Here is a 57,671-nt window from a genome sequence, read left to right as displayed (position 1 = left end):
GGTTAAAAAGTTGGCAAACAGGAGTTTCAGCTTTTTGTCGATTTCAGTCATGTTCCAATTCATATCGACGTCCCAATTAAGATCTCCTGCGTCGTGTTTCCTGAGGCTGTAGTTTGTCGTTGTGGAAAGTGCCATTATTACACCTCCATTTTTTCTTTGATATATTTGACCGCCTGCTCAACCGTTGAATCGTAGTCTGTGGCAGGGGGTATTGTGAAGATGTTTTCTCTTCCGTTTCTGAACTCTCTTTGGAGGCTTACACTTATTTCATTGAAATTCCCGTTTTCAATCCATCTTCTGACAATAAAGTGCTTTCCCCTGCGAAGCAAGGCAAGGCACCTAGTCAAAATTCCTTTACGCTGTTCATCATTGAATACGCTGAGCACTCCGAAGAACATCATGTGGGACAAAAGCAAAAGGGGACCTTCATTGGTGATGATATCTTCTTGTTCCAACAGACTGAGATATTCACACAAGCCCTGGTAGGTTTCATCCGTTTTACCCTCCCATTTTCTGCCTCTAAATATTCTGTCCAAACCGACTCCGAACACCGGGATAAATACAGAATCGGCCGGATCAATAAGAAGCTGCAGGGATGTATTTATCTCTGTAATCTTTCTTGCAATTTCAGCTTTACCTGTATTGCAAGCACCGCATATATAAATACTCATATCATCCCTCCTTAATAGCCATACGGCTGTCTGCCGTATGCGCCCAAGCCGTAGCCGGGGAATGTGTTTTCTGCTCCTGTGATATATGCCTGTGCTGAAGGTGCGCCTATAAGCGAAGTCTCGCCCTTTGATGAGCGGATAGTTGCCTTGTACCAGACAAATGTCCATGATTGGCTTTCATTGTAGATGCAATATTGAGTCCCGCCTGTAGCAGTCAGTTCAGTCAAAAGCGAGTAAGAATTTCCGTCAAAACTGCGGTAAACTTTTACAAAATCAGCACTTGTCGGAACACCTGCCAGTTGAAGCGTTACGCGTGATTCCATGCTCGGCAACGGCTGAATTGATGCGATAGAGATAGCTATAGTTCCAGACGGCACGTTAGAACCGCCTATCGTTCCTGTCGGAACATAATCCTCGATGTAAACATTCGGCAGTTCTTCCACATATCCCTCTGGGTGAAACGCCGCCCGCTTATACTCAATTGCCTTTGCCCTGTAACAGCCAGGGTCTGTTTCATCGAAGCCGACAAGCATCCATTCCCGGTTGTTTAGATAGGGATCTTCCGTACTGACAGTTTTTATTACTGATCCGGGAGATAGATCCCAAAGTAACGGTTTCATGTCGAATTCAAGCCATTTGCTGGCTTGTGACCACAATGCGTGATACCATCCGAGTTCCCAAGCCTTCGCCTGTGATGTGATTCCGTAGAGGTCGATGGTCTTTTCATTTACGACCCCTGCTTTTTGCTGAAGGATAATATCTTCAAGCACAATGTCCTGTGCAGTGGATTCAACGGCACTATCAACGTATTTGATAACAAAACGGTTCGGGATATTACTCATTGAAGTATCGCCATAATTAGCGTTATCAGACATTGTCATCATGTCTACTGTGCGTGTGTTCAGAGCGGTGATTTCCTCATCAAACACACAGGCCAATTTGCCGCCGTATTCCCCAAGGAGCAACCTTCCAGACTTGCACATGTCGGAGATGACAGACTCAAAGTTGGAGACGGCACAATAGGCACGGTTGAAAGTGTAGTTGTACTCATCACACTTTGCTCCCGCCTCCATAAAGCTGATCTCGTCAATATAATCTGCGCCGATGCCGAGGCTCACTTCCTTGTTTTTCAGCACCCACAGCAACGCCTCGGAAGGATTTGATGGTCCTCCCGTGACCATTCCCGTGACGGTGGGTTTGACGAATGTTCCATCAATGTCGCGGATATGCACAACGAGAAGCGAAGTTCCGTAACTCTCGACGGTCTCACTCTGTACCGCCGTGTCTTCCAGTTCGACCGAATCGAGATATAACTGCCCTTCATTCGAGGCTGAAATAAGTTCAACTTTGACTTTGAATGTTCCCTTGTAAGGCAAATTGACCTCATAAACGCTTTCCTGTGTTCCTGCAACGTTTATCGTTTCAGAATCTTTCCCCGCTTCTACAGTCTGAGTCGCTGTCTTAAAAACAGAACCGTTGAACAGAACTATTTCGGGGTTTCCAGAAACTTCCGTGCTGTAGAAAACCGTAACCTTAAACGCCTGTGTAGTCCCGCCTTCTTTAAACTGGTGGATAAGGCGCACGGTACATTTGATCGGAGAACTACCCGCATCATGTGTAGCTTGCAGATTGTAACTTTCAGCGGGGATGTCAAGTTTCGCCTCTTTCTGAAAAACATGCTTGCCGTCCGATTTCCAGTAAATATTGCATCCTCTTCCTATTTCATAAAATCTGCACCAATCATGATCACGGTCATATAGGTCGGGATTCGTCGTATATCGTGAGAACCGAGACAATAGCGTATCATTCAGCCAGACCGCTCCGACAGAGGTCGCATAATCGGGGTCAAGAGAACTCCAATCTTCGCCCACGGCGCAAACAAGCCACATGTCCTGATACTGATCGCCTTCAAGCCGATAGTGGATTATCGGCATCGTTGAACGTGCCGTTCCGAACACTAGCGGGATCGGGGTCTGCGAACTGGTCGGGTGTGCCCAAGGTCCTCCGCCAACGCCCGGATCTGAAAATGAGGATTGCGGCGAACTGGATGAACTGTAGTCTTTATATGTCAGCCAAGAATAGATCGCCGCTCCGACAAACAGCCATCCAAGCAAGCCTGAGAACATTCCCGCTATTGCCAAGTCAACACCCCCTTGTAGTACCGCATAAACCTGTCAGATTTTGCTTCAACAAACGTAACATTACCCGCATGAACAAAAGTGTCGTCGCCTGTGAATATTCCTAAATGCTCTTTGCCGTGAATCTCAAATATCCCAAAATCCCCGCGCTTCGGTTTACGTTCGACAACCTTCCACCCCAAAAGCTCCGCAAGGTCGTTCATACTCCAATCAAGCCAGTTTTTGGGAATCAAATCATCCCAACCATAAGAAAAAGAGGCAAGGTGAATACACGTCACACCCTGCCTCCATTCTGCTCTTGCAACTGGTTTTCCGACCCAAGACCTTGCACGAGCAACAATCTCATCTTCCGAATATGGGCAAATGAATTTCATCGCCACATTACCCTTCGCTGTCTCGCCGCAACCCAAGGAAAACCTCCGAATCTGGCAACAGCACCCTTTGATGTGCAATCAGTTTTTGTCTTTGTGCAGATACCATCTTCGCCTAAGTACCCGCAACGGACTCCCTTGAAAACGTGGGAACAGCCCATGTTCATCAGCCGTTTCGGGAACGATGCCCCAACATCAATCAAGGTTTTGCTTACGGTGAAAAGTATCCCTTTCTTGTCTGGCGAATAACTCCAATCCTGTATATAACCATCAAGCAGAACAATGTCAGAACCTTCCTCATCCGAATGGTCAGGAAATATCCTCCGCAAAATGCACCTTGATCCACGAAAGTCCGTTCCGCTTGCAAGCATTGTGCGGATCAAATCGGTCTGCGTTTCTGGCAACGTGATTTTAGTCATCTTGCTGATGTTTGAAAGTTCGACTTTTATGCCCTCACGTGCGAAGGGATAAGGGGTATAAACTCGTTCTTCATAATCGAAAATAGTTTCTGAAAATACCGCTGGCGGTTCCGTCCCTGTGCCATAATCAACAGAAACAAAAGTATTAATATAGTCAACTTTACCCGTTGCCGTTATCGCATATCCTAAAGACCCATACATTCGCATAGCAGTTATTCCACCAGAATCAGCTGTAGGTAAAATACATTCTGCTGTCGAAGCATCTGCCATTTTTATTGCAACTGCCTTGTTATGGAATCCAGTTCTTGGATTAAATATACAATACGGAAGATAACCGTCTGTTATTTGCCCTAATGCTATTGCAAAATCCTCCCACTCATCAATCATCAAACAATTAGGGGAGAAGGGCAAACTTGGAAGCGTTGAAGTGTAACATCCGTGATCACCTGCGATGTTGGTCGATGCACCATATTGGACAATACTGTTGCCCTTAATGGCATAAAACAAGGCTTCGTTTTTTTTATTCAAAGGACACGCTTTAATTGCACCCTGTGGGATTGCATAATACAATGATGAGATTCCACCGCTGTTTGTATCTTTAATTGAGTTTGAGGTTTGATAATTCTTAAAGGTGATTCCACTGCCGTTGAATCTCTTTATAGTCATATCCCCTCCTTCAGCATCAGTAGCAACGTTGATATATTTATGTTTCTGTGCGGGGTTTATTCCCAGTGTGCTTATTCCGCTTCTTGTAGAGATAACAGACGATCCAGCATAAAACGCAACAGGCAGCATCGTTGACTTAGATACGTAAATAGTGCAGTCAATTGAAGATGCAAGACCAAGCAACCCTGTTTCAGTATTGTCGTTAAGCACGTCTGTTATTAGTGCATTTCTTATCACAGTGTCTCTAGGAAAAAGCGATCTATTCCCGGATGTAAGGTGCAAATAATAGTAATTATCATCTTCCGCAACCATTTTGACAGCTTCTATATTTTGAGCAGAAATAATTGGATACCTTCTATCATTAAATGCAGACGGTCCCAGTTGTTGTAAATTTGCGTTCAATCTGTTGAAATAAGTAATATCTTGTCTGATTAACGAAGATAATTCTGCCGCAGTAGCGCAACCCATAATAGATTCAATTGAAACCGTAGAGACCTCAAAAATATAATAGGCTCCAATCCATTGTGCAGATGAACTACTGTGATTAAAAAACATAATGCTGTCGCCTAACATAAAAATTATTCCACTTCGTATCGTATTAACAGCTTTATACGTAACAGGGAAAACAGCAGAACTACTCCAACTCGACCAAAGCCATATTATTGTGTTGGTGGTCTTGTCATATAACATTATATAGGGGTCATCACTTCTAAATGCCAACAGCAACTTTGTTTCTGTTTCGTGTAAAACCGTTGGGCTTCGGTGTCCGAAAAGCCAATTCGTAGCTGTTGTAAACCCCTCCGTTGTAATTACCCCGTTATATTCAATGCTTCTTGTGTCATAATCTAAAGTCCATCTAAACAGCGTTGTTGAAGATGATCCCCAAATTATTGCCTTCCTTCCTGCAATCGGAGTTACTCCGAAAATCTGCACATTTGTTGGAAAAGAATACCCAGCGGGACTAGGAATATTCCCGACTTTGTACGTAAGCCAATCAGTGACAAGAAACTCGCCATCATTTGGGACAACGATGTTGCTAATTCCGTCAAACACGTATTCTGACGTGTCCATTTCCGGCAAAGAATAAACGTCTGCCCATCCATCTTTTTCTAAAACAAACTGCACCGTTCCAGTCCCGGAATTAAACCATGCTATCCCCACAGAGCCATAAACTCTTGAATAAAACATTGACAACCTATGAGATGGGTCAGCACTTGTTATAGCACTTAATACTGTTGCCCCTGTCTGAGAAACGTTTGTAACTGAAATCGCATTGGTATTATATTCGTTGATTTGGGGCAAAGTTTTTCTTATCCATGGCGTGGATGATACTGGATTCCAAAATAAAGAATATATTGTTCCACTTGAGTCTTCGGGAAAAACCTGAATGTCGTATATAAGAGTTTTAGGCAAGTTACCCATTGATCTAGAATATACAATATTTCCTTCTTTGTCGGCATATACAAGAAACCTATTAGCGGAAGAGGCTGTATTGAATTCTGACACTAACCAGCCCACGGCTTGATTCGTAGCATCCCACCACGCCCCATAAGCCTGATAAACAGGCGCACCGACCGTTGTCGGTCCTTTTATTATTTTTGATGTGCCTGTAGTCAGGTTTATTAACCTCAATGTTGGATAATTGTCTGCGTTTACTTCAATTACTTGGAATATAATATGTTGTCCTTCGGTTGTTACTGCCATTTTAGGCAAAAAACACGCAGACCTGTCACCGATTCTGCTATATCCCTGCATCCCAATTTCTGTAGAAACCCTTATGCTTTGCATATCAAAAGTGCCGGGCTCATAGGGGGAGGTTTTTTCCCTTCTTTTTGTGAAAGCATATAGGTCGGCTTGTTCTTTAGCGTTGATTAGCCTCCACCATTCGTTGCCAACTTCAATTTCCAAAGTTTCAGCAACCTTGACCCCGCTCTTACCGAGATCGAGCGCAACCGCATCGGAAATAAAATCACTCTTGTTCATTATTACACCCCCGAAACCTCTATCTCCAATGGATGCGCCTCGCTGATAAGAATCGAGCAGCTCCAGTGTGTTTTTGAAACGCGCTGGAAGAGCAGCGATGAAGAGCTGAAACGGACATAATAAGTTGTTCCGTCAGTAGGATTGACCCATTTAAAGGGAATGACCCGTCCTTTGTGGTCCTCCCAAAACGTTTTCAGCGTTGCTACTTCTGCGCCGGTCATAGCATGTATGGTTAATGACCATGAGTTCCCCAGGAATGCATCAACATACAGCCATTGGGACAATCGCGATGGAGATGTAAATTCCACCGCTATATCCTCCTGGCTGACTTCAAGAACCGAGTATGAGGGTATGCTTATCGTTGCCAATTCGGCAGCGTTGTATTTAGTTATTGCCGGTACTGTCATCGTGCTGCACCTCCAAATGCCAAACTGCCGCGCTCGATCCGCTGTCTCAATACATGATTTGTTACGATCTGAGATCCGGGATACTTGGTCATTGCTTCATATGTAACCTGTTCCAGGTCACCTTTATCCAGGACATTTATAATTACAGGAGAAGAGGATTCATCGCTTGCAATTACCCCAAGTTCTCCCTTGCCGTTGCGTTTAAGTTTGAAGACTCCTTCCGGACCGGCCTCACCCATTAATCCGATTCCGCCGGCATGAGGGAAAAGGGTAGGGCCGTTGACGATCCCTCCGGAAGCAAACGCAGTTACCCCGGTCTGATCAAAGACTCCACCGTCTCTAAAGATACCCAGGCCACCGATAATAGGGCCTAAAATTCCGCCTGTGCCAGACGACCCAAACAACATTTTCATAATAAATGCCTTCGCAATGACAGCACCAATGTCCGCAAGCACTTTATTGAGTGCGTCGCTGAGAGATTCAGATCCGCGGATCGCCGACACAAAAGCATCTCCAATCGCATTAGGTACAAGTGCTATTGACTGACGCATGTCATCCCAGGCAGCTTTAACCTGGCTGGCGGTGGTTGCAAGTGCCGAAGCCTGGCCAAGCCTGAACGCTTCCAGTTCGTCTCTGGCCATTTTTACAATCGCAGGGTATTCGGCAAATTTGTCCATTATATTGATAAGCATCGATTCATACTCAGCTCCGGTAATTGTTCCTGATTCCATTTGAGCTTTGAATGAATCAATGGATTTTGCGGCGATATCTCCGCCTTTGTTTTGAATTTCAGCGAATGCCTCTTTCATTGGCTCGCTCCAGTTGGCAATATTGGACATGTCACTGCCAATCTTTTCAAGCTCGCCCCTTAGCTCAATAAATCTGTCTTTAAGAAGCGACAAATATTCTTCATCGCCCAACAGACCCATGGAATTTTCCCATCCCATATCTTCATAGAATTTTGCTTCTCCCTGGGCTACGGCATCTGTTATTTCAAGAGAAAGCTGTTTCTGGGCTTCCATTCGCTCTATTGCAAAAGCGACCTCTTCACCGGCTTTCCTGGCCGCTTTAGCAAGAGCTTCCTCAGCTTCTCTTGCCTTCTTAGCGGCATCGGCTGTGGAAGATTTCCCTTTTTTCGTGCTTGATCCGGATCCGCTCATGGGCTCAACTTTTTTTGTCTTCGGCAATGACGAAAGAAAGGAATTAAGATTAAAGGCTTTTAAGTCTTCACCAGCTGCAGTTTTTTTTATCCTTTCCTGCAGATCTCCCATTCCGGTGTTTTCCTTCCCCGGGGCGTATGGAGTATAGGTTGGCTTATTTCTGTTGACATATTTATTTAAATTTTTGCCGAACATGTATCCGGTCCCGATCGCAGCTCCGCCGACAAGCAGAGCTGCTCCGACAGGAGACGCGGCAAGGACAGCATTAAGTCCTGCTAATGCCTTGACTGCACTTCCCACGATCGCAATGTATGACCCGATGGCGAAGGTTCCAGCAACAAAGCCAGCGGTCAAGAGCCCTATTTCCACTTTGGTCTGGTCAACCTCAAGGTTCATGTTATCCAGGGCTTTGCTCAGTTTAGGCATGTGTTTTTCTGCAACTTTCAAAATGGCAGTTCCAAGAGGCTCCAGCGTTAGCGAGACCTGATTCTTCAAACGCCCCATTTTTTCTTCAAAGCCATCAGTTTCCTGTGCTGTACGTGCAATTTGTCCCTCTGCTGACATGAGGGCTTTTACAAGTTCGTCTACTTCGAAGCGTCCCTCACGGATCGCGGCTGCCATATCTGCGCCCGCCCTGCTGCCGAAAGTTTCAATAGCAATAGCGGCTGCTTCTCCGCCCGTCTTTGCGTTTTTTATCGCTTCAATACTTGCCTTTAATGCTCCTGGAAGATCGGTTGCACCTGCTTTCGCAAGTTTTCCCAGGGCAATCCTGAGAGATCCCATTACAAGTTCTGTATTGACGCCGGCCCTTTCAAATGCGGCAAGTGTGGCAATTGTGCTGTCTACATCAAAACCCATCTGCCTTAGCGCTGAGCCATATTTATACATTTGAGAAGAAAGAGTTCCCATTGCTACGCCTGTTTGCTGTGAAGCAAGGAAGATCTTATCGAGGAAACCAGAGCTGTTATCCAGAGAAACGCCCCAGTCGTTCATTGCCTTGGTCGATTCTGCAACGACAGAACTCACATCTTCACCGAGCAGCCTGCTAGCATCAAGAGCCTGAACAGACAGAGCCTCAAGAGTTTTTCCTGTAGCCCCTGTCCTTGTATTAAAATCGGCAATGACCTTGGATGTTTCGGCCATGCTCTGAGGAACAGATTTAGCAACAGATCTGAATGACTGCTCAAGTTTTTTTAGATTCTGTCCGGTGGCACCTGTCCCTGCCGCTATGACGTCAACGGCATTGTCATAATCCAGAGCGATCTTTGTAGCTATCCCGCTGATCGCAATAAGGGGGGCAGACAGCTTGGTAATAGTACCGGATAAATTCTGCATTCTCTTTCCGGTACGCTCGATGACATTCCCCATCTTTTTGAAATTTTTCTCAGCTTCAGAAATATCCGCACCGAAAACATACTGCAGCTTGCGCTTTGCCGCCATGTCCGCACCTCCTTTAAATAAAGCCGAACGCTGCCCCCTGACAGAGGCAGCGCCTATTTGATCCTGTTTCTTTTTTTGCTTCTGATTCTTTCCTTTGCTATCTCATAAGCTTCCCGGTTCCCCAATGGCCTCATGAGTTTCTCATCCCAAACTCCGACCATGTCCTGTACAGACGGGGCTTTCTTAACCCAGCAGCTCATCAGCCACTGTGCAAACTGGGCTTGTTTTTGCATTTCAAGATAATCTTTATATCTGCGTGCGATGATTAGGTCATTAAGCTCACCGATAGTGACGCGCCAAAGATCCTCATGACTTAGTTCCAGAGGACCCAGAGCAAACAGCAGATACTGCTGAAACCCCAGCTCTGTGTCCTCCGGTGTCAGTTTTTTTCTTCTTCGTTTTCCTCTTCCGGAACTCTTACTTTGCTTTGTACAGATCGGCAGAGTTCGTCAAACATTTCAGGAAGGAATTCATAAATCGGGGTAGTGTCAGGTTCATCAAGCAGCATTGCTATCTTATCCTTGCCGGGGATCTGCTTTTTCTGGTTATGGAGTATTCCGGCCCAAAGAAGCGAAACAATGTCGCTGTACGAAATATCTCCTGTCGCAGCCCTCAGGCCGTTGTCTCTGATAAAAGATGATATCGTTCGTCCGGGCATGGACTCTTCCAGCCTTTTACAGGCCCAGAAGGGGTACCTTACTTCATACTCTTCTCCTGCAAGACGTATAAGCAAACTTATTCACCTCCGGTCAAGGCTGTTTCTGCCAGCGCTGTAACGACGCCGTCCCCTGTTTCTCCGGCCTTAAGCGATGCAGTAACAAGGGCTGAGGCATCCGGGTTCGCATTAAGGGCAATAACAAGCCCTGCTGCTGTAGTTACAATGTCTGATGTCGCGTCTGTCCCCAGATTAACTGAGATAACCTTATTGGTGACGCTGATCGACATCGAGGTACTTGCTGCGGCAGAATCCACCAGCTTGATTTTGATGTCGTTGCCGGCGGCCCCTGCAGCTTTCGCAACAAGTGTTATATCGTTGTTATCTCCTGCCATCGAAGTGGTAAGAGATGCAAACTTCCCCTGGACAGTTCTTGATACAGGGCCGGTTCCCTGGAATGTAACAGCAGATCCTACGGCATCCTCAGTTGCACCTGAGAAATTCCATCCCGTGACCATTGCTGTAAAGGAATATACCTTCTTTCCGCTGCCGACTCCCTGAGGGTAGTAGTAAAACTTGATGGGCGTTCCTTCCCAGATGCCATCTTCAAGCACCTCTGCAACAGGATCGTCAGGATCGTAAAAGACGTTGCAGCTTCCATCGGCAACAGCCTGTCCAACCAAAAACTCCTTCCAGTCAGATTCCATCGAGGAAACATCGATCGTTCCGCGCGTTGTATTGAGAGCCCAGTCTTTAAGCGCCGGCAGGAGCGTTGGCACACCTGCAATTTCAATATATACCCGGCTGCCTCTTGCTGCTATTTTTGCCATTCCTTACAACCACCTTTCTAAATATTGTCGTAGGTACGAAATGTCATAACGAGGTGGGGCATAGAAGATTCTTCATCAATAATGAAGACGCTTTCGTCCAGGAAGTAATCCCTTGAAAGCGTCTTCATTTTTGCCTCTATCAATGCCTCAAACTCGCAGCATTTCTTTTTTCCAACGAAACTTGGATCTGTCCATAGATGAATGTCAATGAAACTTTTTCTTTCTGAGTCATCCATAAGACGCCCCTCATGCCGTCTTATCTGGTCAACGACTATATAGGGACAGACAGCATCTTTATGCGCCTTCAAGTCGTAAACTTCCGCAATGCCCGGAATACCTTTCAGGGCATTGTCAATTTCAATGATAATGTCCAAAGAGCTCAAGGCATCACCTCTTTCAGCACTTTCCCCATCCTCTCTTCTACAACGTCCTCTGTTTTTTCAACCGCCGGACGAAGAAAAGGATCTGGTATACGTGTCCTCGAACCGTATTCAACTGCAAAGGCGTAATACTCTTTCTGCCCATGTCTAGTTTTTTTAGGATTCTGAGGTTTCGGATAATCGCAGAAAACCTCGCCCCATGTAACATTTTTTCTTCTCTTGGTTTTTATGGACCGTTTTAGCCTGCCAGTATCTACAGGGACTATGCGCCTTGCCTCTTCGGCCACTATGTCAAGACAATCATCTACTGCTTTTTGTGCAGCTTCCCTGAACTTTCCGCCTTCCGCAGCCCTTCTCAGTTCCTCAAGCGCTTCCTTTTCTCCCTTACAGACGATAATTTTAGGCATTTTGATACACGCATTCTGCAATAAGGAGCCCGGTTTCATGGTCCGGAATAAGTCCCCTTACTGCAAGTTTTATGTCTCGCCACAAAGCAACATCGCCATACTGCAGAGGTCCATCATCCGTCAAAGCAAGGCGGATTTCATGTGTCCTAAGTTCTGAATCCTTCATTCCAACAAACCTATCGTTACTGGCGATCGCCCTTACAATGGCCCAAAGGTCAGAAATAAACACTTCACTTTCTTCCCTGCCGCCTCCGGAAGTTCGTGCTGAGGTTTTGCGATAAACCTTGATAGATTCTGTCAGGGCATGATCATTCAACCCTGGCTGCTTCATTGAAATTGTAAGCATACCGAAGTCGGGGATGATAGACCTGATTGTCCAGCGCTGGTCATCAACCATTAAAGTGCTGCCTGTTATTGGCAGATTAGGTATATCTTCTTCACGTACTAAAACAACAAGGGTACGTTCATACGTACCCTTGCCGGTCATCGCTTCCTGGGAAATAACTTCCTCCTTAACCGCGGAAATCAATCGTCCCCCGAAATTAATTATTCCCGCTAATTCTGAATTGTTAAGGAAGACAGTATTAATGTCGCTGCTGATCAAATCCTTAAGGCTCATAACACTGTCCTCCTTTAGTTATTATCCAGCAGTTGGTACGGGAAGAACTTCCCACTCCGTAGCGGCCACATCAAGGGTCACCGCACCGGTAGTATCGTCATGGGTGTGCTCCAGGATCTGGGTTGCGTCCACTGCTTCGGTCACATTTACCGTGATAAGTGCGACTCTGCCCAGCATGACCTTAGCCTTGGCCGCCGTTGTGCCTTTGGCTTCAATAACGATCCCAAAGAATACGTTGTTTGTTGGGGTCTTCGTGACATAGCCGTTCTCAGCATTCCAGTAAACCACATCACCCACAGCAAATGCGGCGTTGGTTACCGCTTTGACTTCCCACACTCCCTCAAGAACAACGGCTCCCGTTGCCCCCTTGGAAATGTTCGTCTCCGAGATCCCGCACATGCTGACCAGTCCGACAACATCTCCGACCTTAATATCAGCAGCTGCATCTGATGGATTTAGATAATTAATAACTCTTCCGGCCTGTACCGGCATTGCCTGTCTGCTCATAATATTTCCTCCTTATTTACCGGCGTTTTTGAAGAGTCCGCGGTAATCCCAGCACTTAACGCCGAAATCAATGCGAACCTTCCATTCCATCCCGTCAACGTCCCAGCCCGGCTGCTGTTCGATAACAGGAGCATTTACACCGTCGAGGAACGCGACTTCTATTGTATCGACCAGACTCGGAGATGCCGCGAGGAACCAGTCAGTGGCATCAGTGAGCTGAGCATCGCATATGATGCCAAATTTCTCCCTGAAGGGGTTAATGACTCCCGGGTTTACACCGGCGATATCTGCAGAGCTGAGAAGTACTTGTTCTGCCAGGGTTTCCTGTTCAGGCGGGATCAGGATGAAACTCGGATATATATTCAGGGTGTCCAGCTTCTGCGGATCCTGCTGCTTGCGCATCATCGACCTAGCCTCTGAAAGTGTAGTGGTGCTTATAGTTCCGTCAGTCCCTATATTCCCGTGGTCGGTATGGAACAGCACCTTACCGTCCTCGGCCATCGTTACCGTGTTATTTACCAGGATGGCATATACGGCTTTGTTGATAGTTCTCTTTGCAGCCGAGCCGAATTTCTGAGGCAGCCTGGTAAACGCCCTAAGGTCGTCGTTGATGATCGCCTGACGCGTCAGAGCAAACTTTTTGCCGTGCGTATAGATCCTGATCGAATCCTTGCTCTCGGCAAAATGTCCGAACTTGTACTCTCCGCCTTCGGGTACCAGATCAAGATCTGCCGTCTCGCTGAGCCTTATAGTTGTCTGCTCTTTAAAGTCGCTCAGGCTACCGACTCCGCACCATGCCTCCCATGTTGAAGGAGCTGTCCTGTAGGAATCCGCCAGAGTTGCCCTAGCAAGTCCGCCCAGGATATAGGGGAAGTCGTCTGTGGCAAAAGCCCTGCGTGCGACCTCCATTCTGGATTCTGCGTATCCTACACGCTCTCCGCTTCTTATAAGAGATTCCCTGGCAAGATCCATAAGGGAGATACCTCTGAAATTCTCCGCACCCGGAGCAGATGTTTCCATGCGGATTCCGGATCTCATCCTCAGACCGTCAACTACTGCGCTGCGGAATTTATCCCTTTCGTCCTCTGTGACCTGGGCTCTGCTGGTGTTGGCCGGAGCATTGGCTGCGCGGACCCTTTCAAGGACCTGTGCTCGTACGGCGTCAAGTTCGGCCCCATTGTCTATATAGCCCTGAGGGTCAACATTGAAATCCCTGCACAGCGATGTTATTTCGCTGATCCTTCTGCGTTCAGTGGCTGCCGCTGTTCTGGCCGCGTCGTCTGACTGCTGAGTTGCGGTGGACGTGGCTGCAACTGCAGGAGCCTGAACCGCAAATTCCTCCAGACTTCTTTCCATCGCATCAACGACCTGGTCATAGTCGTCAGCGCCTGCTGCCTCACGAAGGATCTCCTTCGCTTCTTTCATGTACTGTGTCAGAGTCCCTTTTTCTTTGCGGATCCTGACCGCAAGTTCCTGCATCCTCTCAAGAAAACTCATACCTTCATCACTCCTCTTGTCAATATTTATGTTGCGTCCGATTCCTACTGTCATATCAGCAGGAACGCTAACCAATGAGATTTCATATGGCATCCATTCACGTGCCACCATCGCAGGCCCGTCTACGTCACCTACCGTCACTCCTTCTTTAATTTTTTCCCAGCTGGACACACGGTACCCGACAGATATCCCTCTAAGCGTCCCGGATAAAACCTTCTGATACAGCTTCTCGGCTTCCTCATCCGAGTCGAATACTGCAATTGCCTTGCCCTTCTTGTCCGTTTCATCTATCCAGGCATTTTCAATTCTGCCTATCGGATGATCCGGATCGTGGTTCCAAAGCAAAACCCCTATCTCCAGAATCCTTGTCAGATCCACGGAGTCTGTATGCGAAAGAATTTCGTTGTAGTACTGGTCCTCCCACCAGTCATAACGGCGTACAGGCTCCTCCGATGAAAACGAAAGCTCCACGGACCTGTTGTCCCGCGGAGCTATTGTTACCCGTGCTTCCCTTGTGTGGATGTATCCGGGGCCGTACCTCTGGTCCTGTTCAGCCCTTAATCGTTCTCTTTCAGCTCTGTTGTGCGGAATTGTTCTCACCTCCATCTGTCTGGATTTTGTTCAGCGCCCTGACTTCTTGTATATAGGCCTCTTCTCTGGCTCTTTGCTCAACAACCTCCTGCCAGTCATATCCCATTTGACCGCAGGCATCCTGCAGCGTAACCATGTTTAATGCCAGCTGAGTTTCTATACCCTTAGCTTCTTTAAGAGGGTCAACCCACTTCCAGCCCGGTTTGATCCATTTGCATTTCTGATATTTCTTTTTGTTGGTCCAGTATCCTGGGATATTGATCTTGCCGTTCAGCACCATTGAGTCCAGCCATTGCCTGTATATGGGCTGGCAGAAGTTATCGATCAGATCCTGCTGCATCATTTCATAAGTCTTGATATCCTGCAGCCTTCCTTCGCGGGCGGATGAATAATTTACCTGGCTGAGATCCCTGGACAATGCCTCGTATGACAGACCCAGTCCCATGCCGATAAATCTCAGTATGGCAGAAACAAAAGGAGCAGCAGCACCATTTGGCCTGCCTGGGGTAACAAATTCTGCCTTCTCCCCGGGAGCCAGACTTAACATCGTTCCTATTTCAATCTCGGTTATCTTCTGACCCGTAGGGGTTGTCATCTGACGCCCTATCGTGTTTCCGGGATGTTCTGAGGAAACAACGCCTGTCAGCGCACTTGCCATCCTGGCGGCTTTAAGCTCCGATTCAATAAACTCTCCGCAATCGCGTACATTTTCCATAATCCCCGCAAGCGCTGAAATTCCTCTTGTCTGTGGAGCCCTTAGCTTCAAAAATCCATGAATTACGCGGGACGCCTCTGTCCTAGTGATCTGGCCGATATTTCTGGGGTCAAACCGCAAATGATAAGCTACGGCCGCCATGTAATCATCAACCTCGACCCCGCCATAAACATACCGTCCTTCATGCTGTATCAGATCTTCTGCCAGCAGATCGCTTTCAATCAGTTGTAGAAGCAGAGGAAAATCTGAATTAATATTGGGACTGTATCCCATGATCACAAGGCTGTCCCCGTCCACGATCTTTCGCCTTAGGAACATCCCCTGCATCTGATAAAAATTAAGACTGCGCGATGCATCGCAGTTTTCCTTGCTGATCCATTCAGCCCACAGTTCTTCTATCCTGTCATTGATTTTCCATAACTCTGTCCCGTTATTGCTCACACACACTGCCTGCGGCTTAATCCCAAGGCCTACGACGTTTCGCAGGATTATTCCTACCGCCCCCTGGACTATTCCGTTGTTGCGTTCAAGGTCCCTCGCCCTTGCCTTTATCAGGTTCCTATAAGGTGCATCAGTCAGTTCTGCCGGCTGGTTTCTTGGATGCCACTGTCCGTATCTGTCTGTTCTCGCAGCTGTGTAATTTCTCTCAAGCTCTTTTCTATAGACCATGCGTTCATACGCAGATTTCGGGCTTACGTAGTTGATTATTTTATCCAGGTAATTCATCTGCCAACCCATCCCCCGAAAGAAAGACTTGTTCCTGTGACAGAAGCCAGTTGATGTTCAAGGTCTTTTCTTTCCTTGAGCAAGATAGAATAATCTGCCTTCCTAACAGAACGATTCATCATTGAATATTCCTGAGCTCCGTTTCTGATCGCGCGGATCGCTGCGTTCACTTCTGCCAGTTCAGCCCTGATTTCTTCTTCTGTCATGCTTATTCCTCCCTTCAAACAATCATTGATTTTCATTTGGAGGCATCAAATATCTGACTCCCATCCGTTCTGCAGCGGCAGTTGCCAGTACTGAACAGTCAAGAAGGTGGTTGGGAGTGTGTTCCGTAACCGGTTTCCAAACCTCTTTTACCCTTCCTTTTCCGTCTATCTCCTTGACTCTATGCTCAGAGCAGATCTGCTCGGCATACTCACGGTGTATCCCCTCATAAACAAACCATCTGGGAAGCATCTCATCGCTTGGATGTATACGCCCCGAGATAAAGTTCTTGTAATAATTTGTATCGACTATAAAAAGCTTAAGTCCGCCCCATTCAGCTTTTTCAACCTGGCTTTCCTGCAATGGAGATCTTGTAACGGCCTGACTGGATCCTTTCGTTGGAAATGCCACTCCCGGATGAGTCGCGCAAAATTCATAAACTTCATCGGTCCTGAATCCTGAATCCAAAAATGCAAGCTGCAGCAGTATCTCTTCTCCCTGTTCTGTCCTCCAGGGTTTATCCAGGATCCTTTCAACCTCACCCCATGTTTCAAGACGGCCATAATCGACCAGCCATGAGGTTATCTTCGGCCCCCATGCCCTGACCTCATACCAGAAATGATCAAGCTGGACATCTATCCCACATGTAAGTATCTCTGCCTCTTTGGGAACTGTCATTCTTTCATAAGGACGTTGAAGCTTCATTACTGCGTTACTGTTCATAGTGGCCGCGGAAGGTTCCCACGGAAGAGCAAGCCAGCCGTTCATAAAGTTCATAAAAGATATGGGATCATCCTTCGAGCGAAGAAATTTCTGCGCCACCTGCCCGAATGTCACCCATGGCGAATATATTGAGTTGAGGTTGTAGGCTATGCTTTCCGGTTTAGATCTTGGTTCTTTTTCTTCGACCCATATATTTTTATTTGAAGAATCCCTTTCCATCCTGACCGGACGCCACTCCCCGCGGATCAACATCTGAAGCTTCTCGATGTCGTGTATTTGTTCATGGCATACAGGACACTCATACCAGCTTTCAAGAAGGACTCGGGCGTCTCTATCATGTTTCTGGGAATCGCTGTTCAGTTCTTCCGGCCATTTAATGTTCTTAAGTTCGAGCTGCTGCATCGTTCCACAGTGGGGGCAGGGCACAAAATACCGTTTGCTTACCTGGCTGTTTAAAAATTCCTGCCAGATAACTCCCTCTGAATATGTGGGTGTGGAGGCCAGAACCTCTTTCCTGTGCGAAAAGGTTTTTGTTCGTTCACTTGCAAGTTCTATTGGGGAAGAATCCTTTCCCGACCTTACAGGAAACTTGTCGACTTCATCAAACAAAAGATATTTGACAGGTCGGCTTGCAAGCTTGGACGGACTGTTCGCCCCTACCAGTGCCAGATACATACCCGAAAATTGGACTTCAAGCGTTTCTGATGTGGTTGGATTCCACTTGGACTCAAGGGCAGGACAGCTCCTGATCATCGGTTCTATCCTGTTCTTGCTTATTGATCTGGCCAGTTCATCTGTTGGATAAACCATCAGCATGCTTCCCGGATCTTCGTCAACACAGTACCCTATCATGTTCATAAGGGTTTCTGATTTGCCCAGCTGGGTCCCGAAACAAAGGCTTATCCGTCTGACATACCGGCACTTGAAGTTGTTCATTATCTCTCTGAGATATGGAGTGCGTGATGTCTTCCATGGGCCTGGCATCGAGCTGCTTTTTTTGTCGAGTATCCTGTTTTGATCAGCCCAGTCACTGACCGTTATCTTCCTCGGAGGTCTCAAAGAGCGCAGCTCTTGGCGGTTCCATAAGATCCCTTGGTGCAGGAGTGGATATTCCGTTTCTGCTGTACCGTTCGAGAGTCTCATAGACAAATTGCTCCACCCTTTCTTCTATCATGTATCTGTATTCAGAATCAGGGAAGAGGAACCCTATTTCCTGCGGCAAACCAAGCAATGCGGCCTTGACCTCTACGCAGCGTCCGGACCATTCCCTAATAACATCCTCCCTGCTTATAAGCTTTCCTGCTTTTTCGTCCAGCTGGATCTCGGCCAATTTAGCGCGTGCTTCCCGCTCTTCAGTTTCAGCCTTAAGTTTTCTGGCCTTCATCTTCTTTTGATCACTGGGGCCTGTCTGTTCCTTTTGGGATTCCTTGAGATATGCGATGTATCTTTTTATCGTGGGGAACAGGTCAAACTTTCCCCTGGACGATTGAGGGATCACGCCCTCTTTTGACAATTTACGGACCCATTGAGGGGTCATGCCCAGAAGCACTGAGATCTCTTCTGTTGAATATAAAAGCATACTGTCAGTAACAGAAACTTTATTGTTGTCCGAGTTCAGTAATTTTTCGCCCATTTTTATGCTCCTATCATTTCACCCGCCTCAAACGAAACTAAGCAAATTGTAAGTTTCGAACATATAATTCCCGACACTCGTCCGCACCGCGGGCCCCATACCCCTCAGGAAGGACCCGCTAACTCCCCTCAAAGCCTTGGTATAACGGATATTTTGTCCATCAGTCCAAATCACTAAATAATCTGACATATCTAGTATTGTGTCAGATTTTATTGATCCTTTAAAAGTTGCTCTGTATCAAGACATCGTGGAAAATTGATTTGGGAAAAATGGGGTTATCCACAAAACTTTATGCTTTTTTATATAATCTGACATAACTATGCATAAACAGGCTATTTCACATATTTACCCGACATACCAAAGTCCACCTTACGGTAGATGTTTTCCAGCTGTTCATCAGGAATGCATGCATATCTGTGTGTAGTCTGTACGGATACATGACCAAATTCACGCTGAAGGACATCAACACCAACTCCATTTCTCCATGCCTGGTATGCGTATGTCTTCCTAAGAGAATGTGTGCCGATCGATCCTTTTATTCCGGCTTCATTTGCAGCCACAGTTATTACGTGCCAAAGGTGCTGACGGCTCAGTGATTTAAGCTTTCCTCCCGATCCCTTTTTCTGAGACAGGACAAGAGGCGTTTCACTCGTCCAGTTTTTCATGTTTTTAATGTGAGAGTGGAGTTCCTGTCTCATTTTGTCGGTCATGAATATATGGCGTTCCTTACCTGTCTTGATCTCAACTACCATAAGCCTGTCAATTATCTGGATGCGTGACCCTGAACCTGCCAGCACATCACCAACCTGCAGCGCCAGTATGTCAGAGCATCTCAGCCCCCAGTTAATTCCTATAAGCGCAGCAACATAATAGGTTTTATTCCAGTTTTTCAGGCAGCGGAGGAATGAATGTATCTCCGGCTGAGTTCTTATCGGAATCGTCTTTTCTATTTTGATCACCTTCCTGGATTGCTTTTTCTATCCTTTCTTTAGTCATACGGCAGAACTCCCCGGAGAGTTCCATTCCGATCCAGCGCCGCCCTGTCGCTTCGCATGCAGCTGCAGTTGTCCCTGATCCCATGCAGTTGTCCAGGACAGCATCACCAGGACGCGTGTATGTGCGGATAAGCCATTCAAACAGGGCCTGAGGTTTCTCGGTAGGATGGTTTGTCTGTCCTTCCTGCGGAAAACGGAGCACGCTTCTCGGATAACGTGTCCCGGTATTGTTCTCGGATTTCTGCTCCCTGAATTTGCCGTATATAGAAGTCTGTTTCCCGTGGTCCTTGGATTTGTAGGGAGTTCCTCGTGTCATCTGCGGTATGTATGTCGGCAGATGGCGGTAAAAGACCAGGATATTTTCATGTGCCCGAAGCGGCATCTTCCGTGCGTTAAGAAAGCCCAGGGCTTTTGCTTTCTCCCATATAAGCTCGTACCGGAATTTAAACATCCTTCCGGACGAAACAATAAGCTCCGTAGCAAAGGGCTGCTGTGCAGTAAGCACAACAGCCCCGTTTTCCTTAACTACCCGTCCCCATTCGCGCCAGAGAGGCGCAAGCGGGATCTTTACATCCCACTTACAGTCCGTGATGCCGTAGGGCAGATCGCAGAGGACCATGTCAACCGATCCGTTGAGGATCTTTCCAAAATGCTCCATGCAGTCACCGTGATACAAGCGGCCAAGTTTCGATTCAAAATATGTTGACATATAGACACCTCTTATATAATATAAGTTGTCTATGTGTCCGTGTCACATAGATATAAAAAGAGGCGGTGAAGAGTGGTCGCTCTTCCCGCCTCAGTAATACAAAAAAACATTACAGCTAATAAAAAAGCCGCCTTAAGGCGGCTCAATGTTTTTTTACATTCTATTTGCACAATAATATCTTACCATACTTGACTTTCCTTTTACAGTCCTAATTATCGGCGGTTTATATACCACTTTACCGGCGTATATTCAGAGCTGAGCAGCTGCCCTCTGCGGTATATTTCGCGGGATATATGGAGTATTGCAAGATCGCGTTCCCTGTCCATTGTCCTTATGCTCATGTTATGGGCTGAAGCGATCTGCATTTTTGTCATGAAGCCGGGAGATTTGAGCATCGACAGATCCCTCAATATATTTATCCTTTCCGGACATTCCTTTTCGTACCATTCAAAAATATTGTAATAGACATTCAGTCCGCCGTTTTTGCTTATTATGTCCCTGATCTGGTCTGCGCTTTCTATCATCTTCTGTGCTGCCGGAGTTTTACTCCCGCCGTCTATATGACACCCGAGATCTCCTCCGCTGTGCACAATGCTTACCATTTCCGCAATTTCGGCTGATTCAGGAAAAGGGGTACGGTTTGTGAAAGGGTACAGGCCAAGCGGATAATGGCCGAGAAACAAATAAAGCAGCCCCATGATCTGTTTCATTCCTTTTGGTATATAGCGCTCTCCTTTGCTTCTTGGCATATTTTTTCTTCTCCCTGTTTTTTATCCTGAAACCTTTTATTTCTTTTACTTTATTGCCCCATCATCTGCGGATCGAAGTCGTCTGCATCGGGCGGAAGCTCTCCGTAATCCTCTGCCGGAACATAACCATCCGCCGTTTTTGCGTCTTTCGGCAGCCATACAACCTTTGTCAGATTGTAATTAAAAAGCGTCGCGGTCAGGGTACAGCCGAGACGGCCATCTTTTGTCTGGTACATTTGAGGAATAGGGTCCTGGACAAATGCTTTTATCTTGTCGCCCTTCCTTATTCCCTCAAAGCTCAGTTTTGAGGCGTAATCGTTCCATGCGGTTATCTCCCACCACGCCTGATTCTTATTGTCATATGTCCCATCCTGCTTTTTTTCGCTTCTGCCGCATGCCATCTTGATTTTGAAATATTTCTTACCTTTTGGTGTTAAGCCTTCCTGTATATCAGCTATGTGCCCGTACAACTCCACTTTTGCCTGTCCCATGATCTGACCTCCTATACCGCTAATTTTGTCTGGACACGCATGCCCCGGTAATCCTTACAGCCTGTTAGAAACATTACATGTCCGAAATCTGTATCTTTTATCCGGCTGATTATTCTGAATCCGCTGCCGCTCCCGGCCATCTTCTCCAGCAGCTCCAGATTGCAGGCGTTGGTTGTTATCGTAATTGGCAATTTATGCGAATAACGGTAATCAATAAGGCTGAAAAGCCTCTCACTGACCCAGCCTGTGTCGTACTGAGTGCCTAAGTCATCCAGAACAACAAAATCGGCATTTTTTACAGCATCCTCTGTCGCTATTGATGTGTTGTTCTCAAAACCTCTCTTGATCTCATCCAGCAGGGTTATTACAGGCATAAAAAGCGCTGTTTTGCCATTGCTGAGATATTGTTTGATCTGAGAGATGGCAAGGTGCGTTTTTCCTGTCCCGGGAGGACCTCCAAGCAACAAAGACAAGCCGTACTGAGTGCATTTTTGCGTTAAGGACAGCGCCATATGTATTTTTTTGTCACACTCAAAAATATTGAAATTATCAAATGTGCATTCGGCATACTTTTCCGGAACTCCGCACCCTGCAACTGTCTTTTGCACCTGTACCTGCCTGCGCTCATCTGTGCCTCTCTGACAAGGTTCACCGGCAGTGGTAAAGACTAAACTTGAGCCAAAACCGACCCTGAAGGGCTTCATGACGTATCCGTGAGTCGGGCATTTATCTATTCCGGGACATTTTTGATGACAATTTTCATTTTTCATGGCAAAGCGCAGCCCTGATAAAGATTTTGGCAGATCCTGCGGATCGGCATCCGGGTAATATCCGCGCAGCCATTCAAAAAGTTTGTAATCAGCCTGGTCCATTCCCATTTTCTACGCCTCCCTCGATTCCGAATTCTGCCATCAATGCGGCCAGATTTTGTTCCTCCCATGTTTTGTTTTCTGCTGCTGTCGGCATTGTGACTTTTGGCTGCGCACGTGCTGACTTGGATGATTTCTGGTATTTGAGGCTGTCAAAGATATATTCAAACGACAAGGAAGATAAAGGCTTTCCCTGCCTGTTAAATCGCTCTGCCGCTTTTGTTATCTCCCGCTGTATCCTTGACGGCATGTGTATTTTTTCAAGTGCCATTACGGGCCCCAGCTCTTCCGGCAAGAGACCTTTACGCCCTGTTTTAAGCAGCAGGAATTCCACTGTCTCTTTCATGGCTGCAGGGATTTTTTTAATAAATTCTTCCTCGAGCGGAAGAGTCTCCTGTTCATCGGGAGCGGCTTCCGCTCCCTCTGAAAGAGTATCTTTTAAATCTGGTTCAGTTGGTTCTAGTTCTTTGCGACTCTCTGTCGTAACCCCTTGCGACACAGTGTCGCAACCCCCTGTTGCCTTATGTCCGATAATGCTGTAGGCGGAAGGGATTCTGGCGTTGTCTTTAAAGCGTCTTGTGATCTTCAGGTATCCGTGTTCTTCAAGTGTTTCAAGAGCTCTGTTTACAGAACGGTCGGAGCAGCTGGTACGTTTGGCAATTGCAGATGTAGACGGCCAGCATGTGCGCCCTTCAACTGAGGCAAAAGTACACAAAGCCGTATAGACGGCCTTTTCAAGTGTTGAAAGCCGTTCATCTTGCCATACACAGAGATCCACGATCACAAACCAGAAGTCGCGCTGATCATTTATTTGAACATTGGCGGTTTCTTCCATCTACTGCTCCTTATGTTCTGTCCATCTCGGACACCAGCATTTATCATGCGGTTTAAATTGCCGCCGTTCTGTATTCAGCCCGTTCCGGCATTCAACAATATGCGCGCTTTCGGTTATCCAGTAATCACCGATGATATTTCCGCAGTTAAAACAGTCACAGGCAGGTACTTTAACTTGCACAGCGATCAGCCTCCCTGAATGCAAAATTCATGCAGCAATCCGCATCATCGCCCTTCCAGTGCAGACGGCCGTCAGCCGCGCACCCGCGAAGATTGGAGCTGTAAAATCCATCCTGTAAATCAAAATAAACGCAGTCCTTGCACTTAACCTCGTTTTTCATAATGTCACCCTGATCTGATATACTTTTGTAAGTTGTTTTTTGCCTGCGGATGCGGGAAAAGCCGGACAAGGCCGTGAACCTTGCCCGGCTTCATCTTTCTGATATAATAGTGAGCATCCAAGTTTCACTATCTGTTTTGGTCTGCCCTCTCATTCGCAGTGAGAGGGTTCTTTTTATTCCTCGTCTCATAGTCTCTGACCGCTGCCCCTAATGAAATTACTTCTCTCCATCTCTGCGCGATCTCGTCTGCAGCACATAGGTCCGCATTGCAGGCTTTTGCAACAAAAGAGTTTTCCATTCCCTACACCGCCTTCAGCATTCGTTTTGAAGCGAAGATTTCAAGATCTTTCCTTGCTTCCTCCTTGGTTCCCCGGATCGGCAGCTCTGATATATTGATCGGATGCTTGTCGTTGCATGCGCCCCTGAAAAACGTCCGGAAGCCCGTTTTGCCAAAAGGTCCTACAAATATCTGTCTGCCTCGGTACAAATAATTTCTTTCCGTCATTCTTTTAGATCCCTCCTTTCGCCGTTTCATAAGTTTTTTGAAAAATATCATCCGGCATTACATCTATAAGATTCCTCGCCTGATCGTCAAAAATAAGCCAGTCCCCTGTATGGGGATTCTTTAGACCTCTGCGCTCCGTGGTAAGGTAACGGTCCTGCATGTAGTCATATGCAAAGCAAAAATCATTCTTGAATTTCAGGCTCAGTTCGTAATCCATCTTCGGACCTTCGTATTTCACTGCCTGAATTTTGATCCTGGTGCGCCGGAATGTTTGAAGTTCGATGCTCATTGCCACTATCCTTTCTGTCTCATATCTCTACAAACCATATCCACAAAAATTCAACTATGAAGGCGATGACTGCGAACTGTATCTCGTTCATACTCCGCTCTCCGTGCCGGCAGAACTACCAGTTCTCTGTAGATCCCCGCAGCAAGAAGCAAAAGCGAAACAAGAAGCCATGAGTCCATATCGCCGTAAAAACTTTGCATAAAGCCACTGCATGCCAGCTCTTCCATTACTCGATCCTCCCGTTCCGGTATTCCTTGTACTGTTTTCTGTCCCTCCGCACTCCCCAGTTGGACATACAGATCATCAGGATCAGCGCGGCTATTACAAAGATGACGTAGACAAAGTGCTGCACTTAAATCACCCGCCTGTATTTTTTGATGTGTTCTTCCTGATCCAGGATTTCAACCTTCCCTTCCTTTACCTTACGCACAAGGGTCGATCTCCCTATGGAATACTTATTGCAGAACTGGGGCGCGGTAAGCCAGGGGTTGTCTTCTGTAAAGGGATGCGAAAAAGTTTTTGAAGTGATCTCTTTCAGGATCTTGTCTACTTTGTTGGTCATATCAACAATCGCCTGATACTCTTCTTTAGGCATCATCACAAACTGTCCCGTAAATGGCTGCATGTTTATTCCTCCTTCCTTGCTGATATAATCGTTTCAGAATATAAAAATGCCCGGCACCATGACAGTCGGATACCGGGCGATATATTTACTGAGTTAATAACATAATATTCTATACTGTATTTAGGAGTGATTTGAGTGGATAATGATGATTTAAAGATAATTTTGAATAAATCAGAATCACTTCGTAAATCAATGTATAACCTTTCTGATATGTCTGGATATAAATCTGCAGTAGAAACACTTAGTAAATCCATATCCGTCTATCCTGACATGTCAGGTTATTGTAGCAGATGCGCTTCGTGAATCAATATATAGCCTTTCTGATATGTCTGGATATAAATCTGCAGTAGAAGCACTTAGTAAATCCATGTCCGTCTATCCCGACATGTCAGGCTATAAATCTGTAGCAGATGCGCTTCGTGAATCAATATATAGCCTTTCTGATATGTCTGGATATAAATCTGCAATAGAAGCACTTAGTAAATCAATGTCCGTCTATGACCGTCTTATTTATAAAAATAGCACGATAGAATTTCCTGAAATCAAAAATTATTCCCTCGATGGGGTAACTGAAGTCAATGAAGCTATTCTCAATAACGAACTGGTTTTTGAAAAAATTGGAAACGAAATATCATCTTCACTCGCCTTTAAAGAACGAAAAATCCAAACTCAAGCCATTCTTAAAATGGGCGACGATGACGGAAATATCGCATTAGACTATCTCACAGACAAAAGGACCGAAGCTTCGCTAGACAGAACTATACTATCTGCTGTTCAAAAACATTTTGATAAAATTAAAAGCATACCTCTAGTAAAAATTTTTAATGATGTAACAACTTTTGCGGGAAAACTGATAATTTGGGGACACATTATAGGGTTTGTTTATAAGGGGCCATCTGCTATTTTCCCGTGGTGTGAACCTCAAGCCCTTCCATTATTTAATGAACAAGCTCCTGCTATCACCTATTTTATGGGAGATCGTTATCGTTACTATTACGAAGCCCCAATAATAATAGGAAACGATGTACTTACACCCCCCATATCAAACGTCGCCAGTAAAGACATAGAGGCAAAGTCTGCCGATATAACGGAAGACAAATGAAAGGATCATTATTCCTTCAAACATTAAAAATACAACATCTTTTTTGGTAATCAAATAGCAGACTCCCAATCCCATAGCAAGCCAGAAATAACCTCTTGCCCAGGCGAAATATTCTGCAGTCATTGATTCGGCACCAAGAGTCAACATACACATACCTCCTCTTGTTTTTTCAAGCCCGGTATTCGATTGTCATGGTGCGGTGTTAATCAGGTGTTATGACTAATTCATATTCCTCTGGTAAGCGTTTCAATGAGACTCGGGAGTATCCTCATTACTTCCGGGTCTTTGTCTGCCGGACACTTCGGATCAAGCTGGCGATTAACAAACTTCAACATGTTGTCTTTAAGCTGCTCTCTTTCATCAGATGTCATTGTTCCGTCAGGCATTTCTTCACCCCCATCCTCTTGGTGTTATGATTGTTTTGCACCATGACAGTCGAATACCGGGCTATTGCAGAGGTGACAAATGGCTGATATTGCGGAATGCGACGATAAACTTCTTCATAGCATCGTGGAAGTTAAGATGATTCATGGGTTTTCTGGCTTACAGGAGCAAGAGGTAAACGACCACTTGGACCAGGGATGGAAAATATTAAAAATATGCGTTATATGTTTTGATCCATCACCGCATCTCTGGGACCATCAGAGCGTCGACTATTACCTTGGCCGACCTGCCGGTGTTCCAGAGTTCCATGAGGTCGATCACAGAACCCCTGAGGAAATAGCTTACGAGGCAGACCTAATACGAGAATTCGGCGGGATGGCTCAGGAGAATAAATCTGAATAACTGACCAACCATCAGAAAGCATGCGATTTGCTTCGTCCACTGACTCTGTTTCTTTTATTTTTTCAATCAGATGAAGGAATGACACAATAATCAACTCCTTAAAATAATTTAGCCCGGTATTCGGTTGTCATGGTGCGGCGGTGCTTTGATTCTTATTCCAGCACCGCCTCGAGTGCTTTTCTGATACGTTCCGCTTTGGCCCTCCTTTCGGGGCAGTCAAGGCGTCCGTCTTCTCCGATATCAAGGATTGTTTCAACATCGATCATGAAATCCTGCGCCGCTTCGTTAAGCTCCTTTGCTTCGGCTACTCCGTTTTGTCCCGAACTGTTATAATTCCCTTGTGTTGTTTCTTCTGCCTGCGCTAACAGGCAGTCATGCTTTTTTTTGAATAGGGTTTCAAGTTTTACAAGAACGTCATATGAAGGTTTTCTGCGTCCTGTCTCTATGTCGTAGACTGCTGTTTTATTGAGTCCTACTGCATCACCGACATATTGAAGCGTCCAGCCCTTTGATTGACGTAACTTGCGAATGTTTAAAGTTTGCTTCATTAATCGCTCCTCTCCTTTTACCTTGGTACGCATATTGCGTACTATGTTTAATATCTTAGTTCGCTTTATGCGTACTGTCAAGGGGGGTTATATTTTGTTTGATAAAAAACTTTTTTCGTCCCGGGTTCGCTTTCTAAGAAACCAAAAAGGAATATCTCAAAGCGAACTTGCCATTGCAGTCGGTGCAACTTCTAAGGCTTTCATTTGCGACATAGAAAGAGAAACCAGAACAACTACTCTTGAAAAAGCAGTTGCCCTTGCCGACTTCTTTGATGTATCGCTGGATTATCTTGTAGGACGTTCTGACGATCCCAAACGGGGATAAAAAAATGGAAAAAACACAGTGTTACGCTATTCCGGAAAAGATAAGATATGCCCCAGATCAGTTTGCTATGCTCAAACGCTGTTCTGAAACTGAAGACATTTCAGAGTGGAACGAATGGCGTAAATTACACCCCAAAAGAATAATTAACCTTTGTGACGCCCCACTAGCTGGATTTACATTAACAAACATAAATTTAGATAATGCTGTTATGATTCGAGCACATTTAGAAGGGGCATTTATGCCTTACGCGCATCTTAATAATGCTGATTTAACAGAAGCCTTTTTACAAGGGGTTGATTTGGGACATGCTATTCTTGATGATATCAATTTACGCATGGCAAATCTTGGAAAAGCATCTCTTGATATGCAGACAAATCCCAATAACACCTCGCTCAAACATGGTGATTTAGAAGATGAAATAGCTGCTTGCCTGTCAAGTGCAAGCTTAAAAAATGCAACTTTGGCATATGCAAACCTTGAAGGCGCTAAGTTTGGAGATGCTATTTTAGAAAATGCAAACCTAAGTGAAGCAAACCTTAAAGATACAAGTTTTAATGGCGCAAATTTAAAAAACGCCAACCTAGATGGTGCAAATCTTAAAGAAGCAAACTTGTGGCAAACCAATCTTCAGAATGCAAATCTTCAATTTACTGATTTCACAGATGCAACTTTATGGATGGTTAACATTGAAAACGCAAATTTAAAGGATGCTGTTTTGAAAGGCACATTTATGTGTGGTGAGATGGTCTTAAAAGACATAAAAGACACAAAGACTAACCTTAAGGGAGCTAATTTCACAGGCACAACTGTAAATGGCGAAACAATGATTAGATGTTGTACTATAGATGAAAAAACGAACTTTACCATGGTTGGCCTAGATTCCGCAAAGGTAGAGCCATCCCTTCTTGCTGCATTAAAAACGAACATCCGCCGTATTGCATGGAATAACTATTATAAAGAACAAGAGAAGTCACTTTGGGGCAGGATTAAAACACTTCCGATACGTCTTTTCTGGTGGTTGTCGGATTATGGAAGTAACACCGTCAGGATATCTAAAACATTCCTCGTTGTAAGTTTGTCTTTTACACTCGTCTACTTAGCAATAGCGTACTTAAATCCTGATCCGGCAGTTCTGTCTAACCTCAAAATAACCGGTAACTGGTGGCTTAATTTCATGTCTGCCTTCTGTTTTGCTGTTTCCACAATGGTGACCTTAGGTTTCGGAGGGATAAACGTTGCCATTCAAGAAAGTGCACCATGGGCAACATTTTTCGCGCTGTTCTTTGTAACCTTTAATTTGATGATTGGTTATTTCATACTTGCAGTTCTTGTAACACGTCTTGGCATACTTTTCCAATCCCTGGCACCTGAACAGAAAATTAAAAAAGAATAAGCGCAAAACGTAGTAGCTACTTAAATTCTAATTCAGAAAGGGTGGCGTTAATGAGTCTTATCACTCCGGAGCTTCTTACAGATCTTCTAAGAGGATCCCTTCTCCCTGTAGCCGGTGCTGTAGGTCAAAGTGCCGTAATGATTGGCGGAGAATGGATAAAACTGTGGCAAATGGAGAACGCAGTCTCGGTAGGTCAAAAAGCAGTTGAATTTCTTAAGAAACGCGGGATTACCAGCAAAGAACAGCTAAGAGATATCACTACTAAATTTGGGATTCTTTACCTTGAGGGCGCTTCTGTTGAAGATCAGTCTGAATTGCAGGAACTCTGGGCAAAACTTCTGGCAAATGCCGTCGATCCTAATTTTGACCCTACCGATTTATCAGTTGCATTTTTTCAGATAATAAAAGGATTAAACCCCAAAGATGCAAAAATTCTTGAATATTTTCATAAAAAAATATTAGAGGACGGAAAATGGCTAGATTCTGCTTCCATAACAAAAGAAATACTACGGAAGAACGATTATCTTAATAACGATCATCTTGATAATAGGTGTTTGCTAGGAACAGATTATGATTTATCAATTTACAATTTGTTGCGGCTGCAGTGTATAACCATATTTTTCCCTTCTAATAATGTTTTTGTGAACGGTAAGCAATCTGTTCAAACTGGAGGCACTGATATTGTTAAGCTAACACCTCTAGGAGTGCAGTTTATAAAAGCTTGTATTGCTTAATTTGCAACAAGCCCGGTATTCGATTGTCATGGTGCGTGGGACTTTTTGATGCTTATTCCTTAACCCCAACCGCCTCTAACAGTTCCCGGCATGTTCTGACGCTTTCCTTTACCCTGTCGATCCACTGCTGGGTGATATCTTCGTCCGGGGTACCGTCGGCGCAGTCTTTTATGATCAGTGCTATTTCCTGCGGCTCATCCACCAGTTCATTTGCTTCCCGGACCGACTCCATTACCTCTACAGCCCGGAGCAGAAAATCTTTTGGATCAGAACCTAATCTGTTTTCATCTCCCCCTGCAGAGCTTCCGACCCCGCAGGGGGTGGTGTAGGGTTTGATATAAAAAAATGCTCAACAGATTTTCCTGTTTTTTCTGACATAGCTTCCAGCAGTAATACACTAGGAACTTTTTTATTTGCTTCTATCTCTGATAGATATGCTTGAGTTATACCTAAGAGCTCTGCGCATTCCTTTTGCGATAGCTTATTTTTTTCGCGCCATTGCTCAATATGTTTTCCGTTAAATGCCATTTCATCACCTCCATTTCGAAATGAATATATAGCTATCCGCTAAATATGTCAATAGCCAATTGCTATATATATTTCTGTTGGCTGTTTGCTAATTTGATAACTGATAGCTATATTTTGAATATGATGAAAATTAGAGAGTTTTGTGAAGTTTTAAAAGAAATACGTGGTAATAATGCTCAGGGAGAGATGGCGAGGATTCTTGGAATTACCCAAGCATATTACAGCGAATTGGAGAGAGGGAAAAAGACGCCCTCCATGACTATGTTGCGCTCATTTTCTGAAAAAATTAATAAACCGCTGTCATACCTTATGGGCGAAATAGAAATTAGTGAAGAACTAGAGCAAAAGGCAAAACCTATAATAGAAGAGAAATCAAACGTCCGATTAGGAACCAAATTTCTGGAGATTCCGCTTCTGACAATGGCAACTGCCGCTTCCTGCGGCGCAGGAAACGGACTTTACGGGGTGACTCCTGAATCCACCGAAAATATCTTTGTGGAAGCCAGCACTTTCAAATGTCTGGACGAAACAAGAAAACCCTTTGCCATTCCCATTGAAGGAGATTCAATGACAGGTGCCGGGCTTGAAGAGGGAGCGAATGCAGTAATAAATCCGGCGGAAGAAGTTATGAACGGGGACGCAGCGCTTATATCCTGTGACGGATCATGGATGATAAAGTGGGTTATCTTCTGCCCTGACGGAAGCGTTGAACTGCGTCCGGCAAACCCGAATTACAGTCCCACACATATTGAAGCTGCCTATGCTGCAGATCCTTCCTGGTTTCGGATCATCGGTAAAGTAGTCGCTACAGTGAAGAAGGGATTTCCTAAAAGAGCGTTCTAACCCCTGCAATTGCGGAAAGTAGTTAAATTAGATATGGCTCCTAATGATATTAATGTATGTCGTTTTAACCTTGCTAGAGGAGGGGCTAGCCCTACCAGTTTGAAAGCACTAATTGTAATTAAATATTTGTAATTGATAAATTTAAACATGAGGTCCTTTTTAGAAACCAACAGGCGCTCCAATAAAAATGTATGCTTTTTAGTTATAACTCATGAATATTTTTTGAACTTAATGACGCCATAATTTCATGTATCGGAACAAATGCGTTTTTTAATTCATAGGCTGTATCTTGTGACCCTGCGACAACAAGTCCAATAATCTCCGAGTCTTTATTTAGCACAGCCCCCCCACTCGTACCATGAAAAATTTTACTATCAACTAAAAACGCAGGGGCATTCATAAAGTTACTCTTAGATGTTATATGTGTTTTTATTAGACTAAAAGTATCTTGCTCAAGATAATTAGGGAATCCTATGATAGTTACTTGCTCTCCCAGTTCTACTTTTTCACTATTCCCAATTTTATAAGCTGATTCAACTTCATTCTCATCTAATCTATAGAGAGCATAGTCAAGAAATTTATCTTTTAAAATTATTTCTTCCTTCCTTAATCGTTTGAATGGTTGTTTTGATCTATCAACACAGCGATAAATACATACAGAATCATATATTTCTTTTTCATTTTCTTTTTTTTCTTCTTTATTTTTTTCAACTACGTGATAACATGTTATAAATCCATAACCTTTGAGGTAAAATCCGCTTCCTTGGTTAGTACCTGCTTCTACAATAAACACATTTTGCTGTATTCGCATATTTACATAATTAAATAAGGAGAGATCGAATACTGTATCTTTAAATACCTTGTTATATCGAGTGGCAAAATAATAATAACTAAAAGAATCTGCTCCTTTAACTTGTTTTATAAAGCGTACTTTGCCTATCAAAACTTGTTTGAACCATTTCTCTATTTTATCTTTGTTCTTATCATTTTTGGCTAGTTCAATAATATTATTATTTTTACAATAACCTAATTTAATATATCTCTTTGCTGATTCATAAATAGGATTATCAATATTTTTTTTATCACAATTATACAAAATAACGCGGAGTAATCCTAAATACCTACGGTTTATATTTACAATTGCATTAACAGTAAGACCTGTTACCTCTTGATGTTGATTTTTTAGAAAAAGATGTATTTTATTAGGATTAATCTCAAAATTATTTTTTTCTAATAACTTTTCTAAAAATGTACCTAGCCGGACATTATTACCACTAACAGTGGCAAGTTCTTCGGGTATTTTATTACGATATGAAGAAAATGTCATATCATCAGCATATCTAGTATATTTAATACCATTATTTGCCGCAAATTTAATGAGTTCGTTGTCAAATGATCTGAAAACCATATTAGTAAGAATTGGCGAGGATGGGGCACCCTGCGGAAGGGTCCCATTAAAACATGCAAGCTGTGCTATTGCACCTGCAGCCTCTTGGGATAATTGGTATGGCTTAGCCATTAAAACTCCTCTAACTCTGCCAAAATGGATTTGATTAAAAAAATTTTTCAAATCAATATTAAGTATATATTTACAGCCAACATGCTGTTTCGCATTTTCTATAAAATTTTTTTTAGGAACAAAACCATATACACAGGCTTTGGGTTTGTAGACAACATTTAATATATTTGCAAGTTTTCTTTGAATTTTCTTTAGAGGAGGAATGGGTGCGGAAATAATGCGTTGACTTCCATCTGTTTTTTTTAAAGTAAAAGTGCGATATTTTACTATGCAATTACCAGCATATAGAAAATACCGCAGACTCCGTTCCTTGCAGCCAATTAAAGCTGCGACATCTTTTTGTGTTTTTAATTCATAAAATAATTTTTTTTCGGGTAAATTTCCGTCCAAAAGTTCTTCGCCTCACATAAAAAAGCATATAGAAGAATTCAACTTTCTGCTGAATATATACTCAGAGAAAAAGTAAAGAAAAGTAAAGAAAAGTAAAAATAGTCAATACTTAACAAATGTCGCATATATCGTACACTTGCATATATTTCGTCGCGTTTCGCTAACGGAAAAACAATTCTTCTATATGCTCTAAAGGAGTGTAGCGTATTTTAGTTTTGTTTGCAATAGAATAATTTTGCCATACAAACTCGCTGTAAGTTTACTTGACTATAATTCAAATACACAGCAAGAGACCTCTTGATACATGAGAAATTTATTTGAATATTGCTTACAAAATGCTGCAAACCAACTCCAGAAAATTATTTTTAAAACATAGCAAAAAGCAAGAAGATCACTTAAAAAAATAACATATCATTAATTTTTACATTTTATTTTTGTTATGATGATTTCCTTTTAACATTTTAGCTTGCATATACAATTATATACATCTAAACTTTTACCTATGATTTTTTCACTTCAGTTACATTGATACAGATCCACCTGTAAGTGTTACGCAAAAGCAGCTAAAAATTTTTAGTCTATGTCAAGCGAACTTATGAAAGAAGACCTTGCAGCATGGGGAACTACTTTTCGTTGGAAAAGGGTAATTTATATCATGGCTTTGATTTCCTTAACCCTTATCGACATATTACCAATTAGTTATTTGATTAATACACAATTATATTTACAACATACTTCTAATAAAACTTTAACTTTTATTATAATGAATGGTAATATTATATTAAAAACAAAGAGGGGATTAATTTGTCGTTTAATATGAAGGACTGTTTAAATAATAAACTTAAACAAAAAATTAATAAAAACAATAAAACCCTTGGTGAGGTCGAGATATTTCGAACAATGAGTGATTGTTTTAAAGATATAGATTCATTAAATGTTGAAAGCGCGTTTATAATTAAAGAAACCCACCAAAAAATTAACGCAACTTATAAATCTCCAGCGTTAGCACGGGCCAAAATAACAAAAGAAATTGCAGATTTAATGACGATAGTAATATGTAATAATAAAATCAAAAACTGTATACGAATTTCCTTCATGCAGGCAAAGTGGACGGGGAAGAAAAATGCCGTGCCGCTAAAAAGTTTTAAAGGGGACTACTTTCAGTGGGAATTATTGCATGAAAGACCCAATGATATAGAGATATCAAATTCTGGAGAAGCAATACACCTGCCTAAAAATGTTTTTTCCAAGACATCTTACAAATCTATTTCAAACTTCGGAGTCTTTTATAAAGACATCTATGGCGAAATAGATATGTTATATGCTATTCCAGAACTTATTTCACCTACGTGTATTCCTGATAGCAAATGTAAATGGGAAAAAACATTCATTCCGCTACACTATCTTGCTCCTTGTTACTTATTAGAAAACGATTTCTGTTCTGATCCATTGCATATATTATGCTGCCCTATCCGCAATATTTCATCAGCACAAAATCACAAAGAAATAATATATACACACGACATAAACAAATACGCGGAATATATGCTTGATGGATTCATTGGTTCACCCGTAACGGAAAATAAGCTTCTTATTGAATCGCTAATATTGTATGTTAACCAATTGAAAAAACATACTGAAGAGGAACAAGATCCAGAAAACAAAAAAGCAGATTTAAAAGTTTTAGAGGTGTTACTAGGTAGCTTAGATGGACTTAGAGCAGATAATAAAAGCGAAACAGATAGAAATGAAAGTAAGTGCAGCGGGATCGTCCCTACCATGATAATTAATATAACCAACCACAAAGTTAAAACGGAGGAATAAAAAATGAAAGTATATATTGAAATGAGAAAAAAGCTTAATCGAACAGGCGTGTGGGCGTTTAAGAAATCTGCCTGGGCTGATGAAAAAGACAAAGGAGGGCACAAACCTGTATTTTGGTCAAAAATCAAAGAAATAAGGAAAGGAGATATAATATTTCACTTAGAACATAAAAATAAAGATCCTAAATTCATTGGCTATTCCATTGCTTCAGAAGACGGTTATATTACTAACTGTCTTCCTCCTGGTTATGAAAAAGAACAACCAAATGTAAAAGAAATTTTTAAGGTTGACCTGTCACAATATACACAATTACTGGAACCAATTAGGCTTTATGATATATTTGATTCGAAAAAAAAAGAACTTGTAGATTATTACAAACAAAATGCCAGTCTTCGTAAGAGGGAAAAACTCAATCTGTTCTATGATATAAAAAAAACCGGAGAGCTCGAATGCCACCGTGGGGCTTATATATCCGATACCAATGATAAGCTTATTCAAATTATTTTTGGTGTTGACAGTGAATTTTATAAATATTATCTGAATAGCATAAAGACACATGATACTAAAGACAAAAAATCTGGCAACATACCCGATGAAATAATACTCAGTGACAGTGATGAAGAAAAAGAACTGCATTTTCCGCGAGAAAACAAAGGTAAACCTTCAGAGGGGAAGACTCGCAAAGGTGAATATAATAGTAATGATTCAAAAAATAAGGAACTGGGAAACAAAGGTGAAAAAGCCGTCCTTGATTATGAACGTCGAAAACTTAAAGAAAGCAACAGAAAAGATTTGATTGGCATGGTGGAACTAGTATCAGGAAAAAATGACATGGCTGGGTATGATATCAAATCTGTTAGTCTCATTGAAGGTTCTGACAACTATAAGATTAAATATATTGAGGTAAAAACTACTGATACAAATAAACAGGACGGCTTTTATATGTCGGATGGCGAACTTAATTTTGCCGATAAAAATAAAGACGACTATTGTTTATACAGAATATATTTTATAAAAAAGCAGGCAAAATTCCATGTTTATAATTACAAAGAATTGAGAAATATGGATAAGATTGCTCGTAAATATGAGGTTAAATTTATGAAAAAAATGGCCTCTACTCTAGAGGCATCATGTCTGAGTAAACATACTGAAGATATTTTGTAAACGCCTGACAGACAGGAATTCTGTCCTGGCTGCTGCATTTCAGCAGCGGGATCACCATGATGTTGCATGACCGGATCCATTCAGCAGCTTCATATGATCTGAATATTTTATTCTTCTGAACAAATTTTCTCACCGGATTGTTTTTATTGTTTATGTCCCTTATTTTCAGTATTTCAGAGTAAATGGAACAGGGATCTGCTTTGTCCGATTTGGCTGCCTTTATTTCACTGCTGCCAACGTAAAAGGCATTAATCCCCGTTGCGGGAAAGAGAACATAACAGCCTGACATAAAATCGAGTCCTGCTTTTTTCATATGGGATAACAGGGAGTAATCGACTGACGGTTCCGGCATAATATGTTCCGGTACATAGAATATTACTGGGTCAGAAGTAACACGTGAATGAAAATAATGTGTGGAACCCGGATTTCTGATCCTGAGAAAAAGTGATAAAGGCGGGGCAATATAGCACCCCTTATCTTCTGTCTGATGCAGGCCAACTCTGTCCAGCAGCTTCTGTATGTAATTTATATTGTTCGCCACTGTTTTGATCCACCCTTCTGAACATTTCCAGAAAACACAAACGCAGTTCTTGGTTTTAAGTCTTAGGTTCCGTTTTGAGTAACCGGTCCATTAGAATCTCTTCAAACCGGCCACTCCTGATTTCGCACTCCCAGATTGTAACAACATTCCATCCTGCGTTTTCGAGTTTCTGAACGGCATTCCTGTCTCTTTCTGCTGTCTTCAGAAATTTATCAGTCCACCATTCAGTCCGGGTCGCCGGGATTGTAGCATAATGACAGCCTTCATGATGATGCCAGAAACATCCGTTAATGAAAACTGCAGTTTTATATCGCGATATTACTATGTCTGGTCTGCCGGGAAGGTCTTTTCTGTATAAACGGTAACGGTATCCTTTTGCCCATAACCACTTGCGGACAATAATCTCAGGTTTGGTATCCGTACTCCGGATCCGGGACATATTAAAGCTGCGCTGTTCAGGTGAGTGGACGTCCATTTAATTTAACTGCATTTCCTGCCTTGTTTTTACTGTATTAATAAATTCAGTGAGGTTTATTAACCAGCTGCGCTGGGAAGGAGTATATGTTTCATAAAGAGATGACGGCAGAACCAGCTGAAGCCTGTCAGACTTCATTTCATCCGTCTGATGTTCTGATATTGCAGCCTCCAGAGTAAAGAGGTGTTTATTTCGTATGCGCGCTGCTTCCGAGAGTACCTGACGCCATCTGTCCTTACATGTTGTTTTGACACCAAGCATTGTAAGATTCAGTGGATTATATAACGAGTCATCGTATTCTCTCTTACCAGGGAAAAGGAAGTCCGGACTTTTTCTTCCTTCCGTAAAAACTGATCTTGAATATCTGATGCCACATCCATTAAAAATTTCTTCAAGATGATTTTCAAGCCCTGCGCCAGCCCTGCTTTTCCGCCTGTTCTGTACGGAAAGAGAAAAACTTATAAATCCGTCAACATCGACTGTTCCTCCTGTTTCATTATTAAAGCCTTTCTGGAGCCGGTCTGCAATCAGATGTTTTTCGAGGGTTCTGAAAAGAATTTCTTCTCTTTCTATCCATGCGATTATTGCTGCATCGGGGTCATCTGCAGGATTTAAATCCGGCAGTGTTGAGCGGGCATATGCAGAGAAAAGTTTTGTATTGGGGAATCCGCCATCAAAAAGCTCAAGCATCCTGTCAAGGTAGGATTCATCCGCAACCTCTACTTCAATGCCGATATTTTCAAGTATTGTTCGCGATGCAAACTCTATCCTGTCCTGTTCTGTTTCAAGTTCTGACCTTATTGAAAAATTTGGATAACTGCTGTCAAGCATTCCGAAAAGCCAAAGCAGCTGTTTTGAAATTGTACTGCCTTTTTCTGCAATAATCACGAGCAGAGAGCCATCCTGTTTTTTTGCGATCAGCAACAGATCACCTTCAGCAGCACAGTCAAGAACAGTGTTACTGGAAAAATAGAGACGGTGTTCATAGCGGTTGACACCCCGTTCAAGTCTGGCCTTAGCTCTTGCATCATACCATGTCATTTCACCGTCGTCTGAGACTGGTTCCGGATCCTGATCGGAAAAATACAGAAAATTGGCCTTTAAGCGGATTTTTGTGTCTCCATCCAGTGTTCCAAGTATAACCTTCAGACCTTCAACGCCATTGAACTCATGCTGGTGAGAGGTGCGGATATCAGTTTCAACTTCACTTAGTATTTTTGTAGCCACTCCTGTAAAATACTGTGAAAGATATCCCTTTTTCATATCGCAGTCCTTGAATAATAAGCAGCAATATCTGCATCAGTATTTTTTATCACATGCGGCAGCATGATTCTTGCCACCTCTTTTATCACAGGTACAACAACACTGTTGCCAAACTGCCGGTATGCCTGAGTATCACTCACAGGTATAACAAAAGTGTCAGGGAAACCCATAAGCCTTGCACACTCCCTTGGAGTGAGACGTCTTGGATTTTTTTTGTCTTCCTGGGGAATAAGTATTTCAGAACCGTCCTTATAATAACGGGCTGACAGTGTTCTGCTGATACCGTCGGGGGAGGCAAGACCGAAACCGAACCCGTTGCCAGCGGCTTTGTGTTTTTCTGCGTAATCCTGAAGATACTTCCAAAGTTTCGATGATAAAGTATATTTAGGCTGCACAATGTTTTTTGTATGATCAAAATATCTGTTTTCGTCCCATTTCAGGTGTGGCTCTGTTCCATCTTTCCTGTGCAAAACCGATTTAAGCTGCTTCTTTCCTGCAGGAATTCTGAGATCGTCCCATGAAAAAGGCTTTTTCTCTCTGAACCCTACAATGATGATTCTTTCTCTGTGTTGGGGCGTAAAATGCTGCCCGTCAATAATTTTATAATAGACATCATAGCCAAGCTCATGTTTCAGAGTGTCGAGAATTACCTTGAATGTATTACCATTGTCATGAGATAAAAGATTCTTTACATTTTCAATCAGAAAGGCTTTGGGGCGTTTTGCGGCGATTATACGGGCAACATCAAAAAAAAGCGTCCCCTGTGTTGTGCATTCAAATCCATGTGGCTGTCCAAGTGAATTTTTCTTGCTTACTCCGGCTATACTGAATGGCTGACACGGAAACCCCGCAAGCAGAATATCATGGTCAGGAACCTGATGTTCATCAAACGGGACAATATCACCTACAAACATATGATTATCAGTAAAATTCGCTAGGTAGGTAGACTTGGAAAATTCATTCCACTCACTGGTAAACACACACCTGCCTCCGTGTGCTTCAAACCCCATCCTTATGCCTCCGATTCCGGCAAAAAGATCCGCAAAGGTAAAACTGCTTTCTGCTGCATCTGATGTGTTGGTGTTACAACGAAGCAGCTCTCTGAGTGCCGGTTCAATTCTCTGCGGACATGGTGTGTCCCCCATCGACCAGCGTTGAATTGTCTTTGTTGAAACGTCAAGATGTGAGGCTATGTAGCGTTGTGAAAAACGTTCTCTTGCCTGACTAAGCAAAAGTAATCCGGACAATCGCTCCACCTCCTCTGGGTATTTATAAGGACATTTTGTCTCTTTTTTTCTGTTTTGTCAATAGTTTGTTATAATTTTTACATAGTTGCAATCTGTAAGTCCATACATTATATTCACAGCAGAGTATGTGATAAGTTTCATTCCGAATTAAGATATGACTATGATTTTTTAAAAAATATTACCTGTGATAGTTTTTAATCCAGCATCTCAACAGCTGACATCTTAACCTTCGGGGCGAGGTGAAATAGTACAGGATGATTTTAGAAATTAATTCCAGCATCAATTTAACGTATAAATTACCGTATAAATTATTTATACTGAGATGCCATAAATACCTGATATAACATAGTTTTTATATTTTAAATGAGTGCCAATATCGCCCACCAAGATATCCCAGGGGTTTCCGGTATTTATCGGGAACCTTTTTTTTATTTTATCAATGCATTGCATGTTGATATTGATTGTTCAATAATTTAGCTCCGTTTTAATTTTTATGTGATAAGATTGAGCAAAAGTGACAGTCTTTTGACACAAATTGCCGAATTAAAAACAAGAAAAATGGTGAAGAAATGGAGTATGACAGAAAAAAAGTAATTGCATCATCCGCAGCAGTCACGGTATTGCTGGCAATAATACTCTTTTCAGTCGCTTCGATCCTGATCGGTAATATTAAAGACATAGTGATAAAGGAAGCCAGTGAGGAAGCAAAAGGAATCGCTGCTACTGCTGCAAGGTTCATTGAAGACAACGTTTCCGACTACAGAAACTTATCAATGGTAACTGATTATTCAAAGGGCAGCTTCGATAAAAATTACTACCTGAGAATGAACAAACTCTTACGCCGGATCAAAAAGGATACCGGCGCTGATTTTGTCTTTACAGAAAAGAAGATTTCAGATACTGAGATCGAGTACATCCTTGACGGGGAAGATCCTGAGTCTGACCTTTTTTCTCCTATAGGATCAAAGGACGGGATGTCTAAAGAAGAGCTCAGTGCGTTTAATGAAGGCATTATCACTGCGACTGGCATGATAAAAGACGAGGCTTGGGGCGATTACCTTACAGCTTTTGCACCGATAAAAGATTCCGGCGAACTTATCGGTCTTGTAGGAGTTGACTTTTCTTCTGACTACATCAAAAAGATCGTAAACAATGTATCATATGTGACATACCTGATCCTTTTCCTCCTGACCGCCCTCTCTTATATAGCTATCAACAATCTTTTCAAAATTCATTATTCATCTTTGAACACTGACTTTATGACAGGATTGATCAACAGGCGTGGCTTTAAAGAGGCCGTACACTATGCGATCAGTGACGCAAAAAGATACGGCATTACATTCACCCTCATAATTCTTGACATCGATAATTTCAAGGAGATCAACGACAGATGCGGTCACCCTTATGGAGATAAGATCCTCAATAATATCGCTCATATTATCAAGCAGAACACAAGACATTCCGATCTTTCTTTCAGGTACGGCGGAGACGAATTTGCAATGATATTACCTGGGACAAGCAAAGAAGATGCCCTTCTGGTCTGCAGAAATATCCAACACAGCATCGCTGAGGACAGGAACTTCAGTGAAGACAATTGTCACCCGACCATGAGCATTGGGATATGCGAGTGGTCTGAAGAGATTACTGCAGATGAAATGATCAAAGCTGCTGATGATGCAATGTATCTTTCGAAGGACGAAGGTAAAGATCGGATAAAGATGTGTTGACGCTGAACATTTTCAGCAGCAGAAAGAATATTTAACGCTCCGTAGTAATATCATCCGCATCTTTTCAAAAAATCACGAACAACTGCGAGAAATATCTCAGGCTTTTCGATATGGTGGCAGTGTGAAGCATCGGGAATAACAGCCACCTCCCCCTGAGCAAGAGCATCTCTGTATTTGAGAATCGTTTCCGGCGAGGCTTCGTCGTGTTCTCCGCAAATGAGCAGAGCCGGAACTGTGATCTCATGAAGGCGAGGAAGCAGGTCTGCCCCTTTAAGACTGCCTGTGGTCGTAAACTCACTGGGGCCCCACATTGAAAGGTATATTTCCTGGTTCATCTTTCCAAGAGCATTGACAAGGTATTCCGGCCATGGATCCAGTCTGCAAATATGCCTGCAATAATATTTCATCATTACTTCCTGATAGCCGCTTTCTTCATAGAAATTCCTGAGCTCTGCATCTTCTATGATCTTTTGATCCTTATCTGGGAGTCTTTTTATATATTTTCTCTGGTCTGCCTCCCACATTGGCACGCTCAGCAGCGGCCCTGAGAAAATAATGCTTCGGACATTTTTGGGCTTTTTCCTCAGAAAATACTCGGCTGCCAGCATCGCTCCCCATGAGTGCCCCATAAGGTTTACACAATGCAAGCCCAGTTTCACAATTACTTCGTCCAGCTCCTTCACATAATAGGAAACAGTATATTCTTCACTGCTGAGACTGCGTTGGGAAAGTCCGCAGCCATGCTGGTCATAAAATATAACAGGCCTTTCTGATGCAAGCTCTGAAACGACCTGGGGCATACTTTTAAAACCCGGTCCGCCATGGATGACCAAAAGAGGAACTCCGCTCTTTTCAGCGCCATATATTTCTGTCCAGATCTTTCCCATCTCAGTCGAAATATATTTTTCTTCCATCGTATGTGCAGACATTACAACACCTCCATAAAATATGATCTCTCTGCTCCACCATTGTCTGTTTTCTTCTCCGTTACTTTATAAACTAATTATTACAGAATAGGAAGTACAAAAAGATAATCAATATTATCCTCAAAAAAATATATACAAAGTTTGGGCACTTATGAGATAATTTAAACAGTTAAATCATCTCATAAGGAGGATAGGATATGAAAAGAAAATATGTTATTTTCGCAGTTTTGTCCATTTTAATCGTGTTTTTATGCACCCCTGCCATGGCTGCAAGCGCCAAGTTCGTCAGGGCATACAGGGACAATAACTATGATATGTACGTAAATAGGATGAACATTATCCAAAATAAGGGAGTGGTATCTTTCTGGATCAAAAGTGTCTATTCAGACCAAGGAAAGTTATTAGTCAGAAATGAACTTCCAAAAAAACACCAGAAGACGCCAATACAATATGGGCTGGATTACTTTGTGTTCGACACAAAAAAGGGCAAGTACAATGTAAAACTTGCCTCTGTATATGCAAACGAAAAGGAGATCTACCGCGAAGGCAGCAATAAATGGCTCCCTGTAAAAGACGGCTCGGTCGCTGCAGTTCTAATAAATCAGGTAAACAGCTTCCTTGCTGAAAAAAATAATTAGAGAAGGAGAGGTGGGACCTATATGAGGATCAAATACAAAAGTATTCTATTTTTATTTATTCTTTCTCTTGCATTGATGTCATTGTCACTTCCTGTCGAGGCCGCCCTTTCCTCCAAATATGAATCTCCCGCAGCTGCGACTGAGGGTGCTTCATCTGTGAAACCTGCAGCTGCAGCGACCGCTCCGGCAAAACCGGCTCCGGCAGCTAAAACAGTTCCTGCTGCCACTGTAAAAACAGAACCGTCTGCCCTTCCACCGAATGTTGCTTCCTCGCCTTCGGGTCAGGCTACCGTGGTCGATATAAAAGACCTGAAAGCAAAGCAGCTGGAACTTATCAAGAAAGAACATCTTGTTTATCGCAAAGCATTTATGGATGCCGAAATGGGTCTGCGTTATTTTTATAAAACACAATATGACGCAAAGTACAGAGGCGCAAAAGCACCGACAAGTGACGAGTTGAAGGCCATGCGTTTTGAACTGAGCCTGCTGATGAAAGACCTTGGCGCAAGCGCAAAAAGGTATGCCAGCAACATCAGGATGGCGAGGATGGCCATGATCGATATGGATGAAAAAGAAAGGTCAGTCTTTGCAAAAATGCTCGGCCAGATAATAGGCACTCCTGCCTATGCAATAGACGCCGGATCACTTGGCGGCATCGAAGCAGGTATGAATAACGTCGCCAACTCAACGGCAGATGTGGGTCTTTCAACTGAAGCGGATTACGCAAAGGCTGCAATGTCTGATGCTAACATGGCCAAAGCCGGTGAAATAGCTGCTTCTGCCGTGTCTTTGGCGACAACGGTCGCGCTTTCAGGAGCAGCGATCGTCGGAGGAGCGGCATTGACGATGGGCGCAGTAACGACAGGTGCTGCTGTCGTTGGCGGTGCGGTCCTGGTAGGGGGCATAGTCGGAGGCGGACTTGATACTGTCGATGGCGTCATAGGCTTCATTGACGCACTCACATCACAAACGCACGATACTAAAACACTCAAAAAAATAAAAACCACAATAAATGTTATTAACGTAACATCGGGGGCACAAAAAGGTCAAATGCTGAAAGTTGTTATTGACGGCATTGACGGAACTAAAGATATTTGGATCCCAAAAATATTTGATGAAACAGAGAAAAGTGACTGTCCAGGCAAAGACGGCGTTAATAAAGTCAAAAATGCCAAAAAGAACGCATCTTCAGCCGGCGGCGATGGCGGCGGAGGCGGTGGCTGATAGGATCAAAACTTAGGCTCGGTGAGCCTTCTTAAAACAAAATAATGGGGCGGTCCTGAAAGGGGCCGCCCTTTTTAGTGCCTGATCCTGACCAATTTTAATTTTTTTTCTTGCATATTTTAGGACCTATCAACTTCGTTGATACACAGTCAAGCAGTATTCGTATCTTCCAGCAAAGTTGAACAAGTAGCCAATGACTTTGCAAGAATACTTAATTTACTTCACGCTTCATGAGATCCGAGTTAAATAACACTGCTAATAACATGAATAGAAAGCATTGATTTTTTGACAAAACAGCAACAAATAAATATAATTTTACTGACAAAAAACAAAAACCATTGTTATTTTTAAGTATAATTATATTTTATAACCTGTTATTTAAACTTTTGATTTAAATATAAACTGTACTTTAACACTAACTCTATGGGATAATTTAACGCATTAAAATATTTTATAAAGGAGGACTGGACGTGAAGAGGAGATATTTTATTTTCGTAGTCTTGTCAATGTTGACCGTATTTATAAGCCCTCCGGCGATGGCGGCGAATACCAAATTCGTAAGAGCCTACAGGGACAGCAACTATGACATGTATGTAAACCGGGTGAATATTATCCAAAACCAGGGGGTCGTCTCCTTCTGGATCAAATGTGTCTATTCTGCAGAAGGGAAGGCACTGGTCAGAAAGGAGTTGCCCAAGAAACATCAAAAGGCCCCTGTGGAATATGGGTTGGATTACTTCGTATTTGACACAAAAAAGGGGAAATACATTATCAAGCTTGCCTCAGTCTATTCAAACGGCAAGGAGATCTACCGCGAAAGCAGCAAGAAGTGGCTGCCTGTGAAGGATGGGACGACAGCAGCTGTGTTGATCAATGAAGTCAACAAAGCTCTTGCTGAAAAGAATAATTAGAGAAGAGGAGGCAGGATCTATATGAGGATCAAACACAAAAGTTTTTTATTTTTGTTTATTCTTTCTCTTGCGTTGATTTCATTGTCTCTTCCCCTAGAGGCCGCACTTTCCTCTAAATACGACTCTCCGGCAACTTCAGCTCAAGGTTCGGCTACAGTCAAACCTTCAGCTCCGGCACCGGCCACAGCTGCCGCTCCTGCAAATGCTGCCGATCCGTCGTCGGGTGGGGTGATCATATTAGAAAGAAAACCACTTAAGGCGATGCAGCTGAAACTGATCGAGAAAGAACATGCTGTTTATTGCAAGGCATTTGTGGACGCCGAAATGGGGCTGCGTTATTTCTATAAAACACAGTATGACGCAAAATATAGGGGAGCAAAAGCACCGACAGAAGAGGAACTGAAGGCCATGCGCTTTGAACTGGGCCTGCTTATGAAAGACCTCGGCTCAAGCGCAAAAAGGTATGCAAGCAATATAAGAATGGCAAGAATGGCAATGCTTGAAATGGAAGAAGAGGAAAGATCCGTCTTCGCGAAAATGCTCGGGCAGATAATCGGTACACCTGCCTATGCCGTGGATGCGGGATCCCTTAGCGGTGTTGAAGCCGGCCTGAACAGTATTGCGGGCGCAACTGCGGACGTCGGTCTTTCCTCTGAAGCGGATTATGCGAACGCTGAAGCCAACTCCGCCAAAGCCGGAGAGATCATAGCCTCTGCAACTTCATTGGCAACGACGACAGTGCTTGCGGGGGCAACGGTCATTACAGGAGCGGCGGTGACAATGGGAGCCGCAACTACCGGCGGTGCTATCTTAGGCGGCATAGTGCTGATCGGAGGTATCGTCGGAGGAGGCCTTGAAATAGTTAACGCCGGGGTAGGGTTCGTTGATTCTATGACGGAAAAAGAGACTGACACCTCAACTCTCCAAAAAATATCTACAACGATCAATATTGTCAATGTTGGGGCCGGAGCAAATAAGAAAGAATTGGTTAAAGTTGCCGTCGAAACTACCGAGGCAACTAAAGATATGTGGATACCAAAAATATTTGATGAAACACAAAAGGACGACAATCCGGGAAAAGACGGGGTCAATAAAATCAAAAAAGCCCAAAAGGATTCCTCTTCCGGCGGCGGCGATGGTGGAGGCGGTGGCTGATAGGATCTAAACTTAGGCTCGGTGAGCCTTCTTAAAAACAAATGATCAGGGCGGTCCTAAAAAGGCCGCCCTGTTTTCTGTCTGTTCCTTTATCTATTTTTCTTTTCTTGCCTGCTGTAAGGTGTATCCTTAAGCGGCAGGGATGTCCTGAAGATCCCGTCCCTGTTGCAGTATGCGAGCTGAATGGCAGGGGCTCCCGGTATCGCAGCTATCTCCCCTATGCCCTTTGCTCCGCCTGCAAAGCCATCTTTTGCTTTTCCTATAACTATGCTGACTATCTCAGGTACCATATCCGCCCTGAAAAGCCCAAGTGTTCCAAATTTCGCCTGAGGCACACAGTCCTTGAGCGGATAATTCTCCGTAAGAGCGTATCCCATGCTCATTACCACTCCGCCCTCAATCTGCCCTTCCACGTTTTTGGGATTTATGGCTTTTCCTACATCATGGGCCGCTACTATCTTTTTTATCTTTCCGGCTTCATCCAGAATGACCAGGTGGGTCGCATATCCGTATGATATGTGGCTTACCGGATGCGGTTTGTCTGATCCCATTTTGTCAGTTACGCTCTCAAACTCCGCATAGTACTCGCGTCCTTCCAGCTCAGCAAAAGCGGTCGTTTCCAGATCTTTTTTCAGCTGTTCGGCAGCTTTTCTTGTGGCCTCACCTGTAATGACAGTCTGCCGTGATGCCGTGGTATTTCCTGAATCCGGGGTAAAGAAGGTATCTGCGGGGTCGTGGACGACAAGTTCGGGATGCAATCCCGTAACGTCACAGACCATCTGGGTGACTACCGTGCCCAGCCCCTGCCCGATGCATGAGGCGCTGGTGGCTATGTGGACCTTGCCCTCCCTTATCCTGAGCATGCATCTTCCAAAGTCAGGAACACCTACCCCAAGTCCTGCATTTTTCATCGCACATGATATCCCTGCACCGGGATTTTTGTCGTATTCATCTTTCACAGCCAGCAACGTCTCTTCAAGCGCTGTCGTATCATCTGCGATCTGTCCATTTGGAAGCTCGTCGCCGGGCCTGATCGCATTTTTAAAGCGGAACTCCCAGGGAGAGAGTCCTACTTTTTCAGCAAGCCGGTTTATGTTGCACTCAGTAGCAAAACAGCTCTGAGTAACGCCGAAGCCCCTGAATGCCCCTGCAGGCGGGTTGTTCGTATATACGGCCGTTCCTGTTATATCTATGTTCTGATAGTTGTATGGCCCTGCTGCATGGGTACAGGCCCTCTGAAGGACCGGCCCTCCAAGGGATGCGTATGCCCCCGTGTCTGAGACTATACCGGCTTTCATAGCCGTGAGCCGACCATTCTCATCGCAGGCTGTGGTCATCTCTATCTCCATCGCATGTCTTTTGGGATGGACCTTGATGCTCTCAGCCCTTGTAAGGGAAACCTTTACCGGACGTTTGGTAAGATACGTCAACAGCGCCGCGTGATGCTGGACACTCATGTCTTCCTTGCCGCCAAAACCACCGCCTATCATCGCCGCAGTCACTCTCACCTTTTCATGCGGCAGTCCCAGGGCTTCAGCGCACTCCCTCATGGTCTGGTAGACTCCCTGGTCAGCGGAATATATCCTCACTACCCCGTCATCTTCCATCAATGCCACGGCAGTCTCAGGTTCAAGAAATGCATGTTCTGTAAATGGCAGGGAGTAATGGTTTGTAACGACGTGCTTTGAATTTTTGATGACGTCGTCCGCATTGCCCCTCTTAAGGTCAACGCGCGACATGATGTTTCCGTTTTCATGTATGAGGGGAGTTCCCTCAGCAAGTGCTTCGGCCGGTGACGTTACCGGCTTCAAGACCTCATATTCGACCCTTATCAGTTTTTTTGCTTCCTCCATGATCTCAGGCGTCTCCGCAGCAACAAGCGCAAGAGCGTCGCCAACATATCTGGTGCACCCTCCGACCGGGATCATTACATCCCAGTCCTTCACAAGATGCCCTATTTTTTTCTTGCCCGGAACGTCCTCTGCCGTAAATATCCCAACGACTCCGTTAAGTTTTAGGGCTTCAGAGATATCTATCGATCTGATGACCGCTCTCGGATATTCTGTCCTGACAGCTGAACCGTATATCATCCCGTCAATTTTGATATCAGCAGCATATTGGGCAGTTCCTAATACTTTGGATACTGCATCTGTGCGCGGAATATTTTCTCCGACTGCCCCCGTGTAGTGTTCTCCGGACACCGGGATATTCTCCCTGAACATTTTGGCTGCGAGCAGGATCGCCCCTTCTATCTTCTTGTATCCGGTGCACCGGCATATATTATTTTTTATAGCCTCTTTTACCTCTTTGATAGTCGGGTCAGGGGCTTTGTCGATAAGGGCCTTGGCGCTTATCACCATTCCAGGGATGCAGAATCCGCACTGCACCGCTCCGGAGACCGAGAATGAATATGAATAGACGTCTTTTTCCCTTTGACTAAGCCCTTCAACAGTGAGAATATTTTTTCCGCTGATATTTTTCAGCTCCTGCACACAGGCTTTGCATGCCCTTCCGTCGATCAGGACCATGCATGTTCCGCAGGCTCCCTCTTTACACCCGTTCTTTACAGATGTCAGACAAAGATCCTCCCTCAGAAAATCTATAAGTTTTTTGTTTGTTTCAGATATTTGGATCTTTCCGTTAACATTAAGTTGATACATCGGCAATCCCCCTCAGATCGGAATACTTTTCCGAGCTGCTTTGATCATCTCTGCAATTTCTTTTGGCAGCTTTTTATCTGCAGGATCAAGAGAAGAAGTAAAAACTTTCCCTTCCAGCCTGACCTTGAATCTGCCTTTTCCCATGTCAAAAAAACCGCTGTTTTTGCTTTCGTTCAGATCCTTTTCCCTTGAGAAGTATGTGAACTTGTCTTTGTATGGCGATCCTGTCCACGGGCAGAATGCGGAACAGTTGCCGCACTCGTTGCAAAGATCATCTATGTGGATTATCTGAGGTGAGGATGCCCCCTCTGCGTGAACAGAGATGTTGGCTCTGTTCGGACAGACGTCTACACAGTTCTCACAGAGAACTCCGCATTCAAGGCATCGTTCAGATTCTTTTTCAGGAGACCCACAAAAGATAAGCTTACCCTTTTTTAAGCGAAGACGATCAGTGTCGCGCTTATTTTTTTCAGGATCATTCCTTTTGCACAGCCCTTCCTTAAATGCGATATCATCTGCGACACGCCTGGCATCCGCTATGGCTTCGACCACTGTTTTTGGGCCGCATCTTGCATCGCCTGCAACGTAAACGCCCCTGATGTTTGTCTCATAACTTTTTCTGCACGTTACTGCCCGGCCCTTGTGGTCCACAAATATATTACTGTCACAAAAGAAATCCGAATCGACGTTTTCTCCCACAGCCTCTATAAGAGTATCAGCCGGGATCATAACCGTCTCCAGGGTAGGCACCGGTGACCTGCGTCCGGAGGCGTCTCGCTCACCCAGGGTCATCACCGAACAGAGGAGTTTTCCCTCTTTGTGCGAGATCGGCTGAAGCAGCTCCCTGAAGATCACACCGTCTTCCATTGCCAGTCTGAGTTCCTCTTCTTCTGCCGGCATGAACATGGCTGTCCGCCGGTATACTATGCTTACCTTTTTGACGCCCTTGAGCCTCTTGGCTGCGCGGGCGGCGTCCATTGCCGTATTGCCTCCGCCGATAACGGCCACATTCCTGCCTAGATGTATTTTTTTCTCATCTTTTTTATACGAGGCAAGGAAATCAAGTGCATTGACCTTTTTGCAACTTTTTATGTCAAGCTCCCCATGCTTCCATGCTCCTGCGGCAATTACAATGTATTTGTAGCCCTTTTCCCTGAGTTCCTCTACAGAAGAGACCTTTGTCCCCAGGATAAATTCAGCACCGGTATTCTTTACGATCTCAATGTCCCGTTCGATGGCGCTCTTGTCTATCCTGAAGTCGGGGATCACATGCCGTACTACTCCTCCCGGCTCTTTTTCCCGTTCAAATATCGTGGTGCCGATACCGTATCTTTGAAGGAAATACGCTGCGGCAAGACCTGCCGGTCCTCCGCCTACCACCGCTGCCTTTGCTCCTGTTATTTGCCTGGCCGGTACGACTTTATCTATGACCGTTTTAAAACCCTCTTCGGCTGCCTTGAGCTTAACGTCCCTGATAGCTACTGACTCTTCATAGTGGTTTCTCGTGCAGGATGCCATGCACCTGTGCGTGCAGATCATTCCTGTAATGAATGGAAGCGGGTTTTTGTCCAGTATCACTTCCAGTGCTTCGCCGTACTTTTTCTCACCGACAAGGGAGATGTATTCCGGCACGTCCTGATGGATAGGACATCCTTCTGTACATGGCGCGACAAAGCAGTCAGTCAGGGGCAATTTATCTTCTTTGGCAAAAATGTCCCGGTGTTTGATAGGCTTCCTGTACCATTCATCCGCTTCAGACTTTTGGATAAGGCTGTCAAGGAGATCAGGATCGACGCCTTTGTCTCCTGTCTTTTCCATTCCGGCAAAAGTTTCGGCTATCTGCCTGAGCCTGTTGTAACCGCCGGGTTTCAAAAGTGTCGTAGCCATTGTTATGGGCCAGATGCCGGCGTTGAAAAGATCAGATATATTTGTGTTATCTGCCCCTCCGGACCAGGAAATGCGCAGCTTCCCGTCAAATTCCTTTGTCAAAAGACGGGCAGTCCTGGCTGTCAGAGGAAAAAGGGATCTGCCGGACATGTACATTTCTTCACCGGACATGATGTCTCCCGGGTTATCTACCGGGAGAGTGTTTGTCAGCTTTACTCCAAATGAAAGCCCGGCATTCTCTGCCGCAGCCTGAAGGCGTTTTATCATCGGTACTGCGTCTTTGAGCTGAAGATCTTCTTTGAAATGGCGGTCGCCGAAGGAAACGTATCCGAACCCTATTGAGTCCATGGTCTCCCTTGCAAGCTTGTACACGAGGATGGTCGGATTGATCTTGACATAGGTATTAAGATGTTTTTCTTTTATAAGGTATGACGCTATCCGTTCTATCTCTTCGGGCGGGCACCCGTGCAGTGTCGATAATGTTATAGACCTGCAGATATTTGGAGATATCCTGTCTATATATCCCACATCGATATTTGAAAAATCAGGGATGTTTGCAAAAGCCCATTTCCTGCATTCATCCCATATCGGGAACCCCGAGGCATCCTTCAGTCCCTCTATGAACCTGTCTATCTTTTCAGATTTTATTCCCTGAAGGTCATAGCCCACGCTCATGTTGAAGACAAAGCCATCAGGAGCCCCCAGTTGGAACTCCTCAGAGATCAGCTTGATGGCGAACCAGGCCTTTACGTACTCGTCATAAGCATTCCCTACTGTCAGTTCTGTAGACCATTCGACGTTGTAACATTCGTCTCTGGCGTCTATACAGGGCTTTGATACTGGAAGGTCCTCGCCGTCCAGAGTCTGGACAGTCTTTAGTTCAAAGAAACGTGCCCCCGCAGCGTAGGCGGAAATGAGATTCTGCGCCAGCTGTGTATGCGGTCCGGCGGCAGGCCCGAAGGGAGTTTCGAGTTTTTCTCCAAGAAAGTGAAAAGCTCCGCCTTTATGCCTGTAAATAGAACTGACACCGAAGATGCTCCCGGTGCGTTCTTTTTCAGAGAGTATCCACTCCATCAGTTTTCCAAAGGAAATAGGTCTCATTCGATCGCTCATTTCATGACCCCCTTCGACTTTCTGTACAACAGAAATGTTCTAATATTATATATGGAGAATGAGCAGGACTAAAGTCCTGCGGGAGTCAATTGGGAGTCGATTGCGAATCAGTTGGTAAAGACTGGCAAGCGATACGAAAAACGGGAGTCGATTGGTAATCGGTTGGGAGTCTGTTGCAAATCAGTTGTTTAGTCCCTGATAACATGGTCTCTCTCCGTAGTCCCGGTATGTGCATGAGCCTGGATCTACAGGTTTTAATTCTAAGTTTTGCATTTACAAAGTCAAAACAATCGGCACGAGCTAAAACCCTTGCCTAAGAGACTGTGGATACTATTCTCAGACATTAACTACCGATTTGCAATTGGTTACCTAATGATTCCCGCCAGAAGTTCCTCCCTGGCAGCTTCCCCATTGATTTGCAACTGATTCCCGCCGGCGGTCTTCCGGCAGCTTTACGATCGCTTCGCTGTCGTAAAGACAGTTGACTAAGAATACGGCTGTGTTATATTGAATTGGTGACAATAGGGTATTTTTCACCCTTGAGCAGCTTATATGACCACATCGGAGGGGTACATCCATGGATTTTGATGCCATTAAAAAAGCAGCAGAGGGCTATGAAAAAGATATGACAAAGTTTCTTCGCGACCTTATCGCTATTCCGGGTGAAAGCTGCGGGGAAGAGTGTGTGATAAAACGGATCGAAAAAGAGATGAATGATCTGGGGTTTGATGAGGTAACTATCGACGGGATGGGAAACATTCTCGGATACATGGGCTCGGGGAAGACCCTGATCGCATACGACGCTCACATTGATACCGTCGGGCTCGGAGAACTCTCAAACTGGAAATTTGATCCTTACAGGGGATATGAAAACGAGACAGAGATAGGCGGCAGGGGCGCTTCGGACCAGCTTGGCGGGATAGTATCTTCTGTATATGGAGCTAAGATCATGAAGGACCTTGGCCTGCTCTCCGACAAATACAGGGTCCTCGTTACAGGCACTGTTCAGGAAGAAGACTGTGACGGACTCTGCTGGCAGTATATATTCAACGTGGACGGCATCAGGCCTGAATTCGTTGTCATAACAGAACCCACCGACGGAAACATCTACCGCGGGCAGCGCGGACGGATGGAGATAAGGGTCGAGGTCAAGGGAGTATCCTGTCACGGATCGGCACCGGAGAGAGGCGACAACGCCATTTACAAGATGGCTGACATCATAAAGGAAGTGCAGGCACTGAACGATAGGCTGCACTTTGATCCGTTCCTTGGCAAGGGGACGCTTGCAGTATCAGAAATATTCTACAACTCCCCCTCACGCTGCGCTGTTGCAGACATGGCCGCGATATCTATCGACCGCAGGCTGACTAACGGAGAGACATGGGAGATGGCACTGGAAGAGATTAGTGCCCTTCCAACAGTAAAAAAATTCAATGCGGCAGTATCGATGTACAAATATGAGAGACCTAGCTGGACAGAGCTTACATATCCCACTGAGTGCTATTTCCCCACATGGGTGATTCCGGAAGACCACCCTGCGACGAAGGCAATGGTCGGATCATATATGGGGATGTACGGTGAGCCTGTTGTAGACAAGTGGACCTTTTCAACAAACGGAGTCTCTGTCATGGGCCGTTTTGGGATACCCTGCATCGGATTCGGACCCGGAAAAGAGGCACAGGCCCATGCACCCAACGAGATCACATGGAAGGCTGATCTCGTAAAGTGCGCCGCCGTCTATGCCGCACTGCCGACACTCTACTGCGATAACAATAAGTGACCGATAGTGATCAGAAGATGACAATGGAGGAATCGACAACATGAGAATGGATCCCTTTGTTAAAAAACTGAACGAACTGAATTTTTCAGATATGTATGAAAATGATTTCTTCCTTACATGGGAGAAGAGCAGGGATGAACTCGATGCTGTTTTCACAGTGGCAGACGCTCTCAGGTGCCTCAGAGAAAACAACATCTCACCTAAAGTTTTTGACAGCGGCCTTGGAATATCTCTTTTCCGCGACAACTCCACAAGGACCCGCTTCAGCTTCGCCTCAGCATGCAACATGCTTGGACTGGAAGTCCAGGATCTTGATGAGGGCAAGTCACAGATAGCGCACGGCGAGACGATACGGGAGACTTCCAACATGATCTCATTCATGGCCGATGTGATCGGGATAAGGGACGACATGTACATAGGAAAAGGCAATACATATATGCACCAGGTCGTAGATGCTGTCAAAGAGGGATACAGGGACGGCATACTCGAACAGAGACCGACTCTTGTTAACCTCCAGTGCGATATAGACCATCCCACGCAGGCAATGGCTGACATGCTCCATATGATCCATGAGTCAGGCGGCATTGAAAAGCTTAAAGGCAAAAAGGTCGCGATGACATGGGCATACTCCCCCTCCTACGGCAAACCTCTCTCTGTCCCCCAGGGCGTAGTGGGGCTGATGACAAGGATGGGCATGGAAGTTGCACTTGCCCACCCGAAAGGCTATGAGATCATGTCTGAAGTCGAGGATATCGCAAAGGAAAACGCAAGGGTATCAGGCGGCAAGTTCACAAAGACCAACAGCATGAAAGAGGCATTTGAGGGAGCAGATTTTGTCTACCCCAAAAGCTGGGCTCCTTTCAAGGCTATGCAGAAGAGAACAGATCTTTACGGAGCGGGCGACCATGACGGGATCAGGGCTCTTGAGAAGGAACTCCTTGCTCAGAACGCTCTCCACAAGGACTGGGAATGCACCGAAGATATGATGAAAATGACGAAGGACGGAAACGCCCTTTACCTGCACTGCCTGCCTGCAGACATCTCGGGTGTCAGCTGCGAAGCAGGAGAGGTGGCCGCTTCTGTATTTGACAGATACCGCGTGCCTCTCTTCAAACAGGCAAGCTTCAAGCCGTACGTAATCGCTTCAATGATATTTTTGAGTAAGGTAAGTGACCCTCAGAAAGTTCTGTCAGCCCTCGAAGAGAAATCATCACCACGAAAGGCTCTCTGATTTTGGATCTCAGCATGATCAAAGGTGATGAGGAAGCCAAGGGGGAAATATTCCATGAGACTAAGAAGCTCCTTATAAACGGCTCCCTATGGGATCCGCGGTTTTATCCCGCATACACTCCAAAGGAGATGCTTGATATGGGGGTCTTTGGAGGAACATATCTCAACAGTGTCAGGGATACTCTGCCCTTTGATTGGTTTACAGGCGACAAAGTGCTGCCCAAAGGCAACAAGCCGGATGTCTCTGTGAATTTTTTCAAAGTCTCATCGGGCATGTCACTTTCAGAATGGCAGAAAAAAGGGTGGATCATGACGGACAAGCTTGGCTGGTTCCAGTGGTACTGCAACTATTACCTTGGGAGACGACTCGGTGAGGACGAGATCCAGATAAAGCGCTGGCGGCAGTTTTGTACGCGGCATTCCGCTCAGATACACAAAAACCCCTGGCAGCCAAGGCTCAGACAAAAACAGGGACTCCTCCACTGGTCCTATGACTGGCGGGACAAATTCCACGAATGCCGGGATAAAAACCTCGCTCACATCATAAGTTCAGAACAATAAATAGACGGCTGCGTATAAGCGGCCGTCTGATTTTTAGTCCTTTGAAACAAATTGGTCTGGCAGTCCGTTCGTATGTTTTTACGAACTAGAATGTTGAGTAATCGGAATCCTTTGGGTCTGCTATGAACATGTGTCCCGGAGCATGTGTTATCGCAAAAGGCGGTTTGCTGTTCATTACCACAGCCTGGGGAGTTACTCCGCATGCCCAGAAGACAGGGACTTCACCTTCTCTTATTTCCACTGGGTCTCCAAATTCCGGTCTGTTTATATCCTTGATACCTAAAGCTGCCGGATCTCCGATATGTACGGGAGCCCCGTGTACTGCAGGGAAACGCCCCGTGCAGAGGGAGGCCCTGACCACCTGTGCATGCTTGATGGGTCTCATGCTGACTACCATTGGTCCGCTGAGACGTCCGGCAGGGTTGCACTGCCTGTTTGTTATATACATCGGAACATTACAGCCGCAATCTATGTGGCGGATAGGGATGCCTGCCTCCAGGAGGGCGCCCTCGAATGAGAATGAACATCCCAGGAGAAATGCTACAAGATCATCTTTCCAGTACTTCAGTACATCGGTAGGTTCATCTTTGAGTACGCCGTCTTCCCAAACGCGGTATCTGGGAATGTCTGTCCTGACATCAGATCCAGGCGCTATAAGCTTTGCTTCGCCATCTCCCGGCTCTGTCACGTCAAGTATGGGGCATGGCTTGGGGTTGCGCTGCGCAAAAACAAGAAAATCATATGCCCAGTCCTTTGGAAGGACTATCATGTTGGCCTGTACATGAGAAAGGCACAGACCCGATGTCGGGTGTGTCCACTCTCCCTTTCTGATGAGTTCCCTCATCTCTTTCGGTGATGCGTGGCGAAATGGAGAAATGTCAAACGGCAATGTCATCCCAGAACGACCTCCTTCAAATTTGTAACTTTTACGCCGGCAGCCTGAAGCGCCGAACGGACAGCCTTTGCCATCTCAACTGCCTCGGGCGTGTCTCCGTGCATGCATATCGAATGCGGACGGAAGTTTATTACAGTTCCGTCAACAGCCTCAACTGTCCCTTCCGTAACCATTCTAACGACCCGTTTTGCAGCGGCCTCAACATCATGTATGATCGCCCCGGGCTGTGAACGCGGCACCAGGGAGCCATCGGCCATGTATCCCCTGTCTGCAAATGCCTCCGCGGCAAACGGGACACCCATTTCTTTAGCAGCTTTTTCAAATTCAGAGTTAGCAAGCCCCATGAGTATTACGTCTTTTCCTGAATCCTTTACTGCCTGAGCTATCGACCTTGCAAGCTCAGGATCTTTTGCCGCCTGATTGTACATTGCTCCGTGGGGTTTGACGTGCTGAAGACATAAGCCGTTTGCACAGCAGAAAGCGCTGAGGGCTCCTATCTGATAGAGGCAGTCCGCATATTCCTCTTCGGGAGTACACTTCATGTTCCTGCGCCCAAAGCCTACCAGGTCGGGATATCCGGGATGAGCGCCAACTGCCACCCCCTTTTCGGCACAATTTTTAATGGTTTTTTTCATAACGAGCGGATCGCCCGCATGGAATGCGCACGCAACGTTTGCCGATGTTACGGCATCCATAACGGCTGCATCATCACCCATCTTATATGCGCCAAAACTCTCTCCTATGTCACTGTTCAGGTCTACTTTATACATATCCGGTCACTCCTTGTCTCTAAATCTCTTCACAGGTTATTTCGTATCTCTTTCCTTCCACAGTCAGTGCAAAGTGGTCGGAAAGAGGTTTTGGAGCTTCACTGTGCGTACGGGAAACATGTGAAAGACGAAGCTCTTTTGCCCTTCTCACTGCTTCCTTTATCCTCATCTGTTCTGCAACACCCTCAGAGACATCGGCCCTGCGAAAACGCACCTTGGATCCCGGCATCTTCTGAACAAGCGCCTCCATCGAAAGGGGCGTAAGTACTCCGATCTTTGTGTAGCCGCCTGTAGTCTGACGGTCTGCAAGCATTATTATCGGCATTCCGTGACCGGGGATCTGCACAGCTCCCAGCGGTATTG

Annotated in this window: 58 protein-coding genes (2 of these 58 running past the window's edge); 16 read left to right on the top strand and 42 right to left on the bottom strand. The window is 44.6% G+C overall.

Going from position 1 to position 57,671, the window contains the following annotated elements:
• From CVV54_04420 to CVV54_04285, 28 genes are all read right to left on the bottom strand, one after another.
• A protein-coding gene (locus CVV54_04420; GenBank protein ID PKL04732.1) for a hypothetical protein crosses the window boundary here: on the bottom strand, positions 1-135 show its start. The gene continues 453 nt to the left of window position 1, outside the view; the window shows 135 of its 588 coding nt (coding positions 1-135); it begins with the start codon at positions 133-135; its stop codon lies off the left edge, out of view.
• Positions 136-137: 2 nt separating this feature from the next.
• Positions 138-671: a hypothetical protein gene (locus CVV54_04415; GenBank protein ID PKL04731.1), complete on the bottom strand. Its 534-nt coding sequence runs from the start codon at positions 669-671 to the stop codon at positions 138-140.
• A gap of 11 nt (positions 672-682) precedes the next feature.
• Positions 683-2,812 carry a hypothetical protein gene (locus CVV54_04410; protein ID PKL04730.1) on the bottom strand — a complete coding sequence of 710 codons (2,130 nt, stop codon included), beginning with the start codon at positions 2,810-2,812 and terminating at the stop codon, positions 683-685.
• On the bottom strand, positions 2,803-3,183 hold the full coding sequence (locus tag CVV54_04405; protein PKL04729.1) for a hypothetical protein: 381 nt from the start codon (positions 3,181-3,183) through the stop codon (positions 2,803-2,805). Before CVV54_04405 ends, CVV54_04410 begins: the two co-directional genes overlap by 10 nt.
• Complete coding sequence (locus CVV54_04400) at positions 3,180-6,248, bottom strand: hypothetical protein (protein ID PKL04728.1); 3,069 nt, start codon at positions 6,246-6,248, stop codon at positions 3,180-3,182. Before CVV54_04400 ends, CVV54_04405 begins: the two co-directional genes overlap by 4 nt.
• Before the next feature lie 2 nt (positions 6,249-6,250).
• On the bottom strand, positions 6,251-6,655 hold the full coding sequence (locus CVV54_04395) for a hypothetical protein (GenBank protein PKL04727.1): 405 nt from the start codon (positions 6,653-6,655) through the stop codon (positions 6,251-6,253).
• Positions 6,652-9,255: a phage tail tape measure protein gene (locus CVV54_04390; GenBank protein PKL04726.1), complete on the bottom strand. Its 2,604-nt coding sequence runs from the start codon at positions 9,253-9,255 to the stop codon at positions 6,652-6,654. The genes CVV54_04395 and CVV54_04390 overlap by 4 nt, the downstream gene beginning before the upstream one ends.
• Before the next feature lie 53 nt (positions 9,256-9,308).
• Positions 9,309-9,488, bottom strand: coding sequence for a hypothetical protein (locus CVV54_04385; protein PKL04725.1), 180 nt, complete (start codon positions 9,486-9,488; stop codon positions 9,309-9,311).
• Positions 9,489-9,634: 146 nt separating this feature from the next.
• Complete coding sequence (locus CVV54_04380; GenBank protein ID PKL04724.1) at positions 9,635-9,988, bottom strand: hypothetical protein; 354 nt, start codon at positions 9,986-9,988, stop codon at positions 9,635-9,637.
• Between the two features lie 2 nt (positions 9,989-9,990).
• Positions 9,991-10,740: a hypothetical protein gene (locus tag CVV54_04375; GenBank protein ID PKL04723.1), complete on the bottom strand. Its 750-nt coding sequence runs from the start codon at positions 10,738-10,740 to the stop codon at positions 9,991-9,993.
• 17 nt (positions 10,741-10,757) lie between these two features.
• Positions 10,758-11,123, bottom strand: coding sequence for a hypothetical protein (locus CVV54_04370; protein PKL04722.1), 366 nt, complete (start codon positions 11,121-11,123; stop codon positions 10,758-10,760).
• Positions 11,120-11,566, bottom strand: coding sequence for a hypothetical protein (locus tag CVV54_04365; GenBank protein ID PKL04721.1), 447 nt, complete (start codon positions 11,564-11,566; stop codon positions 11,120-11,122). The genes CVV54_04370 and CVV54_04365 overlap by 4 nt, the downstream gene beginning before the upstream one ends.
• Positions 11,520-12,146: a hypothetical protein gene (locus CVV54_04360; protein PKL04720.1), complete on the bottom strand. Its 627-nt coding sequence runs from the start codon at positions 12,144-12,146 to the stop codon at positions 11,520-11,522. The genes CVV54_04365 and CVV54_04360 overlap by 47 nt, the downstream gene beginning before the upstream one ends.
• Before the next feature lie 21 nt (positions 12,147-12,167).
• On the bottom strand, positions 12,168-12,653 hold the full coding sequence (locus tag CVV54_04355) for a hypothetical protein (protein PKL04719.1): 486 nt from the start codon (positions 12,651-12,653) through the stop codon (positions 12,168-12,170).
• A gap of 12 nt (positions 12,654-12,665) precedes the next feature.
• Entirely contained in the window at positions 12,666-14,756 is a 2,091-nt protein-coding gene (locus CVV54_04350; protein ID PKL04718.1) for a peptidase, read from the bottom strand.
• The gene (locus CVV54_04345; protein PKL04717.1) at positions 14,722-16,194 is read right to left on the bottom strand and encodes a phage portal protein; all 1,473 of its coding nucleotides are present in this window, start codon (positions 16,192-16,194) and stop codon (positions 14,722-14,724) included. The genes CVV54_04350 and CVV54_04345 overlap by 35 nt, the downstream gene beginning before the upstream one ends.
• Positions 16,179-16,388, bottom strand: coding sequence for a hypothetical protein (locus tag CVV54_04340; GenBank protein ID PKL04716.1), 210 nt, complete (start codon positions 16,386-16,388; stop codon positions 16,179-16,181). Before CVV54_04340 ends, CVV54_04345 begins: the two co-directional genes overlap by 16 nt.
• Positions 16,389-16,410: 22 nt before the next feature.
• Positions 16,411-18,252 (bottom strand): terminase, encoded by a 1,842-nt coding sequence (locus tag CVV54_04335; GenBank protein ID PKL04715.1) that lies wholly within the window; start codon positions 18,250-18,252, stop codon positions 16,411-16,413.
• An 822-nt stretch (positions 18,253-19,074) separates the two neighbouring features.
• Positions 19,075-19,701 carry a hypothetical protein gene (locus tag CVV54_04330; GenBank protein ID PKL04714.1) on the bottom strand — a complete coding sequence of 209 codons (627 nt, stop codon included), beginning with the start codon at positions 19,699-19,701 and terminating at the stop codon, positions 19,075-19,077.
• Positions 19,619-20,446, bottom strand: coding sequence for a cytosine methyltransferase (locus tag CVV54_04325; GenBank protein ID PKL04713.1), 828 nt, complete (start codon positions 20,444-20,446; stop codon positions 19,619-19,621). Before CVV54_04325 ends, CVV54_04330 begins: the two co-directional genes overlap by 83 nt.
• Positions 20,447-20,658: 212 nt before the next feature.
• A complete protein-coding gene (locus tag CVV54_04320) occupies positions 20,659-21,195 on the bottom strand; it encodes a hypothetical protein (GenBank protein PKL04712.1) in 537 nt (178 codons plus the stop codon).
• Positions 21,196-21,245: 50 nt separating this feature from the next.
• Positions 21,246-21,686, bottom strand: coding sequence for a hypothetical protein (locus CVV54_04315; GenBank protein ID PKL04711.1), 441 nt, complete (start codon positions 21,684-21,686; stop codon positions 21,246-21,248).
• An 11-nt stretch (positions 21,687-21,697) separates the two neighbouring features.
• Positions 21,698-22,564: a hypothetical protein gene (locus CVV54_04310; protein ID PKL04710.1), complete on the bottom strand. Its 867-nt coding sequence runs from the start codon at positions 22,562-22,564 to the stop codon at positions 21,698-21,700.
• Positions 22,545-23,390 (bottom strand): hypothetical protein, encoded by an 846-nt coding sequence (locus tag CVV54_04305; protein ID PKL04709.1) that lies wholly within the window; start codon positions 23,388-23,390, stop codon positions 22,545-22,547. The genes CVV54_04310 and CVV54_04305 overlap by 20 nt, the downstream gene beginning before the upstream one ends.
• A 169-nt stretch (positions 23,391-23,559) precedes the next feature.
• Entirely contained in the window at positions 23,560-23,799 is a 240-nt protein-coding gene (locus CVV54_04300) for a hypothetical protein (protein PKL04708.1), read from the bottom strand.
• Positions 23,800-24,031: 232 nt separating this feature from the next.
• Positions 24,032-24,235, bottom strand: a complete 204-nt coding sequence (locus CVV54_04295; GenBank protein PKL04707.1) for a hypothetical protein — start codon at positions 24,233-24,235, stop codon at positions 24,032-24,034.
• Between the two features lie 4 nt (positions 24,236-24,239).
• A complete protein-coding gene (locus CVV54_04290) occupies positions 24,240-24,524 on the bottom strand; it encodes a hypothetical protein (protein PKL04706.1) in 285 nt (94 codons plus the stop codon).
• A 352-nt stretch (positions 24,525-24,876) separates the two neighbouring features.
• Positions 24,877-25,149 carry a hypothetical protein gene (locus CVV54_04285; GenBank protein ID PKL04705.1) on the bottom strand — a complete coding sequence of 91 codons (273 nt, stop codon included), beginning with the start codon at positions 25,147-25,149 and terminating at the stop codon, positions 24,877-24,879.
• Positions 25,150-25,474: 325 nt separating this feature from the next.
• On the opposite strand from CVV54_04285, the gene CVV54_04280 reads away from it, so the two are divergent.
• Both CVV54_04280 and CVV54_04275 read left to right on the top strand, forming a co-directional pair.
• A complete protein-coding gene (locus tag CVV54_04280; protein ID PKL04704.1) occupies positions 25,475-26,251 on the top strand; it encodes a hypothetical protein in 777 nt (258 codons plus the stop codon).
• A 465-nt stretch (positions 26,252-26,716) separates the two neighbouring features.
• Positions 26,717-27,037, top strand: coding sequence for a hypothetical protein (locus CVV54_04275; protein ID PKL04703.1), 321 nt, complete (start codon positions 26,717-26,719; stop codon positions 27,035-27,037).
• Positions 27,038-27,189: 152 nt separating this feature from the next.
• On the opposite strand, the gene CVV54_04270 is transcribed toward CVV54_04275, so the two are convergent.
• Entirely contained in the window at positions 27,190-27,618 is a 429-nt protein-coding gene (locus CVV54_04270; GenBank protein ID PKL04702.1) for a hypothetical protein, read from the bottom strand.
• Positions 27,619-27,652: 34 nt separating this feature from the next.
• Here CVV54_04270 and CVV54_04265 point away from each other — a divergent pair, with 34 nt between their 5' ends.
• From CVV54_04265 to CVV54_04255, 3 genes are read left to right on the top strand one after another with little or no spacing between them, the layout of a single operon-like run.
• The gene (locus CVV54_04265) at positions 27,653-27,910 is read left to right on the top strand and encodes an XRE family transcriptional regulator (protein PKL04877.1); all 258 of its coding nucleotides are present in this window, start codon (positions 27,653-27,655) and stop codon (positions 27,908-27,910) included.
• Between the two features lie 4 nt (positions 27,911-27,914).
• A complete protein-coding gene (locus CVV54_04260; protein PKL04701.1) occupies positions 27,915-29,303 on the top strand; it encodes a hypothetical protein in 1,389 nt (462 codons plus the stop codon).
• Between the two features lie 50 nt (positions 29,304-29,353).
• Positions 29,354-30,037, top strand: a complete 684-nt coding sequence (locus CVV54_04255) for a hypothetical protein (protein PKL04700.1) — start codon at positions 29,354-29,356, stop codon at positions 30,035-30,037.
• A gap of 52 nt (positions 30,038-30,089) precedes the next feature.
• Here the strand turns inward: CVV54_04255 and CVV54_04250 are convergent, their stop codons facing one another.
• Positions 30,090-30,269: a hypothetical protein gene (locus CVV54_04250; protein ID PKL04699.1), complete on the bottom strand. Its 180-nt coding sequence runs from the start codon at positions 30,267-30,269 to the stop codon at positions 30,090-30,092.
• Between the two features lie 41 nt (positions 30,270-30,310).
• On the bottom strand, positions 30,311-30,565 hold the full coding sequence (locus tag CVV54_04245) for a hypothetical protein (protein PKL04698.1): 255 nt from the start codon (positions 30,563-30,565) through the stop codon (positions 30,311-30,313).
• A 45-nt stretch (positions 30,566-30,610) separates the two neighbouring features.
• Between CVV54_04245 and CVV54_04240 the strand changes: the two genes are divergently transcribed.
• The gene (locus CVV54_04240) at positions 30,611-31,408 is read left to right on the top strand and encodes a hypothetical protein (protein PKL04697.1); all 798 of its coding nucleotides are present in this window, start codon (positions 30,611-30,613) and stop codon (positions 31,406-31,408) included.
• 202 nt (positions 31,409-31,610) lie between these two features.
• Here the strand turns inward: CVV54_04240 and CVV54_04235 are convergent, their stop codons facing one another.
• Complete coding sequence (locus tag CVV54_04235; protein ID PKL04696.1) at positions 31,611-33,317, bottom strand: serine protease; 1,707 nt, start codon at positions 33,315-33,317, stop codon at positions 31,611-31,613.
• Between the two features lie 804 nt (positions 33,318-34,121).
• Between CVV54_04235 and CVV54_04230 the strand changes: the two genes are divergently transcribed.
• A complete protein-coding gene (locus tag CVV54_04230) occupies positions 34,122-35,141 on the top strand; it encodes a hypothetical protein (protein ID PKL04695.1) in 1,020 nt (339 codons plus the stop codon).
• 3 nt (positions 35,142-35,144) lie between these two features.
• Positions 35,145-36,305 (top strand): hypothetical protein, encoded by a 1,161-nt coding sequence (locus CVV54_04225; protein PKL04694.1) that lies wholly within the window; start codon positions 35,145-35,147, stop codon positions 36,303-36,305.
• Here CVV54_04225 and CVV54_04220 read toward each other — a convergent pair.
• The 4 genes from CVV54_04220 to CVV54_04205 are packed head-to-tail and all read right to left on the bottom strand — an operon-like array spanning position 36,256 to position 39,840.
• Positions 36,256-36,846 carry a hypothetical protein gene (locus CVV54_04220; GenBank protein PKL04693.1) on the bottom strand — a complete coding sequence of 197 codons (591 nt, stop codon included), beginning with the start codon at positions 36,844-36,846 and terminating at the stop codon, positions 36,256-36,258. The genes CVV54_04225 and CVV54_04220 overlap by 50 nt on opposite strands.
• A gap of 55 nt (positions 36,847-36,901) precedes the next feature.
• Positions 36,902-37,321 carry a very short patch repair endonuclease gene (locus tag CVV54_04215; GenBank protein PKL04692.1) on the bottom strand — a complete coding sequence of 140 codons (420 nt, stop codon included), beginning with the start codon at positions 37,319-37,321 and terminating at the stop codon, positions 36,902-36,904.
• The gene (locus CVV54_04210; protein PKL04691.1) at positions 37,322-38,584 is read right to left on the bottom strand and encodes a restriction endonuclease; all 1,263 of its coding nucleotides are present in this window, start codon (positions 38,582-38,584) and stop codon (positions 37,322-37,324) included.
• Positions 38,581-39,840: a DNA (cytosine-5-)-methyltransferase gene (locus CVV54_04205; protein ID PKL04690.1), complete on the bottom strand. Its 1,260-nt coding sequence runs from the start codon at positions 39,838-39,840 to the stop codon at positions 38,581-38,583. The genes CVV54_04210 and CVV54_04205 overlap by 4 nt, the downstream gene beginning before the upstream one ends.
• Positions 39,841-40,400: 560 nt before the next feature.
• Here CVV54_04205 and CVV54_04200 point away from each other — a divergent pair.
• Positions 40,401-41,558 (top strand): hypothetical protein, encoded by a 1,158-nt coding sequence (locus tag CVV54_04200; protein PKL04689.1) that lies wholly within the window; start codon positions 40,401-40,403, stop codon positions 41,556-41,558.
• Positions 41,559-41,608: 50 nt separating this feature from the next.
• Here CVV54_04200 and CVV54_04195 read toward each other — a convergent pair whose 3' ends face one another.
• Positions 41,609-42,487, bottom strand: a complete 879-nt coding sequence (locus tag CVV54_04195) for a proline iminopeptidase (GenBank protein ID PKL04688.1) — start codon at positions 42,485-42,487, stop codon at positions 41,609-41,611.
• Positions 42,488-42,681: 194 nt separating this feature from the next.
• Here CVV54_04195 and CVV54_04190 point away from each other — a divergent pair, with 194 nt between their 5' ends.
• From CVV54_04190 to CVV54_04175, 4 genes are all read left to right on the top strand, one after another.
• Positions 42,682-43,122, top strand: coding sequence for a hypothetical protein (locus CVV54_04190; GenBank protein PKL04687.1), 441 nt, complete (start codon positions 42,682-42,684; stop codon positions 43,120-43,122).
• 21 nt (positions 43,123-43,143) lie between these two features.
• The gene (locus CVV54_04185; protein PKL04686.1) at positions 43,144-44,346 is read left to right on the top strand and encodes a hypothetical protein; all 1,203 of its coding nucleotides are present in this window, start codon (positions 43,144-43,146) and stop codon (positions 44,344-44,346) included.
• Positions 44,347-44,816: 470 nt separating this feature from the next.
• Complete coding sequence (locus CVV54_04180; protein PKL04685.1) at positions 44,817-45,257, top strand: hypothetical protein; 441 nt, start codon at positions 44,817-44,819, stop codon at positions 45,255-45,257.
• Positions 45,258-45,278: 21 nt separating this feature from the next.
• Positions 45,279-46,412 (top strand): hypothetical protein, encoded by a 1,134-nt coding sequence (locus CVV54_04175; GenBank protein PKL04684.1) that lies wholly within the window; start codon positions 45,279-45,281, stop codon positions 46,410-46,412.
• Positions 46,413-46,501: 89 nt separating this feature from the next.
• Here the strand turns inward: CVV54_04175 and xdh are convergent, their stop codons facing one another.
• A complete protein-coding gene (gene xdh, locus CVV54_04170) occupies positions 46,502-49,072 on the bottom strand; it encodes a selenium-dependent xanthine dehydrogenase (protein ID PKL04683.1) in 2,571 nt (856 codons plus the stop codon).
• A gap of 12 nt (positions 49,073-49,084) precedes the next feature.
• Positions 49,085-52,072 (bottom strand): putative selenate reductase subunit YgfK, encoded by a 2,988-nt coding sequence (gene ygfK / locus CVV54_04165; GenBank protein ID PKL04682.1) that lies wholly within the window; start codon positions 52,070-52,072, stop codon positions 49,085-49,087.
• 577 nt (positions 52,073-52,649) lie between these two features.
• Here ygfK and CVV54_04160 point away from each other — a divergent pair.
• The 3 genes from CVV54_04160 to CVV54_04150 are packed head-to-tail and all read left to right on the top strand — an operon-like array spanning position 52,650 to position 55,643.
• Positions 52,650-53,852, top strand: a complete 1,203-nt coding sequence (locus CVV54_04160) for a YgeY family selenium metabolism-linked hydrolase (GenBank protein ID PKL04681.1) — start codon at positions 52,650-52,652, stop codon at positions 53,850-53,852.
• A gap of 46 nt (positions 53,853-53,898) precedes the next feature.
• Complete coding sequence (gene ygeW, locus CVV54_04155) at positions 53,899-55,083, top strand: knotted carbamoyltransferase YgeW (protein ID PKL04876.1); 1,185 nt, start codon at positions 53,899-53,901, stop codon at positions 55,081-55,083.
• Positions 55,084-55,085: 2 nt separating this feature from the next.
• Complete coding sequence (locus tag CVV54_04150) at positions 55,086-55,643, top strand: hypothetical protein (protein PKL04680.1); 558 nt, start codon at positions 55,086-55,088, stop codon at positions 55,641-55,643.
• Between the two features lie 85 nt (positions 55,644-55,728).
• Here the strand turns inward: CVV54_04150 and CVV54_04145 are convergent, their stop codons facing one another.
• The 3 genes in view from CVV54_04145 to CVV54_04135 are tightly spaced (at most 19 nt apart) and all read right to left on the bottom strand, a layout consistent with a single transcriptional unit that may run on beyond the window.
• A complete protein-coding gene (locus CVV54_04145; protein PKL04679.1) occupies positions 55,729-56,538 on the bottom strand; it encodes a putative hydro-lyase in 810 nt (269 codons plus the stop codon).
• A complete protein-coding gene (locus tag CVV54_04140; protein ID PKL04678.1) occupies positions 56,535-57,308 on the bottom strand; it encodes a hypothetical protein in 774 nt (257 codons plus the stop codon). The genes CVV54_04145 and CVV54_04140 overlap by 4 nt, the downstream gene beginning before the upstream one ends.
• Positions 57,309-57,327: 19 nt before the next feature.
• Positions 57,328-57,671: the 3' portion of a KipI antagonist gene (locus CVV54_04135; protein PKL04677.1), read on the bottom strand. The gene runs 712 nt beyond the window's last position; only the last 344 of its 1,056 coding nucleotides appear in the window; its start codon lies beyond the right edge, outside the window; the stop codon is at positions 57,328-57,330.

Source organism: Synergistetes bacterium HGW-Synergistetes-1, assembly GCA_002839185.1.
Lineage (GTDB): Bacteria > Synergistota > Synergistia > Synergistales > Synergistaceae > Caenicola.
Note: the sequence above shows the minus strand (reverse complement) of the source record. Positions and strands in the feature narration are given on the sequence as shown.

What these genes read in the sequence shown, in the direction of transcription:
- CVV54_04385 (PKL04725.1), bottom strand. Translation starts at nt 9,488, where the DNA reads ATGCAAAAACAAGCCCAGTTTGCACAGTGGCTGATGAGCTGCTGGGTT.
- CVV54_04285 (PKL04705.1), bottom strand. Translation starts at nt 25,149, where the DNA reads ATGCAGCCATTTACGGGACAGTTTGTGATGATGCCTAAAGAAGAGTAT.
- CVV54_04210 (PKL04691.1), bottom strand. Translation starts at nt 38,584, where the DNA reads ATGAAAAAGGGATATCTTTCACAGTATTTTACAGGAGTGGCTACAAAA.
- CVV54_04295 (PKL04707.1), bottom strand. Translation starts at nt 24,235, where the DNA reads ATGACGGAAAGAAATTATTTGTACCGAGGCAGACAGATATTTGTAGGA.
- CVV54_04280 (PKL04704.1), top strand. Translation starts at nt 25,475, where the DNA reads ATGTCTGGATATAAATCTGCAGTAGAAGCACTTAGTAAATCCATGTCC.
- CVV54_04175 (PKL04684.1), top strand. Translation starts at nt 45,279, where the DNA reads ATGAGGATCAAACACAAAAGTTTTTTATTTTTGTTTATTCTTTCTCTT.
- CVV54_04185 (PKL04686.1), top strand. Translation starts at nt 43,144, where the DNA reads ATGAGGATCAAATACAAAAGTATTCTATTTTTATTTATTCTTTCTCTT.
- CVV54_04265 (PKL04877.1), top strand. Translation starts at nt 27,653, where the DNA reads ATGCGTACTGTCAAGGGGGGTTATATTTTGTTTGATAAAAAACTTTTT.
- CVV54_04215 (PKL04692.1), bottom strand. Translation starts at nt 37,321, where the DNA reads ATGGACGTCCACTCACCTGAACAGCGCAGCTTTAATATGTCCCGGATC.
- ygfK (PKL04682.1), bottom strand. Translation starts at nt 52,072, where the DNA reads ATGAGCGATCGAATGAGACCTATTTCCTTTGGAAAACTGATGGAGTGG.
- ygeW (PKL04876.1), top strand. Translation starts at nt 53,899, where the DNA reads ATGGATCCCTTTGTTAAAAAACTGAACGAACTGAATTTTTCAGATATG.
- CVV54_04160 (PKL04681.1), top strand. Translation starts at nt 52,650, where the DNA reads ATGGATTTTGATGCCATTAAAAAAGCAGCAGAGGGCTATGAAAAAGAT.
- CVV54_04315 (PKL04711.1), bottom strand. Translation starts at nt 21,686, where the DNA reads ATGGGACAGGCAAAAGTGGAGTTGTACGGGCACATAGCTGATATACAG.
- CVV54_04250 (PKL04699.1), bottom strand. Translation starts at nt 30,269, where the DNA reads ATGGAGTCGGTCCGGGAAGCAAATGAACTGGTGGATGAGCCGCAGGAA.
- CVV54_04375 (PKL04723.1), bottom strand. Translation starts at nt 10,740, where the DNA reads ATGGCAAAAATAGCAGCAAGAGGCAGCCGGGTATATATTGAAATTGCA.
- CVV54_04395 (PKL04727.1), bottom strand. Translation starts at nt 6,655, where the DNA reads ATGACAGTACCGGCAATAACTAAATACAACGCTGCCGAATTGGCAACG.
- CVV54_04325 (PKL04713.1), bottom strand. Translation starts at nt 20,446, where the DNA reads ATGTCAACATATTTTGAATCGAAACTTGGCCGCTTGTATCACGGTGAC.
- CVV54_04365 (PKL04721.1), bottom strand. Translation starts at nt 11,566, where the DNA reads ATGAAACCGGGCTCCTTATTGCAGAATGCGTGTATCAAAATGCCTAAA.
- CVV54_04275 (PKL04703.1), top strand. Translation starts at nt 26,717, where the DNA reads ATGGCTGATATTGCGGAATGCGACGATAAACTTCTTCATAGCATCGTG.
- CVV54_04240 (PKL04697.1), top strand. Translation starts at nt 30,611, where the DNA reads ATGTCAATAGCCAATTGCTATATATATTTCTGTTGGCTGTTTGCTAAT.
- CVV54_04290 (PKL04706.1), bottom strand. Translation starts at nt 24,524, where the DNA reads ATGAGCATCGAACTTCAAACATTCCGGCGCACCAGGATCAAAATTCAG.
- CVV54_04350 (PKL04718.1), bottom strand. Translation starts at nt 14,756, where the DNA reads ATGGAGGTGAGAACAATTCCGCACAACAGAGCTGAAAGAGAACGATTA.
- CVV54_04245 (PKL04698.1), bottom strand. Translation starts at nt 30,565, where the DNA reads ATGGCATTTAACGGAAAACATATTGAGCAATGGCGCGAAAAAAATAAG.
- CVV54_04255 (PKL04700.1), top strand. Translation starts at nt 29,354, where the DNA reads ATGAGTCTTATCACTCCGGAGCTTCTTACAGATCTTCTAAGAGGATCC.
- CVV54_04360 (PKL04720.1), bottom strand. Translation starts at nt 12,146, where the DNA reads ATGAGCCTTAAGGATTTGATCAGCAGCGACATTAATACTGTCTTCCTT.
- CVV54_04310 (PKL04710.1), bottom strand. Translation starts at nt 22,564, where the DNA reads ATGGGAATGGACCAGGCTGATTACAAACTTTTTGAATGGCTGCGCGGA.
- CVV54_04320 (PKL04712.1), bottom strand. Translation starts at nt 21,195, where the DNA reads ATGCCAAGAAGCAAAGGAGAGCGCTATATACCAAAAGGAATGAAACAG.
- CVV54_04190 (PKL04687.1), top strand. Translation starts at nt 42,682, where the DNA reads ATGAAAAGAAAATATGTTATTTTCGCAGTTTTGTCCATTTTAATCGTG.
- CVV54_04225 (PKL04694.1), top strand. Translation starts at nt 35,145, where the DNA reads ATGAAAGTATATATTGAAATGAGAAAAAAGCTTAATCGAACAGGCGTG.
- CVV54_04335 (PKL04715.1), bottom strand. Translation starts at nt 18,252, where the DNA reads ATGAGACTCTCGAACGGTACAGCAGAAACGGAATATCCACTCCTGCAC.
- CVV54_04260 (PKL04701.1), top strand. Translation starts at nt 27,915, where the DNA reads ATGGAAAAAACACAGTGTTACGCTATTCCGGAAAAGATAAGATATGCC.
- CVV54_04140 (PKL04678.1), bottom strand. Translation starts at nt 57,308, where the DNA reads ATGTATAAAGTAGACCTGAACAGTGACATAGGAGAGAGTTTTGGCGCA.
- CVV54_04415 (PKL04731.1), bottom strand. Translation starts at nt 671, where the DNA reads ATGAGTATTTATATATGCGGTGCTTGCAATACAGGTAAAGCTGAAATT.
- CVV54_04270 (PKL04702.1), bottom strand. Translation starts at nt 27,618, where the DNA reads ATGCGTACCAAGGTAAAAGGAGAGGAGCGATTAATGAAGCAAACTTTA.
- CVV54_04345 (PKL04717.1), bottom strand. Translation starts at nt 16,194, where the DNA reads ATGGGTTGGCAGATGAATTACCTGGATAAAATAATCAACTACGTAAGC.
- CVV54_04400 (PKL04728.1), bottom strand. Translation starts at nt 6,248, where the DNA reads ATGAACAAGAGTGATTTTATTTCCGATGCGGTTGCGCTCGATCTCGGT.
- CVV54_04195 (PKL04688.1), bottom strand. Translation starts at nt 42,487, where the DNA reads ATGTCTGCACATACGATGGAAGAAAAATATATTTCGACTGAGATGGGA.
- CVV54_04355 (PKL04719.1), bottom strand. Translation starts at nt 12,653, where the DNA reads ATGAGCAGACAGGCAATGCCGGTACAGGCCGGAAGAGTTATTAATTAT.
- CVV54_04305 (PKL04709.1), bottom strand. Translation starts at nt 23,390, where the DNA reads ATGGAAGAAACCGCCAATGTTCAAATAAATGATCAGCGCGACTTCTGG.
- CVV54_04405 (PKL04729.1), bottom strand. Translation starts at nt 3,183, where the DNA reads ATGAAATTCATTTGCCCATATTCGGAAGATGAGATTGTTGCTCGTGCA.
- CVV54_04340 (PKL04716.1), bottom strand. Translation starts at nt 16,388, where the DNA reads ATGACAGAAGAAGAAATCAGGGCTGAACTGGCAGAAGTGAACGCAGCG.
- CVV54_04145 (PKL04679.1), bottom strand. Translation starts at nt 56,538, where the DNA reads ATGACATTGCCGTTTGACATTTCTCCATTTCGCCACGCATCACCGAAA.
- xdh (PKL04683.1), bottom strand. Translation starts at nt 49,072, where the DNA reads ATGTATCAACTTAATGTTAACGGAAAGATCCAAATATCTGAAACAAAC.
- CVV54_04390 (PKL04726.1), bottom strand. Translation starts at nt 9,255, where the DNA reads ATGGCGGCAAAGCGCAAGCTGCAGTATGTTTTCGGTGCGGATATTTCT.
- CVV54_04200 (PKL04689.1), top strand. Translation starts at nt 40,401, where the DNA reads ATGGAGTATGACAGAAAAAAAGTAATTGCATCATCCGCAGCAGTCACG.